Here is a 57,066-nt window from a genome sequence, read left to right as displayed (position 1 = left end):
GCTGACTCACGCCCGGCTGGTGATCAAGCAACTGGAGCACGCACAGACCGAGCTTGATCACATGCGTGGGAAGGCTCAAGGCCGGCTCTGCGTCGGGATCACCCCATGGGTCGCCCTGACCTTCCTGCCCGAAGTCGTGCTGGCTTTTCGCGAACGTATGCCACACATCAAGCTGGAACTGTTCGAAAGCCTGATGGCCGTTGCCCAACCGCTGCTGCGCGACGGCAGCATGGACTTTGCGATTGGCCAACTCCATCCCACACAATCGACCCAGGAATTCGCCTGCGAAACCTTGCTCGATTACCAGACCTCGGTGCTGGTCCGCGAGGGTCACGCCCGACAGCATGCGCGATCGATCCACGAGTTACTGGAAGAAAACTGGACCCTGAACTACGCGCCGGACGGGCACGACGGGCTGATGCAGGAACTGTTCTGGAAACACGGCGCGCAGATTGATGAGAATCGAATCGTGCGTGCTCATTCACTGGCCATTTTGCAGATGATGGTCGAGCGGGCCGACATGTGCACCTGGGGGCCGTCCATCGTGAGCACAGCCCCGCCATTTCTGGGGCGTGTGGTAGCCCTGGGGCTGACCGAGCAGTTCGAGCCCCGACAGCTGAGCATCGTCACGCGCCGCAATGGCGCCCTGAGCAATCCGGCGGTCTGCTTCACCGAATGCCTGTTGCAGGTCATTCGGCGCCATGCGCGCTCAGCCAAAAAGGAAGACCGCGCGCTGTTTGAAACCTTACGGCTGCGGCTGTGAGGTGAGCCTACGGTTTTATGTCTGATACGTCAGGAGTCTTTGGGTCGAATCTGGCCGTAGGTACCGGCGCCAAGCGTTCACTACTGACTGATTTCTGCACGTGGCCAGAGGCGACTCTCGGCCAGGAGCGGACGGTGGACACAGTGATGGCAAATGGGTAGCGTTACCGATGCTGCTTTCGAGTCTAGAAGGCAACAGGGCTTACCGTCGCCCTTGTCGTGTTTCTCTCAGGGCGATGTCGCGTTTGCCCTAAGCTAGACAAGCACTGACAGGGCGACAAGGAGCGTTATACGACAGGCCATCGCAACAAGAAACATGACATGGCAAGTCGCCTAATTAGTAGTTAGATCTCAGGAGAGATCCCCGATGCCCAGAGAGTTCGAGCTCATTACGTCCGTGCCAGTCCCCTCGAGGTCCGGCATCTCCCACTTTTACAAGTCGATGAACCTAGCGGACGCTTTTGCGATTCGGCTCCCTGCGGGCACATCCAGCAATCCAGATTTGCTGGCTCGATTCATCTTTTCCCACCAGCCATCCTGGATCGGATGGCTCATGAAAGTCCGAGACACTATCGTTGCCTGTTTCGGTCTCAAGACAGCCAAACACTTGGCATCACTTGCTAATCGGATTGGAATCTTCAAGGTCTACAGCACGAACCAGACTGAAATCGTGTTGGGAGAGGACGACAAGCACCTCGACTTCCGGATATCGGTTCTGTGTTCTGGAGAGGCAGAGCCGGAAGGCAGTCACCAACTCGTTGTTTCAACCGTGGTCCAGTGCCACAACCGTCTAGGCCGGGCCTACATCTTCGTCATTGCCCCATTTCACCGCTTGGTTGTTAAGGCCAGCCTCCTGCGTGCAGCGCGCGTCGGTTGGCCTCTGGCTACCTGCCCCTAAGGCTGAGAACGCTGTGTGCCCCTCTGAAGTTTAACCCTTCCATCGAGAGGCTTGTTCCGGCAAGCCCTGGCAAGCTTCTCAAGTCAAACGTCAGGCCTCCAGGATTCATTCGCTCCATCTGCCGTACATCACTAAAGGAAAGGAAAATATGTCCAGGTCTGCGTTCAGCGCCAAGGCCTTCGCCATCTATTTGTTCGTCGTTGGTGCCGTGTTAGTCGTAGCGCCGAACTTCTTGCTGTCGATCTTTCGGATTCCACCAACCTCCGAGGTCTGGATTCACGTGGTTGGCGTTATCGCGTTCAATTTTGGCATCTACGCATGGGTCGCAGCCAAGCACGAAAACAGGCCATTTCTGGAAGCGTCGGTGTACACGCGCTTCGTCGTCTTCGTGGCCTTCACTACCTTCGCTGTCGTTGGCCTCGCCAGTCCAATGATCGTTCTCTTCGCAGTAGCGGATCTTTTTGGAGGCATATGGACCTACTTCGCACTGAAAGCCGATGCTCAGTCGATCAGGCCAATCCTGACGGACCAGCACTGAGGCCTAACTCTTCCATCGAGCGGTTGAATCCACAGTCGATTGCAGCCCTTCATGACAGGCAACAATCGGCCGAAAGCGGCCTGTGGGACGCGCCTCGAAAACCTGGGGCAACCCACAATTTTGACTCGATACTACTTACAGACTCACTCGGGCCGGCAGCGGTACCGATTTTCCGACGCAGAATCATCATTCCCGCAGATACAAGGCGAGTTGCACTGCGGCTCGCGGATGGCCGCCGGCCACCCGCGAGCCAGTGCCATCAAGCCAGCAGCTTAAGCTCGTCTTTACCGTACTTGAGCGATTTCTCGTCTGGAATCATCAGGCCGGTGTGCTCGTCGCGCCCCTGCAGGACGAAGCGGGCGTCCGGCTTGCCCAGTTGGGTAGCGGCCTGCTGGCTGTCGGCGCCGATCTCGCCCTTCTTCATACGGTTGACGATCACCCCCACCGCCGTATCGTTGAAGTCGCGCAGCATCCAGGCATCGCCATCGCTGTCGCCAGCCACCAACACCGGGCCATAGCCCTTCTGTTTAACCAGCACGTTCTTGATGCCGACGGTCTTGCCCGGACCGTAATTGAAGTGCCAGTCTGGCTGATAGCGAGTGGTGTACTTGCCGTCTTCCATCGCCATGCGCAGGCCGATCACGTTCTCAGGCGGCACGCCGTATCCGTAATGAGGATTGCCCGCGAACACGCGTACCACATCGTCGATCGAGGCGGTGCTGACATAGACGTCGATGCCGTTGGCGCGCAGCGTGTGCATCAGGCCACGAATCTCCTCATGGATACGAATGCCATGGAAGTGGGTATCGGCCACCACCCCGGCCCTGCCCGGTAATGTGCGCGAACTCTCGTACTTGACCTTGCGCAGCGCGTCGCCGATGGCGTAGTTGTTGGAAGCCTCGGCCATCGCCTGCAACTCAGCCGTGGTCATGTTCTTGTAGAAATACAGAATCCACTTGTAGCCGATCTCCACGGGGTAACTGTCGCAGATCGCGTCGTACATGAAGTAGAGCTTGGCGAGAAAATCCTTGTACTGCTCGCTGGCCTGGATCTCTTCCAGACTCTTGTCGCCAGCGAGCCCCTTGTAGTTGGCGTGCAACCAGCGGTAATCCGCTTCCACATCGCTGGCGATGTCTTCCATCTTGACCGGCTTGCCGTCCACCGTGGTGTAGTCCTTCATGAACGCGCCGTTCGGCACGTCCTGACGCACCACAACAGCGAACTCATCAGGCGTCAGCTTGTACTGCAAATGATTGATCTGGTAGACCAGCAGCGCTTCTTCACAGTCGTTCATGATGCAGGTGTTGTCCCAGTCGAACACCGCGTATGGGCGCTGGTCAGGACGGTAGGACGCGCTTTTGACGCCGTGCTCATCGATCACCGCTTGCAGACGCTTTTGGTTAAGCGGCGACCAGCGCGCTGGGTCCAGCGCACTCGGTGTGGCCGCAGGCGTGGCGGCTTGCGTTATACGGGATGACAACAACAGCGCAGAGACGACGGAAACGGTGGCGAGGGTGTTCAGAAACTGGCGACGCTGCATGGCATAGCTCCTACTTCTAGACGAGAGGTTACAACCGAGGCGATGGCGAAAGCGTGTTTCGAAATACGAACGAGGGGAAGAGCCCGTCCGGCCACGAGGCTAGCTCCAAATACACAAAAAAACAATATTGCCTCAATATTGCACAAATATGACGCGCAGACCGTGTCAGCTCAATGATTCTGGGGCCGCGCCAAACTTGACAGCGACTGACGCCCCTCCACAATGCGTGCTCGGACAGCGACTCGAACAGCAGGGACACCCGGTATGTGGCAAGAAGAGCGTTACCAGCGGATCCGCGCACTGCTATCGACCTTGCAGCGCGTCACCACCGACCGCATCGTCACGGAGCTGAATGTTTCTCGCGAGACTGTGCGGCGCGACCTGGTCGCTCTGGAAGAACAGGGAGAGTTGAAGCGGATACACGGCGGCGCCATCCGCGTTGAGGACGAAGCGCCCATCACCGAGCGGGCGCAAAGCAACGTCAAGTTCAAGCGTGACCTCGCGCGCGCCGCGGTCAGTCTGCTGTCACATGGGCAGACAGTGTTCATCGACGCGGGCACCACCACCGTCATCCTTGCCGAAGAGTTGGCCAAGCTGGGAGGGCTGACCGTGATCACCAACTCGTTCAACGTGGCACTGCAACTGCGCAACCCCGCCGCGTCGGGCGGTCGGCACAACGAGGTGCTCGTACTGGGCGGTTCACTCGACGATCGTGCGCCGGCGACGGTCGGCAGCACCACGGTGGCGGAAATTGCCCGCTATCGGGCCGACCTGGCGCTGTTGTCGCCGGTCGGCATCGACGCCCAGCGCGGTGCCAGCAACTACGACCACCGCGAAGCCGAAGTGGCACGCGCCATGGCCGACAATGCCGAAGGCGTAGTCATCCTCGCCGATTACAGCAAGATTGGCGTGGAGAGCCGCGTCGCTTTCTGCCCGCCAGAACGCATCGACGTGCTCATCACCAACCACAAGGCCAGTACCGAAGCGGCGTTCGCCGCACTGAACGCCAAACTGAAACGTATTGTCCTGGTGTAGCGGTGGTTTGGCGGTTGCAACAGGCATTGACGCAGCGTGATGCTCAAGTGCATCGCAACCGGGTAGATCTTGCACGATGCGACTCTCGGCGCTGGCAAACTGACCGTAACTGTATTGGCTGCGATCGCCTGCAATGGGTCGATTTCCGTCGGTCGTGAGAGGCAGAGATCGACCAAGAGCAGCCATCCAGCCCATCAAAAACCGGACGATTGATGCATTTGCTGATTCACCATGGGGTGACAGAAATGGGCTACCTTGTTGCCCCAGTTACTCATAGCTCAGGGAGAGCACCATGTCTGTAGAAATTCAGCTTTCGGAAAACGCGACTGAAGAAGAGCGGTTAGGAATTTTGACCCCTTTGCTGGCCCATAATCTGGCCAACGGTGGGGACGACGCCCATGAAACATTTGCCCTGTTGCTACGAGACCCTGACAGCAATGAAGTTATCGGCGGGCTGTACGGCAAGGTCTCATATCGATGGCTGCTCATCGATCTTGTCAGCGTTCCCGAGTCGATGCGTGGCCAAGGTATCGGAGAGCGGCTAATGCGCATGGCCGAAGAGGTCGCCCAGAAAAAGAACTGCACTGGTATCTGGCTGGAGACCTTCAGCTTTCAGGCACCCGGCTTTTATCAAAAGCTTGGCTATTCCGAATTCGGACGCCTGGCAGACTATCCACCGGGACATACCCGGCTCTATTACCAGAAGTCATTGCGCTGACAGCAATTTGGATCTTGGCCCGATAGCTGCGTCGTAGCAGGCAGCAAACGGCCGACTCTGTTGAAACAGTCGGTGCGCCCTATGACTTTCGCTGGAGACGGTTAAGCCCCGAACCTTTCGAAGTGGTCATGGTGCTGCTGGGCCTGTCGCTATTCGACGAGGCACTGCAGGACGTCTTCGGGGCAAACGCCGCACACGCCACACTTCGGGGTGTGTCCGGCTTCGAGAATCCGCAGCTGGTCGCATTGCTGCAATGCCCGCGCAAAGAAGCCGAACGGCCCGTGGCCAGCCGCCTGTTCGTTCAAGGCGTTGCGGCGCTCATTGCGCGAAACACAACTGAGCGCGGTCACTGTCGCCAATGAAGTCGGCTACTCCAACCCCAGTCACTTCGCCCATGTATTTCGCAAGCACACCGGTCTTTCCCCAAGCGACTACCGGCGCCAGCGTCAGGGCTCTGCTGGCCGCAGATAGGGCTCGATAAAGCCGCAGCCAAGGATCTCGTTCAGGCGTTGCGCATCGCTCATTCGGCGAAACAGTCCAATAGTCTTCCACGGCGCGTGACCATCGACATTGGGCGCTCCCAATCCGGCCAACAGGTCGGCGATCAGTATTGATCGGGTCTCGAAAGAGATGCGTGTCAGCCCGGTGCTATTGCCGACGCCGGCATGGGCATGAGCCCCGGAAAAGGCGATCAGGCTCCCCGGAGCGATATCGACGGCAATCCCCTCCTGCGGGCCGATCGCTTCCAGCAGATGCGGAATGGCTTCGTCGGCATCCACGGCATTGCGGCCGTCTCGATGGGATCGCTGCAAAATGGCGCGCATATCGAAATCTGCGCTCGAATTACCCAGCGGTCGCTGCCATAGGCCTGGATACAAGGCGACGGTACGCCCTGCCGCGATGGGATAGATGGGCGCCCACCAGTTGGTTTGTGCATAGATATTCGACCCCCAGGTATCGCGGTGAAACGCAATGGTGGCCGTCGTGCGGGCACGCGGCGTCGACTGCCCTGGCTCGCAATGCGGCTGAAAACGCAAATGCAGGCGATCGCACGCCAGGGTATCGGGGGCGATGCCAAGGCTTTGCACGACGTCCTGCCAGCGCTGCTGGACCTCAGCCGAGCCTGCGAAGTCGTTCTGGATTTTCGCAAAGCGCTCAATCTGCTCAGGGTGGCTCAAATGGCGATGGATCTGTTGCGGCGACCAGGGATGCAGCGCGTCTTCGAGGAACGCACGCGTATATTCCACCAGCGCCGTCATGGACTGCAGGTCAGTGAAGCGAATGATCTCGCCAGCATAGATCCGGTCATGCAATTGGCGAGCGGTGCTCGGTATGGCAAGCGAGCTGTACATGACTGGAAGTCCCCTGAAGGTGCGCCCCTGACTTTAGATCCAAGCCGATTGTGGCGAAAGTGGCAGGTGGGGCGAAAAAACGCGGATCAGGCCCTGGGGACGTGAACAACAGGCGACCTTCAAGCCATGAATCGGGCGCTTATGGCAGTTCTTGGCAGGCAGTTAACGGCCAAAAGCGGTCTTTCACGACGGCCATTTAAGACGTGCGGACGACCCATCAATGCCAGAGCTCACGATTGTTCCAGTAAGGCAAACCACCTATTGATAGTGCACCCAAAAATGTTTTGGTCACTTCAACATCACGAGTACCCGGAAATATCAGCTTACGCCTCCGCTTAGATCCGGTGATGTTCCAGCAAGAAGTCCACGAACAATCGCACCCGCGCCGGCATTGCCGCCCCGCCGACGAACACCGCATGAATCGGTTCCTGGTCCCCGGGGTTCCAGGCTTCCAACAGCGGAATCAGGTCGCCGCGCTGCAGATCCTCGCTCACGCTGAACTCACCGATACGTGCAATGCCGGCACCTGCTCGCGCGAGTTGTGCCAGCGCTTCACCACTGCTGCATTCGATGTTGCCGCTGACCTTTAGGGAAAACTCTTTTCCATCGCGGATGAACGGCCAGTTGGGTTCGGCACGCCGGAAGTTGAAGCGCAAGCAGTTGTGCTGTAGCAGGTCTTCCGGTTCCTGGGGGATGCCGTGGCGCTGCAGATACTCGGGCGATGCCACCACTACCTGGCCGGTGTCGCCGATCCTGCGCGCGGTCAGCGGGCTGTCGGGCAGATGGCCAAAGCGGACCGCGACGTCGGCCTGCCCGCCGAGAATGTCGACCACTTCGTCGCCGAGGGTGAGGTCGACGACGATGTTCGGGTAACGGGCGCTGAATGCTGCGACCAAGGGAACGATGGCCAGCCGCCCATGGCCAAGGGCGGCACTGACCCGCAATCGCCCCCTGGGTACGCCCTGGTCGGCGATGGCTTCTTCGACCTCGTCCATGTCGGCCAGGATACGCCGGGCGCCGCGCAGGAACGCTTCGCCCTCGGCAGTGAAGGTGATCGCTCGGGTGGTGCGCAACAGCAGGCGGGTGCCAAGACGTTGCTCGGTACGCGCGATGATCCGACTGACTGCCGAGGGTGTCAGGCCCAGTGCACGCGCGGCGGCCGACAGGCTGCCTTCCTGCGCCACGGTGGTGAACACGCTCATTTCACCTGACCTGCCGTTGAAATCCACTTGTGCCTCCTGCGCAAAGGTGATTACCAAAAATGCTATCTACCGCCTGAAAAAACTGGATCGTAGCATTGGCGGCATAGATAAGGAGCCTTCCATGCGTATCAATCCACCACTTGTCGCGCTCGCCATCGGTGCCTTTGGCATCGGCGTAACAGAATTCGCCCCCATGGGCATGTTGCCGGGTATCGCTGCGGATCTGGGCGTTTCCATTCCCGCCGCCGGTTTGCTGGTCAGTGCTTATGCGCTGGGCGTATTGCTCGGCGCACCGCTGATGACCCTGACCACCGGCAGGATTCCCCGGCGCTATCTGCTGATCGGGCTCATGGCGATTTTCACCCTGGGTAATCTGATGTCAGCCCTGGCCACCGATTACTACAGCCTCATGGTCGCCAGGGTGGTGACCTCACTGAACCATGGTGCATTTTTTGGCGTTGGCTCCATCGTCGCCGCCAGCGTGGTCGCCCCGGAGAAACGTGCCGGGGCGGTTGCGGCGATGTTCATGGGCCAGACCCTGGCGACCATCGGCGGTGTGCCGCTGGCCGCCTGGTTTGGTGAACTGTTCGGTTGGCGCACCGCTTTCTGGGGAATTACCGGCCTCGGCGTGGTGACCATGGCCGCGTTGTGGTTCGCCCTGCCTAACCTGAAGACGCCGCAAAGCGTCGGTGTAATGGCCGAAATTCGGGTACTGGGGCGTGGTCCGGTGCTGGGCGCGTTGGCCCTGACCGTAGTCGGATCAAGCGCAATGTTTACCGTCTTCACCTACATCGCGCCGATCCTCAGCAGCGAGACCAATAGTTCCACCGCCTACATCACCGCCATGCTGGTGCTTTTTGGTGTGGGGTTGACGCTGGGCAATATATGGGGCGGCAAGGCCGCCGACCGCTCGATAGATCGCACCTTGATCGTCTCGCTAAGCGTTCTGATTCTCGTCTTGCTGGCGTTCACCCTGCTGATGCGTTGGACGGTGCCGGCTGCTCTGGCCATCCTGATATGGGGTATCGCCAGTTTCGCCCTGGTGCCGCCGCTACAGATGCGCGTCATGGAAGCAGCGAAGGACGCGCCCAATCTTGCCTCTGCGGTGAACATTGGCGCCTTCAATTTTGGCAACGCGATTGGCGCAGCGCTGGGCGGAGCGGTGATCAACGCTGGTCTGGGTTATCCGGCGATTTCCCTGGCCGGAGCGGCGATGGCTGCTCTGGGGCTGCTGATGGTGTTGGCTTATGCCTGGCGTTCCAGAACGATTGAAGCAGCAGTGGTGTGACGAAGATGGGGGGGAGTGGTTCGTTACCATCGATGAGTGGCGGCAAGTAGTAGAATTGCTGCCCTTGGCGAGGGGCGGCAATCGGTCAATTTTAGCCATTGCTGACCGGCAGCTTCACGCCCTGAGGAAGTCAGTCAACCTAAATCGAGGTTCTTCAGGAGCGGTGAACCACGCTTCCTCAAGGCATTCAAATAGGTGGTTTCATCGTAGAGCGTCCTGGTCTGCCAGCACCGATACAGAATCCGAATCCACTTAAACGCGAGTGCACGTACAGCAGCCGGGTGAGGTGCAGCCCCCCGGACACGCCCATCTGCTTCATGGCAACCGAAAAGGCCCCATAACCGCAGCCGGCCATGGAGGCTAGCGCAGCGCCTTGCAGGGTAAAGCCCTGTTGCAGGTCGGCGCCAAAGATCACCGCGATCCCGGCGATGGCCAGTGCGGCGCCCACGGTCGCGTTCGCGGTGATGGCATCCTTGAGGAAAATGCGCCCCAGGATGATCGAAGAAATCGAGGCACTGGCCATCAGCACCACCACTACACCTGCCGCAGCGTAATGCCGATAGGCGGACGTTTCGAAGTGAAACAGCACGAAGATGCCAAGGAAGGCGCAGATTGCCGCCTGAGTCCATTTGGCCGTAGACGCCGGGCGCTTGAGGAAAAGCAACAGGATCGAAAGTAGCAGGCAACCCAGCAGGGTCTTGATGACGGCCACACTGCTGGCAGTGAAGCCATTACTCATGAGTACTTTGCTGAGTACACCGATCGTTGCGTTCAGTGCCGCGGCGCAGAGTGCAAACATGACGCCTTTGCTGAAACTGGATTGCATTGATGACGCTCCCTGTCGTTGCTTTGTCGTTAGATAGAATGCCGGCCCATATCGAAGGCGCCAGGTTCGAGGATACAAAGATCCCGCCAAACCCGTAATGCTGTTCAGTTAAGGAAATTGTAGGAGCGAGCTTGCTCCGGGCGGCGTTCCGACGATGGACTCAAGAGCGCCGCGTTTAGCCAGTAAATACGCGTTATCGTTAACGACCATCGCGAGCAATCGAGCGTCGACCGGCTGCTCCTACAGAGGACCACATTCGCTTAAGTGAACAGCATTACCGCCAAACCCGGCATTGATTGTGTGACTCGTCCTGAACAAGGGGCAAGTCCAGGCACTTACAGTGGCAAGGTATTGCAGTGCTTGATCTCCTTGAGCGAAAACCCGGTGTACATTTCCTTGATATTGCCGAGCGTACGTATGCGATGCATGGCGAGTTCATGGAATGCCTCCATGTCTTTGACGACTACCTGCAAGAGGTAGTCGTATTTCCCCGACACTTTGTGACAGGCAATAATGTTGGGCAGCGCCAGAACGCCCGCTTCGAAATGCTCCATGGCGTCCTCGGAGTGACTATCGAGGGTGACGCTGATGAAAGCAAAAAGTCCCAGCCCCATGGTCTTTGGGTTCAAGTGCGCGTGATACCCGACAATCACCTCCTCTTCCAGGCGCTTCAGGCGCTTCCAGCAGGCTGGCGCTGACAGGCAGACACGAACGGCGATCTCGGCGTTCGTCAGGCGACCATTCATTTGCAGAATTTCCAGAATTGAACGATCAACCTTATCCATTTCCGCCATGTGTTCTCTCCCTTTAACAATGAGTACGCGGTAGGGCAATTGGCCCCATCCCGCAGGTCCTTGATCAAGCATCCATTTCCAGGAACGACAAATATTAGAAAGGAAATTACATAAAGAACACATTTTGGATAATTAACGTCTGAAAAATAATTAAATACAGATCCGTTTCGAAAGCTAATTTTCGAGGCACTGAAATACAATTTCTTGTCATTTCCGACACCCAAGCCACTGGCTCTGACAATAAAAACAAGTAACAACGGAGGCAATATTGAGCATATTCAGAACAAAAGACCTGGACGCAATGATTGCTGCGGCCCGAGCTCCTGCCGGGTTGAAAAAAGTGCTGGGGCCGATGGATCTGGTCCTGATTGGTATCGGTGCAATCGTGGGGACGGGCATTTTTGTATTGACCGGAACCGGCGCATTGACTGCGGGACCGGCCCTCACGGTTTCATTCCTGTTAGCGGCGTTGGCCTGTGCATTTGCAGCGCTCTGTTATGCCGAGTTCGCCTCATCTGTACCGGTAGCAGGCTCGATTTACACCTACAGCTACGCGACGCTGGGAGAGTTGGTGGCCTGGATGATCGGCTGGGATCTGATGCTCGAATACGGACTGGCCAGTTCGGCTGTGTCTGTTGGGTGGTCGGGTTACTTCCAGTCCCTGCTGAGCGGATTTGGGTTGAGTCTTCCGGTTGTGCTTACGGCGGCTCCAGGTTCTTTGCCCGGTGTGGAAACCTGGTTCAACCTACCCGCGCTGGTGATTATGCTGGCAATTACCTGGATGCTTTCCATGGGCATCAAGGAGTCCGCGCGCGTAAACAACGTGATGGTGATCATCAAGATCGCCGTGGTGCTGCTCTTCATCGCCGTTGGTGCGCGACATGTTCAGCCAGCTAACTGGCAACCTTTCGCGCCCTTCGGTGGCCAAGGCATTTTGAGTGCTTCGGCCTTGGTTTTTTTTGCTTTTATTGGTTTCGATGCGGTTTCCTCTGCCGCCGAAGAAGTGAGAAAACCGGCGCGTGACCTCCCTATCGGCATTATCGGTTCCTTGGCCGTTTGTGCGGTGTTGTACGTTGCCGTTTCAATGATCATGACCGGCATCGTGCCCTACGCCCAATTCCTTGGCGTTGATCATCCAGTCTCATTGGCGTTGCAATATGCCGGTGAAAGCTGGGTTGCCGGGTTCGTTGATTTAGGCGCAATCGTTGGCATGACGACTGTCATCCTGGTTATGGCGTACGGTCAAACCAGGATCATCTACGCGATGTCGCGCGACGGCCTGCTTCCCCAGCGCCTTTCCAGGGTTCATCCACGATTCGGCACACCCTTTTTCGCCACCTGGATGGTCGGAATAGTCTTCGGGCTGATCTCGGCACTGATTCCGCTGAACGTCCTCGCCGAGTTGATCAATATCGGTACGTTGGCCGCATTCAGTCTGATCTCGGTGGCAGTGATCGTATTGCGCAAGACCCGACCCGATCTCCCTCGCGCATTCAGATGCCCGGGCGTGCCCGTTGTTCCGTTGCTCGCCATCGCGTTCTGCGTAACCTTGATGACCTTCCTCAAGCAGACGACCTGGCTGGTATTTGGGGCGTGGTTGGCAATTGGCCTGGTGATCTACTTCGCCTATGCGAGGCGCCGCTCTTTGTTGCATTAATCCGGCATTTCGTCAGGTCTCTTTGGCGTGTCAATCAACCTCCAATAGTTTTCAGGTGCGAAACTGCATTCCAGTTGCGCACCTGATTGCATTCGCCTGGCAATCCTCACCTCTTTTATCCTGCTTTTTTTCAAAGCGAACAGAACTTGCTATCAAGACTCGCTGCCAGGGCGAACAGCCTCTACGATCAGTCGTGAGATCAGACGCAACGGTGGCCAAGGATGCTGGGCTAATCGAGCTGATCAGACTGCCCGGGACCGCGCACATCGACCTAAGGTCTGCAAACTTGTTGAGAACCGAGCGGTGGCGCAAATTGTTGCAGACAAGCTTCAATTGCAGTGGTCACCGGAACAAATTGCCGGTTGGCTGAAGCGTACCTACGATTCAGTAGCCGCGTACCTGGCCGCTGCTCAAGCGCGGCAACATGCTTGGCCACCATCTGCGGCGGCTTTTCCACAATACCCCATCAAATTGGCCACCGAGCGGCGGCCCTTAACGATGTGGGTGTACAGTCAAAGACACCAGTTTGAGCACAATGGGGCGAACGACGAGTATGCACAGAAATGCCACTGGCATAGCCAATTTATAGGCGTGCAGCGCATTACTTAGGTAATCAATCTCAATACCGGAATTTGCCGCAGTGATCACGAGTGACATCAAGAGCGCCATGATTGTGGCCATATACAGTGCAAAAACATAAGGAGTAGCGCGAGCCGAGAGCTTACGTTGGTTGAAAAATAGAGCTTTAGAGGATGCTTTTGGATTCATATCAGACCTTTTTGATCTTCGATTGATAGGTGATGAACACCATAACAAGATCAAAAATCAGCAACTAGACGGCTAGCAGTGGTTGCTTTATAAAGAAAATCTTATGAATAACTCTTCTCGCTGGGCCAAGGATGAACCTGTTAGGGGCGATTGCCAGCTTTATCAAAGTGGTTGAAGCGGGCTCCATCGTGGGCGCGGCCAAAACCCTGGGCGTCAGTGCGGCAGCCGTTAGCCAGACCATAAACCGCTTGGAAACCCACCTGGGCACGCGCCTTCTCCAGCGCACCACACGCAGCATGGCGTTAACCGAAAGTGGCGCGGTGTACTACGAAAAAGTGAAACGCATAGCGCGTGATCTCGAATCGGCGCAAAGCGCGATCACCAACGCACAGACTCAACTGCAAGGGCGACTGTGCATTGCTTCTACCTCCGCTTTCGGGCGGCATGTGTTGGCACCACTGATCGCCGGCTTCGCTGCACGTTACCCACGCCTGATACTTGAACTCTCAACCACAGATCGCAAAATCAATCATATTCAAGAAGGCATTGATCTGAGCCTGCGGATCAAACCACAACTGGAAGAGGGGATCGTCGCTCGCAAGATCGTTTCAATCCCTTTTATCATCTGCGCGTCGCCCACCTATTTGGAACGAGTCGGCTGGCCACGCTCCCCTGAAGAACTCCAACACCATGCCTGTCTAGCGTTTCGCTACCCGCTAGACGGACGCTTTCTACGTTGGGGTTTTATCCAGGACGGGCAACGATACGACGCTACTCTCAATGCGACCGCAATCAGCGACGATATTGACGCGCTAGCCCAGATGGCCATCCGCGGCGCGGGAATAACCCGTTTGGCAGAGTTCGTGGCGGCGCCCTATATCGAAAGTGGCCAACTCGTCCCTCTGTTTGAACATCGCCACGCATCAACTTATGCCTACGCTGAACCGCTCGATATTTATGTATGCGTCCAGGAGCGCGCCGCTATCACACCCAAGGTCAAAGCTTTTATGGATTATTTGACTGAGCATCTGGAAATGCGCTGGCCGATGGAAAATACCTTTACGGCGTCCTGATACGGTGCTTTGCCGCCGTCATAAATTCAATGGTCGAGCTTTGCCTGGGGCATCCTGAACCTCCAACCGAGTTGTCGATGCTGCGCACCAGAGTGACGACCATCGGCAGTGACAGTTATCTGTCATGTATTGACTTCGTGACAGAAAACACGCATTTTCTTTCGTAAGCGCTGAAAAACAACAGGAAGCAGCCTTGAGCCAGCCCATCAAACAACGCCTTGAAAGCAGTCTTTCAACCGCCGCCGCCTCAGGCCGGGTGATTGCCAACTATATGCTGGCCAACCTCTATGAACTGCCGTTCCAGACTGCCGCTGATATTGCCGCGAAATTGAACGTCAGTGAGTCCAGTGTGGGGCGCTTCTGTCGCTCCCTTGGATATAGCCACTTCAAAGACCTGAAAAACGACCTCAAGGTCGACCTGGGCGAAGGCCCATGGCTGGTGGGCGATCGCTTGCAGGAGTTTCGCCATCAAGCCAGCCAGGGCCCGCAAGGCCTGCCGCGCAGCTTCGAGTTGGAAGTCGCGGCCCTGGTCAAGGTTTACGAATATAGCCTCACCCCGACCTGGCACAACGTCAGCCAGCGCCTGGCCACCCGGCGCAAGGTGTTCGTCGCCGGGTTCCAGACAGAGCGTGGCATCGCAGCATCCATGGTGCATCTGCTGCAGTACCTGCGCGATGACACACACTGGGTCGACGGTGCCGCCGGGCATTACGCCGACGTGTTGCTCAGTGCCCCCGAAGACAGCGCGCTGGTGGTGTTCGAAGCCCGCCGCTATTCCCGTCACGCCCTGACCCTGTGCCGCAAGGCCCGCAGTGCCGGAATCCCTGTGACGCTGATCACCGACACCTTTTGCGACTGGGCCGAACAGAACGCCGATGAAGTGTTCCGCGTGCCCACCGAGTTCAACCTGTTCTGGGAATCGACAGCGGCGATGCTGTCGCTGGTCCACCTGCTGGTCAACGACGTCTGCAAACAGCTGGGGCCCGAGGTCGAAAAGCGTCTTGAAGCCATCGCGGCCTTACACAACGAGTTCGTTGGATACACATCGTCACCAAACTTAAAACAATAAAACGAGGTGCTGGATGAAACACGTCATTCGCTTTGCCGGTGTATGCGCAATGGTCCTGGCCGGGGCCACCAGCGCGCAGGCTGAAGTACTGAAGATTGCTACCGAAGGCGCTTACCCGCCGTTCAACTACGTTGACTCGGACAACAAGCTGCACGGTTTCGATGTGGATATCGCCAACGCGCTGTGCGAACGCATGAACGTGCAATGCAGCATCGTCGCCCAGGACTGGGAAGGGATTATCCCGGCGCTAATGGCGAAGAAATACGATGCGGTCGTGGCTTCGATGATCGCCACCGATGAGCGCAAGCAGAAAATCGATTTCACCCGGCACTACTACCGTACCCCCCTGTCCGTGGCGGTATCCAAGGACTCGAACATCACCGACGCCCAGACCGACTTCAAGGGCCGCACGGTCGGTGCCCAGTCATCCTCGACCCAGGCCATCTATGCCGAAGATCATTACGGCCCAGCCGGTGCCGACGTGAAGCTCTACCCTACCCTCGATGAAGCCAACAGCGACTTGGCGACTGGCCGGATCGACGGGGTGATTGCCGACAAATTCCCGCTGCTGGCCTGGGTCGACAGCGCTGGCAAGGACTGCTGCAAGATCATCGGCGACGTCAACGGCACCACCGCCGATGCCTCGATCGCAGTGCGCAAGGGTGATGATGTCCTGCGCGAGCGCTTCAACAAGGCGCTGGATGAAATCGTCGCCGACGGCACCTATAAGAAGATTTCCAGTCGCTACTTCGCCTTCGATATCTATTGATCCCCCGAGTCCTCAGGCGCGCCTGAGGGTCGTTACTTGCCGACATGCTGCACCGCACCCGCACACGGGTGCGGCGAGGGCGTGCGAGTTTAATTTACCGAGAGGGTTCGAGCATGTTCGAAAACCTGTCATTGCTATCCTTCGCCAGCGGCGGCTGGGGTTCAGCCTTGCTGGCCGGCGCTCTGGTGACCATTGTCCTGGCCCTGAGCTGCCTGCCGATTGGCCTGCCGCTGGGTCTGGGCCTGGCTTTGGCCTCCCGCTCCCGACGTCGCTGGCCGCGGGCCATGAGCACGGTGTTTGCCACCGTGTTCCGCGGACTGCCCGAGCTGCTGACCCTGCTTATAATCTATTACGGCTGCCAGATCGGTGCGCAGAAACTGTTGGCCGCGATGGGCTACGAAGCCGAAGTCGCGATCAGCCCCTTCGTCGCCGCGATGATCGCCTTCAGTCTGGTGTTCGCCGCGTTTTCCAGCCAGATCTGGCTGGGCGCCTTCAAAACCGTGGCCAAGGGCCAGTTCGAAGCTGCTGCCGCCCTTGGCCTGTCCCGACGCACAACCTTTATCAAGGTGGTACTGCCGCAATTGGTGCGCATTGCCTTGCCGGGCCTGTCGAATAACTGGCTGTCACTGCTCAAGGACACCTCGCTGGTGTCGACCATCTCCCTGGTCGACCTGATGCGCCAGACCAACCTGGCGGTCAGCGTCACCAAGGAACCGATGCTGTTCTACACCGTGGCGTGCTTTGGCTACCTGTTTTTCTCGGCCATTTCCGGCCGCCTGTTCCAGTTCCTGGAGCAGTATTTCAGCCGCCATCAACGGAGCGTTCGCCCATGAGCTTCGATGAATTGCAAAATCTGCTCCTCAGCCCTGACTTGTTGGAGCGTTACGGTCCCCGTTTCATCGAAGGTCTGTTGGTGACTGCCAAGCTGGTGGCTATTTCCTTCACCCTTGGCGCCCTGCTCGGTCTGCTGATCGCCCTGGGCCGGTTGTCGAGTAACCGCTTTATCAGCCGTTTTACCGGCGTCTACGTGTATTTCTTCCGCGGTTCGCCGCTGCTGGCACAGCTGTTCATGCTCTATTACGGCCTGGGTTCGTTCAAAGGCTTCTGGCAGGACGTGGGTTTGTGGTGGTTCTTCCGTGACGCCTGGTTCTGCACGCTGCTGGCCTTCACCCTGAACACCGCGGCCTATCAGGCCGAGATCTTGCGCGGCAGCATCCTGGCCGTGACCCAAGGCCAGCGCGAGGCCTCGAAAGCCCTCAGCCTGTCGCGCTGGACCACCTTTCGCAAAGTCATCCTGCCGCAATCGCTGCTGGTCGCCATTGGCCCGCTGGGCAATGAACTGATCCTGATGATCAAGGCCAGCGCCATTGCCTCGCTGGTGACCATCTACGACTTGATGGGGGTGACCAAGCTGGCCTTCTCGCGCAGTTTCGACTTCCAGATCTACCTCTGGGCCGCCGTGCTCTATCTGCTGATTGTGGAAGTCGTGCGGCGCAGCCTGAAAGCGCTCGAGGGCCGCCTCGGCCGTCACCTGCAGTAAACCAAATTGTTTCGGGCTGCCGTGCGCGCCCCTGCATCAGGGAAATACCATGCATTGCGAAACCATCGTTCTGGGCGCAGGGATTGTCGGCGTCAGTACCGCACTCCAGTTACAGGCCCGTGGCCGTAAGGTCGTGCTCATCGACCGCCAGCAGCCGGGTAACGGCACCAGCCACGGCAATGCCGGGCTGATCGAGCGCGCCAGCGTAATTCCCTACGCGTTCCCGCGCCAGTTGTCGAGCCTGTTGCGCTACGCGGGCAACCAGCAGTCGGACGTGCGCTACAGCCTGAAGTACCTGCCCAAAGCCATTCCATGGCTCCTGCAGTACTGGCGGCACTCCGGGACCAAGGGCTTGGCCGCCGCAACCCGGGCCATGCTGCCCTTGGTGGAGCGCTGCGTCAGCGAACACGACCTGCTCTGTGCACCGGCCGGCATGGATCACTTGATCCAGGCCAGTGGCTGGGTCGAGGCCTACAATTCTCCACCGGCGTTTGCCAAGGCCCAACGCGACGCTGCTGCGCTCATGGACTATGGCCTGAATTACGAAGTGCTCGACCGCGACCAGATGCATGCCCGTCAACCGGGCATGCACAGCTGCGTGGTCGGCGGCATTCACTGGCTGGACCCCAAGACCGTTAGCGACCCCGGCGGCCTGACACGCGGTTATGCCGAACTGTTCGTCAAACGCGGCGGCGTGTTCGTCCTTGGTGACGCCCTGTCCTTGCGCCAGCGCATGGGTAAATGGGAAGTGCAGAGCGAACAGGGCCTGGTGATCGCAGACGAAGCCGTGGTCGCCCTCGGCCCGCAAGCCCGGGGCATTTTCGAGCCACTAGGGTATGACATTCCACTGGCGATCAAGCGCGGTTATCACATGCACTATGCCGCCCTGCCTGGCACGCGCTTGCAACAACCGCTGCTTGACCCGGTGGGCGGTTATGTCCTGGCACCCATGGTCGGCGGCATTCGCCTGACCACCGGGATCGAGTTCGCCGACAGCCGGGACCCGGTCAACGAAATCCAGCTACGTCGCTGTGAAGAGCTGGCGCGCGCCTTCTATCCGCTGGGCGAACGCCTGGATGCCGAGCCTTGGCTGGGACGCCGTCCATGCTTGCCGGACATGTGCCCGGTGATCGGCCCGGCGCCACGACACAAAGGTCTGTGGTTCAACTTCGGGCATGCCCACCATGGCCTGACCCTCGGCCCGGTCTGCGGCCGTCTGCTGGCCGAGTTGATGACCGGTGCCACCCCCTTTACCAACCCTGCCCCGTACAGCGCCGAGCGCTTTCACTGATTGCCGGAGACAAGACCATGCACGCCCTCTCTGCCCTTGTAGACACTCCGCTCGCCGCAAGCCCGGACTCCCGTAAGGTGGTGGTTGATATCGCCGGCCTGAATAAGTTCTATGGCGCCTTCCATGTGCTGCACAACATCGATCTTAAAGTGCGCGAAGGCGAGCGCATCGTGCTCTGTGGGCCTTCCGGCTCCGGAAAATCGACGCTGATCCGCTGCATCAACCGCCTGGAAATCGCCGAAAAAGGCCGCATTCTGGTCAACGACACCGACTTGGCCCAGACCAGCCGCGAGGCCGCCAAGGTCCGCAGTGAAATTGGCATGGTGTTCCAGCATTTCAATCTGTTCCCGCACATGAGCGTGCTCGATAACTGCACCCTGGCCCCGATTTCGGTGCGTGGCATGAGCCGCAAGAAGGCCGAGGAACTGGCCCGGCACTTCCTGCAAAAAGTCGGTATCGCCAGCCAGGCCAGCAAGTACCCCAGCCAGCTCTCGGGGGGCCAGCAACAGCGCGTAGCCATCGCCAGGGCGTTGTGCATGGAACCCAAAATCATGCTGTTCGACGAACCCACCTCGGCGCTCGACCCGGAGATGGTCAGCGAAGTGTTGGATGTGATGGTTAACCTGGCCGGCAGCGGCATGACCATGCTCTGCGTGACCCACGAAATGGGCTTTGCCCGGCAAGTGGCCGAGCGCGTGCTGTTTCTCGACGGCGGCCAGATCATTGAGGACGCACCGCCTCAGGACTTCTTCAGCACCCCGAACAGTGCACGGGCCAAGGCCTTTCTTGCGCAAATTTTACACTGAGGCCACATAAGAGTACGGCCTGCCTGCGATGGCTGTGCCGTCCATACGCCAGGCACAGGCCGTTTATCAACGCACTTGCGCGCACAGCAGTTTCGTTCCGACATCCGCCACTACTGATCTCAGCAAAAGGAATATTCAATGACTAATATGCTGGCGAATAATGCCGCCCCGAAAAACCTTTCAGTTACCGTCTGTGATCAAGCACAGACAGCGGCACTGCTGGATTTCAAAAAACTCGTTGACGCTATTGCCCAAGCCGCAATCGAGCTGGAAGCCGGCTCAATTCTGAGCCCTGAGCGCTTGGTTGTACCCTTGGGTGACGGCGGTGTTTTGCTGAGCATGCCCGCCACCGCCCAAGACATCGGCATCCACAAACTGGTTAACGTCCAGCCGGGGAATGTGCAGCGTCAGCTGCCCACGATCAACGGCACGGTAACCGTATGTGATGCCGTAACCGGACAAATAAAGTGCTTGCTCGACGGCCCGGAGGTCACAGGGCGTCGCACTGCGGCAGTAACCCTGCTGGCGATTCGGACGCTGTTCAAGCATGAACCGAAACAGATCTTACTGTTCGGGACCGGCGCACAAGCACGTCATCACGTACAAGCGATCAATGCTCTTTACCCACAGTGCATGCTGTGGGTTCGAGGGATTGACGCGCAAGCGACGGCAGACTTCTGCAACAACAATCGAGAGCTGCACGAGCATTTGCAACCGTGCGGCGACAGCATTCCCGACGTGGATGTGGTGATCACCGTAACCACCAGCACAGAGCCGGTCTACAACGAGCCAGCCAAACCTGGTCGGTTGATTATTGGTGTAGGTGCTTTCAAGCCGGAGATGGCGGAGCTTGGCAAAGTCACTCTGGACGGTAGCGTTCTCTATGCTGACGATACTGACGGTGCGCAGCACGAAGCAGGCGACCTGTTGCGGGCAGGTGTGGATTGGTCTCAAGTCAGATCGCTGGCCGCAGCCATTCGCGGCCCAATCGATTGGTCACGGCCCGTTGTATTTAAAAGCGTTGGTACCGCGGCTTGGGACCTGGCCGCTTCGCGGGTCGCGCTCCACGCCCTTGCCAGCCAATAACCCGATTCGGAAGCTTTGAATTATATAAATAGCACTTAGCCATCGCTCGCGTGACTATCCACGCTAGCGATGGCCCGGAAGCGATTCGATGGGTTACTTCGCACAATGGGAAGCGCTTAAAGTTTTCCGCAGGTAGCTTGCCGAGGAAGGGCACAAATGCTTGAACTGAGCTGTCTGGGTAATGGCGACAGGCGCCTTGTCCCTATCAAGCAGTACGTACCCACTGATTGCAAAAAAATCAACCGCGTCTTGGGTCAACAAATGCAGTCGGGCTGCGCCTTGGGAGGCCGCTGATTGTTCCAGTTCCGACAACACCGCTTTTCCCAGTCCCGCTCCACGATGCTCCTCGCAAACCACCAGAGAGCGCAGCAGAAGATCGGGACCAGCCCCCTCCAATCCTCCATATGCTACCCATTTCCCATCCACTTCAAACCGGTAAAACTGCCGTCCTGGATAGCTCACATCGTCGTAAGGCAATCCAGCCTGACGCAAGGACGCACGGAGATGATTCAAACCACTGCCCCCTACTTTAATCATCTGCATCGTCAGTACTCTTGCAGGCTAGTTGACACTCAAGGCTAGCAGGCTCTCGCTGCTTGATCTCGTCCACTATGAGTTGTGGATTCAACCGGTCGAGACAGGTAGAAAACGGCCAGAAGGAGACATCCGTTTGCGTCGGGATGCCCCCTATCCAGTCGTCAGGCATCAAGCACTGTTGGCCTGCGCCTCGCCTGGGAACGCCGGCAGCCCGTACGTCAACGCAAGTTCCAAGGCCGGTTACAAGGGGTATAACTATCAGAACAACAAGCGGGTCACCCAGAATAGGCCCTCCAAAGGCAGCGCCCGGGCCAGGCGCCCCAGGCCTGATCGGCACCTGCGGCGCGGAGCGATGTGATGAATTCCAGAGCATGGCGATGGGCTCGCAAGAGCCTTCTTGGCTGCATCGAGCTGGCCTTGCTGGTCGCTCCACTGTGCGCCAGCGCCATGTTCAAGTGCCAGGCCAGGGACGGAGCCATCAGCTACACCAGCCAAGCCATCGCCAGCGCCCGCTGCACTCGCCTCAATGGCATGGCGGGCGCCGGTGTCGGTGCCAAGGCAATGGCCCTGCCACGGCTTGTGCGGGACGACGACTCAGGCGCGGTGCGGATTCGGGTGTACACCTTCATCCACAAGGGTATTCGTCAATTTGTGAGCCGGCGCCCCGTCGGAATCTCCGCACGGGTCGATGTCCTTGAGCTCTATTACATCAAGGGCTGCTATCTGTGCATGGCGCCGAAGGATTTCAAGGTCGCCTCACTGCGCCTGGACACCCATTCCTATCGGCGGGAGATCGAAGCCGCTTCGGGTCATTATGGTGTCGACAGGGCGCTGATCCGCGCAGTGATACATGCCGAATCGGCCTTTCGCCCCAACGCCATTTCCGAAGCCGGCGCCCAGGGGCTGATGCAGTTGATGCCCGCCACCGCCGAGCGCTTCGCCGTGGACGATCCGTTCGACGCACGACAGAACATTCGTGGCGGCGTGCGCTACCTGGCCTGGCTGCTCAAGCGCTTCAACGGCAACCAAGTGCTGGCGTTGGCAGGTTACAACGCTGGCGAAGCGTCCGTGGTCGAGTACAACGGGGTGCCTCCCTACGCCGAGACGCAATCCTACGTTACCCTCGTGCAGTCCTTGACCGAACGCTATCGCAACCATCGCTAGTACTGTTGCGAAATTGCGCTCCACTTGACCACCCGCTTGCATTCGACCTGAGCAGTCATTTGCATTCGTTCTGACCACCGATTGCATCGGATATGACCAGCACGCTTTGTAACCATGATCGGCCATCAGCAGCCAGTCGCAAATGTCCACGAAACCATGGACGATTCACTCTGGGGCACACAGGCATTCAGCTTCCCTCCGCCCTCGGTTCCCGACTGGGAGCGCGGCGCCTACAAAGTTGCCATTATCATTTGTCGTCCATCTTCGTTGACGATTGTGGCCGGCGCTCAGTGCTCTCTTCGGCGTTGGGCGCTTCTGGAAAACTCCCTGGCGTGAACACATGGGTCTGCAAGTCGCTGGCATCGACTTCGGCGACACCATGAACCGAACGGGCCAGACCAATGGCCTGTTCACACTGTCTATGAGTGTTGACGCGGCCGCTTAACCCCACTATGCCCGCATGGGTTTTGACATTGATATGCAGGCTAAGGGTCGGATCGGAAAATGCCAGGGCCGACTTCACCTTGGCGGTAATCCATGCATCGTGAACGGCCATTTCCAAACCATGAGCGTAATGCTGGAAGGAGTGATTTTTCATGGCTGAACCCTCTCTCGCGTAATCAGACGTACTGTCCATCCCATTTGCTGTGCCGCCCGCTGCCTGTCAGGTGAACGCGATCGATACCTGATTCGTTTTGGAGCGCTCGCCACGCAAACATTGACAGACATTAATTATAGTACGGCCGTTGCCTGTGGTCAGAGCGCTGTCCCCCGTGAACGCCCGCCTTGGTCGCTCTGTGCCAGGCGCAACACCTGCAGAGCACTCCATAGCTGCCGATCTCGGCCAAAAGCGGACCCTGAGCACCATGCTCAAGACACCTTACGAGCACAAAAACCCTGTCATTGGTTCTCGTGACACTATGTTGCGTTTTCTGCCGCTACACTCAAGCGGAACTAGGCATTACACATGGACAAGGCGCGTCATCAGACACAAATGGCGCAAGCATTACGCAACTTATATCGTCCACTTATAGTGAGTCGCCCATGAACCGTCGATTGCTCACCGTTTTCATCGCGATGTCGCTTTCGTGGTCAAATCTGCATGCCGGTTACTGGAAGGATTCAAATGGCAATCCATACCCAGACACTGAATCAAGACGATCCGTCGGCGAGTTTGGTGGCTCACTATTAATCACCTCCGATCCCGATTGGGAAAAAAAGTGGAATACTTCGCCCGAAACCATTCCCGTATTTAACAAATCAAAGGTTGCTACCCAAGGTAAATGGATCTTTACGCTGATTTTTTTTGCCAACCCGAAGCTGAATGCCAATCACGAAGCAAACATAACGTGCGATCTGAAAGTCATAAGGCCGGATGGTACTGAGTCGATCAATCAGCGAGATATCGTCTGTTTTCAAGGACACCTCAAGGTGGAGTCGAATCACCTGTACCTCGCCGCCCCCGTGATCAATTTCATCGGAGAACCAGACGATCCCACAGGTATCTGGACGGTAGATATCACGCTTAAAGACAACTTGCGCAACGTTGTCATACCGCTCAAAACAGCATTCACCCTGAGATAGGTACGTGGCACTCCTGACGATGCAGGAAAACATGCACCGATCCAACGATTGCGCGAATGACCGCCGTGGGTCGGATAGCGCTGCGAGTCCGAGACATAGCCCATGGAGAACATAAGCGTGGGTGACAGCCATTGGCCTTGACCCAATCATGTACGGTACCCACATGCTACGGCGAACCAAGGCATCGTTGATCTAATGCCTGGCCGTCGCTGACCGGCCAGAAGCAGGCCTGAAAAACCTTGGGCGTGTGCGGATTCCATCTGAATTCGGCACACTCGCCCCTGCGCTGGTCCTGGCCGCGCTCGATACGTCATCGCAGACTATTCTTGATCTGGGTAACCGACCGGTCGCACCGAAGGAGGTCACTCGTTTATGCACTGTGTCCTTTTCGAAATCCGCCGCGGTTCGATCGGATGCATGAAGGCAAATCGATCCGCGCGGTCATGGAGTTCCGATGAACTACCGGTCTGGGGCACGGCCCCAGGCACTTTTGTCTGACACCCTGAAACGGAGACGCCAGCATGAGCACCTTGCAACTTCACCCTGCACTGGACAATGGTATCCAACCCGCCGCCGCGAATTTCACAGGTGGCACCCTGCAATGCCTTTGCGCGACCGACAAGGTCGAGGTCAGGATCGACTCGCAAACTATGTATAACCACGCGTGCGGCTGCAGCAAATGCTGGAAACCAAAAAATGCAATATTCGCCGTCATCGCCGTGGTGCCTCGAGATAAGGTCAGCGTCATTGCCCACGGCGAAAAACTGGCGATTGTCGACGAATCCGCCACCATCCAGCGCCACGCCTGCAAGCAGTGTCACGCCCATCTCTTTGGGCGCATCGAGAACAAGGACCATGCGTTTTATGGCCTGGACTTCGTCCACACCGAGCTTTCGCCACAGAGCGGATGGTCTGCGCCGGGATTCGCGGCGTTCGTGTCCTCCATCATCGAAACCGGCACACCGCCAGCGCAAATGAAGGCTATCCGCGAGCGCTTGCGCTCGATCGGCCTGGAACCCTATGACTGCCTGTCCCCGGACTTGATGGACGCACTGGCGACTCATGTCGCCAAACAGAAAGGCCTGCTCCCCGCCGCCTGATTGATCGGTCGCCGCGGTTTCTATTCCGGACCGCGGCTCCGGTTCACCTTTGATGTCGTGCGCCCCACATAATTAACGGGGGAGCTGTGGGCATCAAGACAACGGGTAAGAGGGTACGCAAGGCTGCCAACTACTACCCCACACGCATTCTCTCCACGGGGATCAGTTGGATGACGGGCGGCGCGGTGTTCGGCGCGTATGGCGGCGGTCTGCTGCTGGGCCTGAAATGGAACCCGGAGCAATTGTTCATCCTGCCGATCGTGCCGATCTTCATCGCTGCGATAGCGGCGCGGCTGAAAAACCGCAGCGTTCGATCGAAAATGACCGGGATGACGCATTAAGCTAGCGCTCTAAACACCCCACTATGCTGTCCTGGATTCCTGCATGAACGTCAATGACGCAAGTTTCGAAGAACTGTTGGACGCCCTGCACGACGGCGTTTACATCACCGACGGCGATGGCAACACACTCAAGGTCAACAAGGCCTACGAACGCTTGACCGGCCTCAACAGTGCCGAACTGGTGGGGCGCTCCATGCAAGTGCTGGTCAATGAAGGGACGATCTCTCAGTCCGCCACCCTGCGGGTTTTACGCGAAGGCTTGCCCGTTTCGGTGATGCAGAGCGTGAGTCACGGGAAAAAACTGTTGGTCAGCGCCACACCGATCTTCGACAGCGCCAATCGCATCCGTTACGTGGTCAGCACCGTACGCGACATGACCGAGTTATTGCGCATGAAGCATGAGCGTGACGAACTGCATCAACTCAAACAACTGCGCAACAGCACCGCGCAATTGCATGCCGGTCAACGCGACGAACTGTTGAACTCCCTGCCCGTGGCGGACCAAAAAGTTTCCGGCCGGGTCTTCGCCCTGGCCCGCCAGGTGGCCAGCAGCTCGGTGAAGGTGCTGCTGCAAGGTGAAACAGGTGTCGGCAAGACCCTGGTCGCGCAATACATCCACAATGCCGGCCCCCGTGCCAAAGAGCCGTTTCTGGCACTCAATTGCGGTGCACTGCCGGAAAATCTCATTGAGGCCGAACTGTTTGGCTATGTCCCCGGTGCCTTTACCGGCGCCGGGCCGAAAGGCAAGCGTGGCCTGCTCGAACTGGCCCACCACGGGACGTTGTTTCTGGACGAAATTGGCGATTTGCCGTTACCGGTCCAGGTCAAGTTGCTTAAGGTGATCGAAGAAAATCGCTTCATTCCGGTTGGCGGGCTGGAGCTCAAGGAAGTGGACGTGCGGATCATCAGTGCCTCCCATCATGACCTCAAGCAGCGGGTGGCACAGGGGCTGTTCCGCGCGGACCTGTATTACCGACTCAACGTCGTCCCCATCCACATTCCCGCCCTACGCGAGCGCAGTGAGGAAATCCCGGCGCTGTTGCATTTCTACCTGGAGACCTACAACGGCCGTTACGCACGCCAGATGCAGTGGAGCCTGGAAGCGCTCGACCTGCTGTGTGAGTACGCCTGGCCAGGCAATATCCGTGAGTTGATCAACGTGGTGGAGCGGCTGGTGGTCACCACCCAGGGCGACAGCATCGAGGCGCTGGATCTGCCCGAAGAGATACTCAACCTAAGCCCGCAGGACACCGACCAGGGCCGCCTGTCGCTGCGCAAGATTGTCGAGAACGCCGAACGCGCGGCGATTCGCGCGGCACTGCGCTTGCACAAGACCACCCGCCTGGCGGCGAAGGCCCTGGGTGTGAGCCAGGCCACCGTGGTGCAAAAAATGAAGCGCTGGGAACACTCTGACTGACAACGTTTGATTAGTATTTGAATCAAACAGCCCCCAGGCGATCAGGATACTGATCGCAACTCCCCTGCATCAATCCCCCCTGTTTCCCGAAAAGCCCCGCCATCCGGGGCTTTGCGCATTCTGGCACGCCATTCGCTATGTCCGGTTGACACGCCCTTGCGCAAACAACAACTACATAGGACGAGCCGATGACTGCCTCAGCGTTCAAAATCGCCAATCGACTGATTACCGGAGAAGCTGCCCTCGAGCAGCTATCCGTTGAACTCACCCGCCTGAATATCAACTTTCCGCTCATCGTCACCGATGCGGTGCTGGTCAAGTCCGGCACGGTTGACCTTGCCCTTGCGCAATTGGGAGGTCGGCGTTACGGCGTCTTTGATCAGGTCAAGCCTGAACCGGAGATCGCCATTGTTGAAGACTGCACCCGCGCATTCCACGAAGGCGGCTATGACGGCCTGATCGGCCTCGGAGGCGGCAGCGCCATTGACATCGCCAAAGGCGTCGCGGCCTTCGCCGGGCATGACGGCCCGTTGGCCGAGTTGTTCGGCGTCGACCTGGTCAAGCAAAAGGGCCCTGCCCTGATCGCCATTCCGACCACCGCCGGCACCGGCTCGGAAGTGACCAGCGTCGCGATCTTTTCCGACAAGCAAGCGCAACTGAAAAAGGGCATCGTCAGCGACTACCTGCTGCCGGATGTCGCCCTGGTCAGCCCGGCCATGACCCTGACCTGTCCGCGCAGCGTCACCGCCGCCAGTGGCGTGGATGCCCTGGTCCACGCCATCGAAGCTTATCTGTCGGTCAATCGCTCGCCGATCACCGACGCACTGGCACTGGGCGCCATCAAATTGATCACCAAGGCCCTGCCCAAGGCTTATGCCAACCCGGCCGACCTGCAAGCTCGCGAAGACATGGCCACCGGCAGCCTCATGGGCGGCATGGCCTTTGGCAATGCCGGTGTCGGCGCGGTGCATGCGTTGGCCTACCCGTTGGGCGGTCGCTTCAACATCGCCCATGGCGTGAGCAATGCCTTGCTGCTGCCGCACGTGATGCAGTGGAACAAGATGGCCTGTGTCGAGCGCTTGCGTGATATCGCCGAAGCGATGGGCCTGCGCGTGTCCCACCTGAGCGACCCGCAAGCCGCCGATGCCGCGGTGCAGGCCATGGCCGATCTGTGTGAGGCGGTGGAGATTCCCAAAAGCCTGCGCGCCTTTGACGTGACCGAGGACGCCATCCCGTCCATGGCCGAAGAGGCCAGCAAGATCGAGCGCCTGATGCGCAACAACCCGCGCCGCCTGAGCGCCGTCGATATCGAGAAAATCTATCGCTCGGCGTTTTGATTGGCGCCCCGCAAACCGTTCAACGCTTGATGCCCCATCGAGCGCTCACCCTACAAGATCAATAAAACAGGTGCAGCCTATGTCCAGTTCCCCTGAACCACGCTATGAAAGTCCGTACATTGCCCTTGGCCCGTTCAAGGTGCGCTTGCCCTTTATCCACTACAAATTCGAGTTGCCGGACTACCTGCAAGGTTTGCTGATGTGCGCAGTCGACCTGGCGGCGATCCCGCTGATGACCGAATTGCTCGGGATGCCATTCGAAGTGGCACTGGCGGTGGTCATGCTCAACGGCTTGCTGTACCTCACCCACCACTTGCTCGGCGACCCGACCGTACCGGGCTGGATCACCCCGGCGGTGCCGCTGTTGATGGCCTATTGCGCAACCTTTCCGGTGGGCCCGGAACGGGTCCATGCCTTGATTGCGTTTCAATTGATGCTCGGCGTGTTCTCCATTGCGCTGGGGGCCACGGGGATGGCGAAACGGGTGTTCACCTACATACCGGCGGCCATGAAATCCGGGATCATCGTCGGCGCGGGCCTGAGCGCCGTGATCGCGGTGTTTCAGGTGGGTGGCAAGTTTGACGCGTTCCCATGGACGATCTCCATCGCGGTGGGCCTGGCGTTCTACCTGATTTTTTCCCAGCACTTCCAGGTACTCAAGCAGAAGAACGCGTTCTGGTGGAATTTCGCCAAGCTCGGCATCCTGCCGATTGTCCTGCTGGCGGTGGTCATCGCTCCGCTGTTCAACGAGGCGCCGTGGCCGACCATTCAATGGGGCATCAGCCAGCCGGACTTCATTGGTTTGTGGACCCACTACACAGTGTTCGGTCTCGGCATGCCGCCTTTGTCGATGTTCATCTCGGCAATTCCAACGGTGCTGGCGGTGTACATCATCGTGTTCGGCGACGTGCTCAGCGCCAAGGTACTGCTGGACGAAGCTGAACAGATCCGCACCGACCAGAAGATCGACTACAACCCGGACCGCGCGCACCTGATCTTCGGCGCACGCAACGCCTTCATGAGCATCTTCGGCCCCGACGTCGCCATGTGCGGACCGAAGTGGGCAGCCATGCTGGTGGTGATCATCGAACGTTTCAAGGGTGGGCCGAAGGCAATGGGTTCGATCATTGGCGGTGTCGGCTCATTCCGCTGGGGGACCAATACCGGGCTGCTGCTGTTGCCAGTGGTAACCCTGGTGCAACCGATTCTGGGCGTCGCGCTGTCCCTGACCCTGCTGATCCAAGGTTATGTCAGCGTGCGTCTGGGCATCCTGGAAGCGCGAAGCCAGCGTGACCTGGGTATCGCCGGGGTGATCGGCGCGGTGCTGGCAATCAAGGGCGCGAGCTGGGCGTTCGCCATCGGCGTAGTGTTGTGCTTGCTGATCTACGACAAGAACTTTTTCCGTGGTGAAAACGACAGGACCTTTGCCCGTGACCTGAACACGCCGCAGACTTCGCCCGAGACGCCGTTGAAACCGGCCACGGTTCAACGTGTGGCCGAGACGGCAGTCGAATAAGGCTTCGATCTTCGTTCATGGCGCGCGGCGTAGTGCCGGCGCCATGAACAGGCTCCGCATTTACCACAAATAACCAAACTTGACGGGCGCCACTCTTGAACGAAACAAGCTCGGCCATTTCCACGAAGTCTTGGGGCAGACGCTGCGAGCTGACGCCCGCAGGGCGAAACAAAATCGCCGCAGTGCAATTACGCTGCTGAGCATGATCAAGGCTGAGGTATCAGGGTGGTTACAGTCAGCTCATAGCCTTCATCCGTCACTGGCGTGGCGCAAGGCAAGTGGTCCTGTTGGACTCCAAGCAAGGTACTGCCAGCGCACGAGCATCCGTACGCCGTAACTGTCCGCATTGGGTCGACTTCTACCGGTCACGACAGGCTGAAACAGGCCAGAAGCGGTCAGTCGCTCAAAACACTTAAAAACCACTGATTGCTAAAGCAATCAGGATCCGAAAATAGCTCACTCGGTCGAAGGGACGGATGCTTTGCTGCCCAAGCGGATCAGTTCATTGGAGAAACACAGGCCGACGATGATCAGTGCCGCTCCCGCGTACAGGCTTTCGCGCGGTACTTCATGGAGCGCCACAAACGCCAGCAGCGCGGCAAACAACGGCTCGGTCAGCTCCAGCGCCTGCACTTGGGATGGCTTGAGATACTCGATGGCCTTGGTGGTGCAGAAGAAGCCCAGGATTGTCGGCAGCGCGGCCAGCGCCAGCAGTGCGGCGATCGCCAGCGGCGACAGCTCGCCGATCACGAAACCATCGGCCGCAGCCGGCATCAGCAGGTACAGGCTGCCAAAGAACAACAATTGTCGGGTGAAGTGCAGCCCCCCCGACACACCCATACGCTTCATGGCAACCGAAAAGGCCCCATAGCCGCAGCCGGCCATGGAGGCGAGCGCAGCACCTTGCAGGGTAAAGCCCTGCTGCAGGTCGCCGCCGAAGATCACCGCGATCCCGGCGATGGCCAGTGCGGCGCCCACGGTCGCGTTCGCGGTGATGGCATCCTTGAGGAAAATGCGCCCCAGAATGATCGAGGAAATTGAGGCACTGGCCATCAGCACCACCACCACACCTGCTGCAGCGTAGTGTCGATAGGCGGACGTTTCGAAATGGAACAGCACAAAGATGCCAAGGAAGGCGCAGATAGCCGCCTGAGTCCATTTGGTCGACGCCGCCGGGCGCTTGAGGAAAAACAGTAAGATCGAGAGAAGCACGCAACCAAGTACGGTCTTGATGACAGCGACACTGCTAGCGGTGAAACCATTACTCATGAGTACTTTGCTGAGTACACCGATCGTTGCGTTCAGTGCCGCAGCGGAGAGTGCAAACATGACGCCTTTGCTGAAAGTAGATTGCATTGATGACGATCCCTGTCGCTGATTTGTCGTTCGATAGAATGCCGCCCCACATCGACGGCGCAAAGTTTGAGGATACGAAGATCCCACCAACCCCAGTATTTATTGTGGCATAAGCTGGATCGCCCAGTAGGAGGCTGTAGGCCTTCTTGAAGTTCCAGTACGAAATGGCAGAAAAAAGAGGGTGGATCAAGTGGACGTTCACTCCCATGCATCGCTGTGAAGTAGTGCTCAAGCGTATGGCTGAGGCGATTGAGTGTTAGTCAAACAACCCCCCAAGCCAGAGGCGATTATGCACCCTGCTCTCCCAGCACAGGATCGACAATGACTCGACAAGGGCCGATTTCAAGCACGATGGTTGCACTTCCAAGTTGATGAATCCGCATTACTTACCTTAGGAAAGTCCATTTAATCGGGGCTAACGGCTTTGTCTCCCCCAAGAGAAGTCAGCGGGCCTTGTCCTTCGCTATGCAATATGAGTTGACGAACGTTGCAGTGTGCTGCAAAGACTGGCGTATATCCGGTTTGGCTATTCCATGCCTGTTGGCAAATTGCTCGACCGCTGTTGTATCAAAACGAGTGGTCTGGATAAAGTCCAAGGCTTCGGGTTTTGTATTCAAAAAACGCGCGACGGGAGGAATACTCAGTAGCAACTTCAGAAATCGCAGCGAAATGTGATGCTTGGGAGACTTTAAGCCAACGGGTTTTGCCACCTGTACCAGGAGTTCTCGCAAGTTGGGAGTTTGGTCATCAAGCGCCAGCAGTTCCTGACCCACCATGGCAGGATCAAAAGCACAAACCGCCACCAGTTCAACCAGGTAATCCACGGTAACCAGTGGTAGCCAGTGCTCGGCGGTACCGGGCACTGCAGTCAGCTTTCCCTGTACAAGGTTGCGTATCAGCTCCACCAGCGGCTGACCGTCAAGGATATGCCCCGTGTGGCTGTGGCCACAAACCGTCGCGGGATGGACAACGGTAATCTCCCCGCCCTTGGCGGACATGACCTCCAGGGTCGCAAAGTGCGCCTCCAGCTTGCTCCCCTCGTAACCACCGACATGCCGGTAGACGGCAGGCCAATTCGTCAGCTCCGGATAACGAGGATCAATCCCGATGCGTTGCAGATGTTCATGATTTTTCAGCATGTAGCCGCCGATCATCACTAACCGGCTTTTTTGCTCAGCCGCCAACAGCGCCACGCGCTTTGCCCCTTCTACATTCACCGCACGAGAATGCTCCACTGAAAGCCCCCAAGCGAAGTGGGCGCCCAGGTGGAATATGACTCTGGCGTGCCTTAGCACTTCTCGGTCAGCAAGACTCAGCCCGAGGTTGTCCCGTTCCAGATCGCCAGCTACGGCAAATACCCGGGTTGCGCTCCCTCCCAAATTGTCGACTTGCTCCCGCAGTGCAGCTAGTCGCTCTGGGCGACGCATCAACACCCGAACGGTGTGACCTTTTGCACTCAGGTACGCCACCAAATGTTGACCGATGAAGCCGGTCCCCCCCGTGACAAAGCACTCCACGCTCATTTCCCTGCTCCTGGTTAAGGTGAGAAATCAAGCGTAAACTATCGACCCAACTCTATAGTCAAGCGGTGTTTTCATGAAAATCGGCGAACTCGAGACCCGCAGCGGCGCCAGCCGCCATACGCTGCGTTACTACGAGCAAATCGGCCTGATCTCACCGCTGCGGGGAACTAACAACTATCGCGTTTACACAGCGCAAACTCTGCAGGATCTGGACTTTATCCAGCGCGCGCAAAGCATGGGGTTTTCCCTGGGGGAAATAGGCGAGATTCTGGATGCGCAGCGGAACAAGCTGATCGATTGTGCTGACGGCGCTAAGCTAATTGAAAAGAAGATGGCAGAAATCAAACAGAAAATCGCCAACTTCCAAAGCATTTATCGGTATCTGGATGAAGAGCGTGCAAACCTCGAAGCCAGTGCTGCAAAGCAACTTGAGCTTCAGCAGCTGAACAACTCTTCCAACTGAACTGTCGGCATCTGGGAAACGGAAGCTGCAGCCTGCTTCCAGTTTCAAGCCCATCGCTTACGCATTTTCTAAAACCTTCTGGCCAGGCCCTGGACAGTAAGCGTCCGCCCAAAAGACCTTGCGTGGTTAAACGGGCGCCCAGCTATGCGGCAGCAACTCGGCCGCTGCATCGGCAGTTGCGTGAGTACGCCCTTTAAATACGCATGCGGATCATGGCCGTTAAGCCGTGCCGACTGGATCAAGGCCAATGGCTTTCACCCAGCCTTTGACGATACGAGCGTATTGCCAAGTGGATAGATGGTCTTGGGTATGCAGCCTTACTCGGATGGCCCAGATATCTCTCAGTCGAAGCGGGGTTTTCTGCCCGACCAATTTTCCCTTGTTCCAAGGCTGACGGCTGCAGGTGGCGATGATGTTCATGGCAAGTCCTCCACGTGTGGGAGTACAAGGATGGCTAGCCAGAGCAATGGTCGCTAACCGGCCAAGAGCAACCACTCGAACACATCACCTGATCGGCTGTTTTGCAGGACGAAGCGGTCACCGATGTTCCGCTGCCAACATTGACCTGAACTGAGAAATGATCTCTGGAGATAACCCGGCACCTTCGAACACTGCGCAGGTGAAGCTAACGGGTGCAGGGCCTGGAGCGGTTATGATGCGGTCTGCAACCACAGCTACCGGACTGCTTCGATAAAGCGTGCGCCCTTCATAACCTACGGCATTTTGTTGTAAGAAGTCAGCGCTGTTCGAGGTATGAGGAACCGTGTCGAGAAGCCCGGCCCTCGCAAGTGCCAGCGTTCCCCCACAGATACCGGCAATTGTCGCTCCACTTGAACGACTGGCATGAAGAAAGTCTCGAATATCCGGTGCTTCTGCACGTTCCCAGACCATTCCTCCAATGACGACAACAACGTCCGGTTTCCAGTCCAGACATTGTTGCAAACTGCTATCGACAGTTACAGCCAATCCACCCTGCGAGCGGAACTGCCCCGTAGCAGAAGCGAAAAACCTCACGTCGATCCCGTAAAACGGGGACGCAGTTCCAGCAATGAAAGCATATTCCCAGTCCGCAAAACCGGGTGTCAGTATCAATCCCACGCGTGCCATCAGTCCGAATCCTCCATGAATGCCAATAACATATGGCGACAACAAACATACATCAAGGGCTGCTTTGGGTCGCACGTTGCCCTTCGCGACAGGCACCGATCGGCTAAAAGCAGCCTGTCGTGATGGCGAAAAATGTCCAAACGAGGTTGTTGTCCTTCACCAGTGCACAAGGGAATCTGAAACCGGCAAAAATGGCTTCACATAAAATTCTCAGCACTCAAATCAGTTTGACGCAAGGAAGCCAATCCATAGTGTTTTTCAGCACCCACACAACCGGACCAAGAAGTTCGATCGCTCACCCTCTTGGGTGTCTGGTTGATGAAGCTCAGGACTGAGTCTTGGCTAAAATGAAGTCGATCAGCGCTCTGGATGCGGCTGACAACTGCCGGTGAGGCGGATAGATAATCGAGAATGGCCTGCTGCGCCCACTCAACTGCACAAGGACCTCTACCAACTCTCCGCGCAACACCTTGTCGCGGATGATGAAGTCATAGGTCTGGCAGATTCCCAGACCGCTTTGTGCCAGTGAAACGATTCCGAGGACATCATCCGACACCACAATATTGGCGTGCGGTACCCACTCCAGGTTTTCCCCGTCAAGACAAAACAACCAAGGCCCGATCTTGCCACTGCTGGGCATGATGAACGGCAAGCAAACGTGTTCGCTCAACATCTCCAGTGTCGCTGGGACACCGGCGCGAGCCAGGTACTCGGGGGAGGCAACCAGAGACAATCGAGCATCTTCCAGCTTGCGCCCGACCAAGCCACTGTCAGGCAACTGTCCCAAACGAATCGCCAGATCATAGCCCTCGGCAATCAGGTCAACGTTTCGATTGGTGATGCTCAGCTCCACCTGGACAGCAGGATACTGCCGGGTAAATGCGCTGAGCAGCGGTGGCAGACGGTGATGCCCATAGGTTGTCGGTACGCTCATGCGCACGCGTCCACTCAACTCGCCTTCTTGGCCGCGAATGGTTCGCTCCGCCTCTTCGATCTGTGTAAACGCCAGACGGGTCTGTTCCAGGTACAACCTGCCGGCGTCTGTGAGGCTTAGCCTGCGGGTGGTACGTCGCAACAGTTGTACGCCAAGGCGCGACTCAAGCCTGGTCAACGCGCGGCTGAGCACTGAAGGTGTGGTCGCCAGCGCGACGGCCGCAGCGCTGACAGTGCCCTGCTCCACTACCCGTATAAAGGCCTCCACATCGCCGAGATGGTCGAATCTACGCGCCATTATTGCTTCCTAGGTCCAAATGAATTCCATTGGCGATAGTTTATCGCCATATCACACATCAATAGAGTATCCAGGCAGGAGCGGCAACCGGTCGCCCGATTAATTCTGGACACGACATGAAGACACTGACCCGTATTGCCCTGACCACAGCATTGCTCGGTACCAGCCTGACAGCGAGCGCCAGCAATGTGCTTGTGGTGCTTTCCGATTCGGCGACACTCGATTTGAAGGATGGCAAGGTCTTCGCGACAGGGTTCTATCTGAACGAGCTGTTGCAACCGGTGAAGATGCTGCTCGACGCTGGCCACTCCATCACCTTCGCGACCCCGAATGGCAGGGTCCCGACCGTGGACAAGACGTCTATCGACAAAATGTACTTCAATAACGATGAGGTCGTGCTTGAGACCTACAAGCATCTGCTCGACCAATTGAAACTCACTGTGCCGGATCAATCACCGGTCATCAGCCTCGCCCGGGTGGAACAGATCGGCTATGCGCATTTCGATGCAGTCTACATTCCTGGTGGCCATGCGCCGATGCAGGATCTGCTGCACAGCCGTTCGCTGGGTCGCTTGCTGATGGACTTCCATGCTCAAGGCAAGACCACTGCCCTCGTCTGCCATGGCCCAATCGCCCTGCTGTCGACCTTGCCTGATGCGCAGAACTTCACCCGCCAACTCCAGACCGCGAAACCGGTGAACGCCAGCGCCGACTGGATCTATGCGGGCTACAAGATGACCGTTATCAGCAACAAGGAAGAGGAAGCAGCCAAAGGCCTGCTCAACGGTGGCGAGATGAAGTTCTACCCGCAAACCGCGCTTGAGAAAGCCGGTGGGTTGTACAGCAGCAACACGGAAAACTGGACGCCCAATGTCGTCGTCGATCGCGAGTTGATCACCGGCCAAAATCCTGCCTCGGCCACCGAGGTCGGCAAGGTATTGCTCGGCCGGTTGAAATAAAACGCCCGCTGCGAATGCGTAATACGACAACGCCCGACACTCCTACGGGGAGCTCGGGCGATGGCGTCAGGAACCTTGGAAAGCGGCGACAGGGTTCACGCCTAGGCCAGGTTTTCCTTTTTCTCCGGCCATTCGATCATCAGCTCGCCCCATGCAATGTCGGCTTGCATCGCCCCTTTGGCCTTGGCCGAATCCCGGTCGCGCAAGGCCTGCGGTACTTCGAAATGCTTGTGCTTGGAGCTGGCGAGTTCTCGCTTGGGCACTTCTGCGTGGAAACGGCTCAACAGGGGTCCCATGATGAGCCACATGTTCTCCAGGGTTTTGGCCACGACGGGCATACGACGCCCTGGATCAATACTCGGGTTGAAGCTATACCGAAAGGGTTCAGAGCGGGGATGGACCACACGCTCGATTAGCGACTGAGGAGAACTTCGCGGTGTCGAATCAGCTGGTCATACGCAACATGACCCGTCCCGAACTGGACGAGCTCGTCGATTGGGCTGCCCGTGAGGGTTGGAATCCCGGCCTTCACGATGCCGAGCTGTTCTGGGCTACGGACCCTGCCGCCTTCATCGCGGCGTACCAGGGCGGCGAATTGATCGGCGGCGGTGCCATCACCTCTTACGATGGCGAATTCGGTTTCATGGGCTTTTTCATCGTCCGGCCTGAATATCGCGGTCAAGGTCTGGGCAATACCCTCTGGCACGCACGCCGCGAGCGACTCCTCGCCCGCCTGCGCCCAGGCGCGAGCATCGGCATGGACGGCGTCTTCGCGATGCAGGACTACTACGCCAAGGGCGGTTTCGTCTTCTCCCATCGCAACATGCGTTTTCGTACCGATCTCACCGAACGCCCGGCGACCTCGCAGGTAGAAGGCCAGGACATCGTCCCGTTGGCCACCTTCCCGTTCGATCAGGTTGTCGATTACGACCGCACCTGCTTCCCCGCCGCACGCACAAGCTTCCTGAGCGGATGGATAGCCCAGGCCGATGCACTCGCCGTGGGTTGCCGGCGCGAGGGCGGGCTCAGCGGCTATGGCGTAGTAAGGCGCTGCCGGGAAGGCTACAAGATCGGCCCCTTGTTCGCCGATGACGCCCTGGCAGCCAATGCCCTCTACGCGCGCCTGGCGGAATTTGCCGAGGGTGGCCCGCTGTTTCTCGATGTCCCGGAGAATAACCCCGCCGCGATGGCGCTCGTGCACCAACAGGGCATGATCGAGGTTTTCGGCTGCGCACGCATGTACCTCGGCCCTCCTCCGGCGATCGCGCACGAACGTGTGTTCGGCGTCACCACCTTCGAGCTGGGCTGATGTCCGCTCGCGACCTCATCGGTTATGGCGGCTGCCCGCCCCACCCGCGATGGCCCGGTGAGGCGCGCGTCGCGGTCCAGTTCGTCCTCAACATCGAAGAGGGCGCGGAGTCCTGCATATTCAATGGCGATGCACAGTCGGAGGCCTGGCTTCACGAGCTTCCGGGCCGCCCGCCGCGTGTGGGAGAACCGGACTTGAGCGTCGAGGGCATGTACGAATACGGATCGCGCGCAGGTGTGTGGCGGATTCTGGAGCTGTTCAGCGCTCGAGGCCTGCCGCTGACCGCCTTCGCCGTCGGCCGGGCGCTGGAACTCACCCCGGCGATCGGCCATGCGCTCTGTGCTGCCGGGCATGAGATTGCCGGGCATGGCTACCGTTGGCTGGACTATCGCGACATACCTGAAGACCAGGAGCAGCGCCATATCCGCCTCACCCTCGACGTGATCGAGCAGATCTGCGGTAAACGCCCCACCGGTTGGTACACAGGAAGGGTCAGCCAGAACACCCGTCGCCTGTTGCGTGAGGAAGGCGGGTTTCTCTATAGCTCGGACGCCTACAACGATGATCTGCCCTATTGGCTCCCAGGCTCGCCCGCCCACCTGGTGATCCCTTACACACTGGTCAACAACGACGCCCGCTATCTGCTGCCCAATGGTTTCGCCTGCGGTGAAGACTTCTTCCAGCTGCTCAAGGATGCTTTCGACCTGCTGTGGCAGGAGGGCGCGCAACACCCGAAGATGATGAGCGTCGGCCTGCATGGGCGGATCAGTGGCCATCCTGGTCGTGCGATGGCGCTGGCGCGCTTTCTCGATTACGTGCAAGGCCACGACGCGGTGTGGGTCTGCCGGCGCGAGGAGATTGCCAGGCACTGGATTGCCCGATTCCCGCCTGAGTGGTAATGACCCTGAGAGCGAAGCACGGGGGCTTGAGCTTTCCCCCAGGGCAAGGAATAAGCTACGTTTTAGCGTGAATCCCGGCGCCTGCGCCCTCTTGATGAAACGCAACCGTTTGACCTGCTACGGTAGATAGCATCGATAACCGCTGAGCGGCTTTGGCGGCTCATCCAGCAAGCCACGTCGCTGGTAATAGCGAATAGTCTCGATGTTCACCCCGGCAGTTTCCACCGACTTGCCGATACTCAGCCCTGTCGCCATCACACGCCCCTTGATTCTGTACCCGGGTACGGAGTGTAAAGTGACTTTAGGTTAGACCGATTCAATGGAGAAGACGATGGTTCAACCAATCGGCAAGGGGACGAATGCGGGCGATCCCTCCACCGTTCACAAGTGAGGCAACCATGAGCGCCGTCATCCTCGAGTCCGTGTTGACCTGCCCGCATTGCGGTTTCGCCAGGCAGGAAGCCATGCCCACAGATGCCTGTCAGTTCTTCTACGAGTGTGGCAGTTGCAAAACCCTGCTACGCCCGCCCCCCGGTGACTGCTGTGTGTTCTGTTCGTTTGGCACGGTGAAGTGCCCGCCGATTCAGGAGCAGCGCGGATGCTGTGGTACGGGCGTGACCTGAGTTTATTCGGTTTATCAGACGCCCCTGACGCGCCTCAAACCGTGGTTATGGGAGGTCAGTGTCATGTGGAATCACTCTCTGGTACTCGTGGTGATCTACCTGACTATCATCCTCAGCATCGGCTGGTTATATACCATTGCGCTACTGTATTGGCTTTGATCCAATTGACGACGATCGGTCAGTGCGCATTTGGTACCGTTTTCGGCAGGTAGCTTTGTCCCGATCACAGTCGTTGGGCTATGGCTGCAATGGGTTGTGCAGCCCTTCGCGACGATCAGCCCCCTGGCCAGAAGTGGCCACTCAGAAACTCAACCGCGCACCAGATAGGCTCCTGACGGAACCCGATATCGCAGTTTCTTGCATTTGCCGGGTGCGGGCTGATGCCCCGGCGGACGATCAGGAAACCAGATTCGGCATTTACCCGGAGGCGGCATATGGCCGCGGGGAATCTCAACCTCAGCGTACGCCCGCTCTGGCTCGACATTAGCCATTTGTAATGTTCCTTCGAGCCCGGCTCTGCCAGCCCTCGGTACTTGCGCAACCCGATCTGTCTCTGCGCTAGCGTCGTTGCCAGCGTCGTGCTCAGTGACCGGAGTGGATTGTTCAGCAACGGCCTTTTCTGCTTCGCGGCGCCTTTGGGTCTCCTCTTCCAGCCCCTTCTGTACTGCGACCAGATCCTCTTTGGCATTGGGTGGGGTACCCGAAGATTGGGCCTGCTGCGCCGCCTGGATCAATTGGAAGTTGCGGTTGCGCAACTCGACGTTGCGACCAACCCGCATGTTCGAGCGCGCCGCCAAGGTTTCAGCCTGCTGGTACTGCCCCTGCTGAAGACGCAACACACCGAGGTAATGCAGCGTCGCCGGATTGTTCGGCTGGATATGCAAGGCACGCTCCAGCGTGGCGGCGGCCTGGTCCAGTTGGCCATTTTCATACTGCCGCGAGGCTGTTTCGATCAGGGTGGTCGATGCGCTGTTGCTTTGCGCGGGCGCGCTTCGCTCGGCAGCGACCGAACAAAACGACGCGACGGCGCAGAACGCCAGGACGAGACCCGACAGAAGACGCTTGGTTGGCATCAGGGGCGGACGCTGGCATGCCAGCGAAGGCGGCCTTGAATTGTGCATCGATCTTTCGGGCCTCTTCGCTGGCAAGCCAGCTCCTACAGTAAAACAGACCACAGCGCTGTTCGGCATCTGCGATACAGGGCCCCAATTGACTTGGCCAGTACCCTGAAGTTCCCGCTGCAAAGGCCACCGCAGCCAGAACTTTACCGCCCGCAGACCCCATCTCGGATTTACCCGCGATGGGGACTGCAACCGCGTAGCAACATGCGGCCAGCAGCAAAAGCATCATGACATCAGGATAAAGTCCGCCTGATCGATGCCTGCACTGTTAACACCGACAAGGCGAATAGAGTCCACTCCGATCCCAATCACCGTGTCCGCCCCGTCAGCCGCAATGCTCACGCTGGTAGCGAACGTCTCGCTGCTGATCCCCAGCCCCGCGATATTGAGCAAGTCCTGCCCTCCGGTCGGGTTGACGTCGAAGCCCTGGATCGAGTCGTTTCCGAAGCCTGCGGCAGCAAACGCGAAGGTATCGTTGCCGAGGCCGCCGTTGAGCGTGTCGTTGCCCAGCCCGCCGAAGAACAGATCGTCACCCGCACCGCCGAGTAGAATGTCATTGGCCTGGCCGCCCAGCATCGTATGGTTTGCCGCCGCTGCATCGTAGGCCAGCTCACTGCCACTGCCCTCGGCGTTCGCCTGCAAACCCGCCGCCGCGTATTGGCCATTCAGCGCGAGCTGCGACACATGTGTGCCGTCGCTCACGCTCAGCATCCCGCCGGTGCCTGTGTCATTCGCGGCATAGGTGATCTGCGTATTGGCGCCGAACGCGACATCGCCAAAGTCCAGCGTGTCACCCGCAGCAAAACCGCTGACGCTGCCGCTGAACGCCGTCGACACATCGAGCTTGAGCGTGCCTGCCGCGCCGCTGTCGAACGTCACATGCTGATCGGAGACTGCACCGAATTCCAGGATCGCCGAACCGCTGATAGTCGCGCTTCCCGCGCCACTGGCATCTGCGTGGACGGTGATGTTGCCATCGTTCGCCCACAGGCTGCCGCTGTTGACGAGCGCACTTTCAATCACCAATCCGCCGCTGCCGCTGCCGCTGGCTTGCAGCACACCCGTGTTGGTGACGACGCTGCTACCGGTATCGATCACCAGCGCATTGACGCCGCTGGCAAGGATCAGGCCCGAGTTGACCAGCGTCATCTGCCCCGCTCCCAACTGGCCGGCACCCGAGATGGTGTTGTCGGCATTGGTGAGCACCGTGTCCGCGCTGCCACCAAAGATCACGTTCTGCGCGCTGTCGGACAGCACCACTTGCCCGCCACCGGTCAACGTCGCGCCACGGAACAGAATCTCCAGATCGGTTCCGCTGCCGGTGGAGCCGAGCGCTATGGTGCCGCTGTTGTCGATGCTGCCACCGAACGGCATGATCGCGCCGTCGGCAATGGTGATGGTGCCCGTATTGGTCGTGACCGGGTTCACATCGAACTGCAGGTTGGCTGCGCTCAACGCCGCCGCATCCACGCCGTTTACAGTGATCGTCTGGTCGGCACTGATGCTGAGCACGGCATTGCCGTTCGCGTCGTTGGTGATACTCACATCCGCTAAATCGTTGACGCCCGTGAAGCCGATCAAGTCGATCTTGTCCGCCGCCGCATCGAAGCTGTAAATGACGTTGTTGCCGATCGGCCGGGCGAAGACGAAGGTGTCGGCACCGGACGAGCCGGTCAGGTTGTCGTCAGCGGACAAGGCGAAGATCGGCGTGCCCGGGGCATAGACTTCGACGTTATTGAACACATAGGCGCTTGCTGGGCTGCCGTCGCTGTTGCTCCAGTGCATGTTGACATCGAGCACCAACGCACCGGCGAAGTCGCTTGGAGTTGTCACAGTCAATGCGGCGGGATCGCTGGTTTGCACGGTCCAGGTGCCGTCGCCGTTGTCGGTACCTGCGTTGAATGTCCATCCCGAGGGAACACCGCTGATGGCCACCGTTATCGGGCCGCTAATATCGGCCAACGGGATGTTGAGGGCTAGATTGATAGGTTCGCCGGCAACGCCTGCCGGAAGGTTTGCACTGCTTCCGGCAGCACCTAAATTACCCGCAAGGTCGGTGTAGCTGTTCGCGGCAACGTCGACTTTCACGCTACCGGTCAGCGTTCTAGTCAGCATCGCCGTGTAGGTATCGCCGTCTACCTGCGTGAAGTTACTCCAGGTTCCGCGGGGCGTTGTACCCGTTGTACTCACCGTGACGTCCGAAAGGTTGAAGCCGCTCACAACCTCACTGAACTGGAATGTGACCGTCGACGTTCCAACCGGACTCGCTAAGGTTGTCCCCGTTATTGTCACCGTCGGTGCCACAGTATCAACTGGTGTCTCAACGACGTTCTGCACGTTTACCGTAATGGTCTGCGTGTCGGTTCCGCCATTGCCGTCGGCCACCTGAACGTCCACAACATAGGCGTTGTCGCCGTCGGTGCCACCGATATCCTGGGGATTCTCGTAATCGGGCGCCGAATTGAACGTCAGCACCCCACTCGAACTGATCGAGAAATTGCTGAAGTCCGTCCCGGCCGTATTCAGGATCGTGTAGCTCAGCGTCTGCGCTGGTAGATCTGCATCGGTCGCCGCCACTGTCGTGACCGCCGTGGTGTTCTCCGCCACGTTGACCGAAGCCGTTGCACCGCCACCGTTGGAGGTGATCACCGGGGAGTTGTCGTTGACTCCCGTCACGGTTACCGCGATCGCCTGGTCGTCAAACAGCGTGCCGTCCGACGCCCGCACAATCACGTCATAAACGTTGTTCGTTCCGGAATCAGTCGGTGCTTCAAAGTTGGGTGCTGAGATAAAGCTCAGCACGCCTGTACCTGAAACGATCGAGAACTTCGCGGCATCCGCTCCGCCGACGATGCTGTAGCCCAGCGCTTGTGTCGGCAGATCAACATCGGTCGCCGCCACTGTCGAGACCGCCGTGGTGTTCTCCGCCACGTTGATCGAAGCTGTCGCACCGCCACCGTTGGAGGTGATCGTCGGAGAGTCGTTGCTGCCGGCGATATGCACGGTGACCGAAGTGAGGGTGCCATCGGTACTGCTCACCGCGAAGGTGTCGGTGTAGGTGGTACCGGCGGCGAACTCGTTGTGGGCGGAACTGGCGACGTAGGTCCAGGCACCGCCGGTGCCGATGGAGAACTGGCCGTAGTTGCCGGCGGTGTTGGTTTGTGCCTGGAAGCTTTCCGGGCTGTCGACGTCGCTGATGGTCAGGCTGCCGGCGGTGGTCAGCGAAGCATTGGTCTCGGTGAGGTTGGCGATATCGGCGGACAGCATGGCGGCATCATTGGTGCCGAGGATATGCACGGTGACCGAAGTGAGGGTGCCATCGGCACTGCTCACCGCGAAGGTGTCGGTGTAGGTGGTACCGGCGGCGAACTCGTTGTGGGCGGAGTTGGCGACGTAGGTCCAGGCACCGCCGGTGCCGATGGAGAACTGGCCGTAGCTGCCGACGGTGTTGGTTTGCGCGACGAAGGTTGCGGCGCTGTCGACGTCGCTGATGGTCAGGGTGCCAGCGGTGGTCAGTGCAGCATTGGTCTCGGTGAGGTTGGCGATGTCGGCGGACAGCACGGCGGCATCATTGGTGCCGAGGATATGCACGGTGACTGAAGTGAGGGTGCCATCGGCACTGCTCACCGCGAAGGTGTCGGTGTAGGTGGTACCGGCGGCGAACTCGTTGTGGGCGGAGTTGGCGACGTAGGTCCAGGCACCGCCGGTGCCGATGGAGAACTGGCCGTAGCTGCCGGCGGTGTTGGACTGCGCCTGGAAGCTTTCCGGGCTGTCGATATCGCTGATGGTCAGGCTGCCGCCGGTGGTCAGCGGAGCATTGGTTTCGCTCAGCGTAACGCTGGCCGAGGACAGCACGGCGGCGTCGTTGCTGCCGGTAATGGTGACGGTCACCAGCTGGGTGGCCACGCCGCCCAGGCCGTCGCTGACCTGCACCGTGAACACGTCATTGTGACTCTCGCCCGCCTTCAGCGACTGCACCGCACTGGCAACCCCGTCGGTGCCATTGGCCAGCGTGTAAGTCCACTTACCGGTGTTGTCGACGGCGATCGAACCGTAGGTGCCGGTGGACGCGCCGTTGATGGTCCAGGTTGCCGTGGCATCGTGATCGATGTCGGCCGAACTGAACTGGCCATTCACGCTGAGCGTGGTGTCTTCCTGCACCGCGCCGGCCTCGTTGCCCGTCGCGAAGCTGAGCACTGGCGCGTCATTGGTCCCGGTCAGGGTGATCGTCACCGTCTGGGGTGCCGAGATCGCGTTACCCGTACCGCTGTTGTCGGTCGCCAACACGCTGTAGGAGAAGCTGATGGTTTCACCGGCGCGCAGGAAGTCCAGGTTCTCGCTGCTGCTGTAGGTCCAGCCGGCCGGATCGACCGAGAAACCAGCCACCAGCGCTGCGGCCTGCGCCGCACCGAGGGTGCCGCCGCTCCAGACGAGGTCGTGATTGGCAGTCTGGCTGACCGCCACGGCGTCGTTGACGTCCAGGTCGGCGAAGCTCAGCACCGCGCTGTCGCTCAGTGTGGCCGCGCCGTTGCCTTCGTTCATCACCCCGGTCGGGTCGGTGATGGTCAGAGTTGGTCGGTCGTTGGTGCCGGTCAGGGTGATCATCACCGTCTGCGCTGCCGAGACCGCGTTGCCCGTGCCACTGTCGTCAGTGGCCACCACGCTGTAGGAGAAGCTGATGGTTTCCCCGGCGCGCAGGAAGTCCAGGTTCTCGCTGCTGCTGTAGGTCCAGCCGGCCGGATCGACCGAGAAACCAGCCACCAGCGCTGCGGCCTGCGCCGCACCGAGGGTGCCGCCGCTCCAGACGAGGTCGTTGTTAGAGGTCTGGCTGACCGTCACGACGTCGTGGCTGTCCAGATCGGCGAAGCTCAGCACCCCGCTGTCGCTCAGCGTAGCCGCGCCATTACCTTCGTTCATCGCCCCGGTCGGGTCGGTGATGGTCAGCGTTGGCTGGTCGTTGGTGCCGGTGATGGTGATGGTCACCAGCTGGGTGTCGACGCCGCCCAGACCGTCGCTGACTTGCACCGTGAACACGTCATTATGACTCTCGCCCGCCTTCAGCGACTGCACCGCGCTGGCGACCCCATCGGTGCCATTGGCCAGCGTGTAGATCCACTTGCCGGTGTTGTCGACGGCGATCGCGCCGTAGGTGCCGGTTGACGAACCATTGATGCTCCAGGTCGCCGTGGCATCGTGATCGATGTCGGCCGAACTGAACTGGCCATTGACGCTCAGCGTGGTGTCTTCCTGTACCGCGCCCGCCTCATTGCCCGTCACGAAACCGAGCACTGGCGCATCGTTGTTGCCGGTGACGGTGACGGTCACCAGCTGGGTGTCGACGCCGCCCAGGCCGTCGCTGACCTGCACCGTGAACACGTCATTGTGGCTCTCGCCCGCCTTCAGCGACTGCACCGCACTGGCGACACCGTCGCTGCCATTGGCCAGCGTGTAAGTCCACTTGCCGGTGTTGTCGACGGCGATCGCGCCGTAGGTGCCGGTTGACGAACCATTGATGCTCCAGGTCGCCGTGGCATCGTGATCGATGTCGGCCGAACTGAACTGGCCATTGACGCTCAGCGTGGTGTCTTCCTGTACCACGCCCGCCTCATTGCCCGTCACGAAACCGAGCACTGGCGCATCGTTGTTGCCGGTGACGGTGACGGTCACCAGCTGGGTGTCGACGCCGCCCAGGCCGTCGCTGACCTGCACCGTGAACACGTCATTGTGGCTCTCGCCCGCCTTCAGCGACTGCACCGCACTGGCAACCCCGTCGCTGCCATTGGCCAGCGTGTAGGTCCACTTGCCGGTGTTGTCGACGGCGATCGCACCGTAGGTGCCGGTGGACGCGCCATTGATGCTCCAGGTTGCCGTGGCATCGTGATCGATGTCGGCCGAGCTGAACTGGCCATTCACGCTGAGCGTGGTGTCTTCCTGCACCGCGCCGGCCGCATTGCCCGTCGCGAAGCTGAGCACGGGTGCATCATTGCTGCCGGTGACGGTGACGGTCACCAGCTGGGTATCGACGCCGCCGAGGCCGTCGCTGACCTGCACCGTGAACACCTCATCATGACTCTCGCCCGCCTTCAGCGCCTGCACCGCACTGGCAACCCCGTCGGTGCCATTGGCCAGCGTGTAGATCCACTTGCCGGTGTTGTCCACCGCGATCGAACCGTAGGTGCCTGTATCCGTACCCGCAATGCTCCAGGTTGCCGTGGCATCGTGATCGATGTCGGCTGCGCTGAACTGGCCGTTCACGCTGAGCGTGCCGTCTTCCTGCACCGCGCCGGCAGCATTGCCCGTCGCGAAGCTGAGCACGGGCGCGTCGTTGCTGCCGCTGACGGTGACGGTCACCAGCTGGGTGTCGACGCCGCCCAGGCCGTCGCTGACCTGCACGCTGAACACTTCGTTGTGGCTCTCGCCCGCCTTCAGCGCCTGCACCGCACTGGCGACCCCATCGGTGCCATTGGCCAGCGTGTAAGTCCACTTGCCGGTGTTGTCGACGGCGATCGCGCCGTAGGTGCCGGTGGACGAGCCGTTGATGCTCCAGGTCGCCGTGGCATCGTGATCGATATCGGCCGAGCTGAACTGGCCGTTGACGCTGAGCGTGGTGTCTTCCTGCACCGCGCCCGCCGCGTTGCCCGCCACGAAGTTGAGCACGGGCGCATCGTTGCTGCCGGTGATGGTGATCGTCACCAGCTGGGTGGCCACGCCGCCCAGGCCGTCGCTGACCTGCACCGTGAACACGTCATTGTGGCTCTCGCCCGCCTTCAGCGCCTGCACCGCACTGGCGACCCCATCGGTACCATTGGCCAGCGTGTAGGTCCACTTGCCGGTGCTGTCCACCGCAATCGAACCGTAGGTGCCCGTATCCGTACCCGCAATGCTCCAGGTCGCCGTGGCGTCATGATCGATGTCGGCTGCGCTGAACTGGCCGTTCACGCTGAGCGTGGTGTCTTCCTGCACCGCGCCGGTAGCATTGCCCGTCGCGAAGCTAAGCACGGGCGCGTCGTTGCTGCCGGTCAGGGTGATGGTCACCGTCTGAGGTGCCGAGATCGCGTTGGCCGTACCGCTGTTGTCGGTAGCCACCACGGTGTAGGAGAAGCTGATGGTTTCCCCGGCGCGCAGGAAGTCCAGGTTCTCGCTGCTGCTGTAGGTCCACCCGGCCTGATCGACCGAGAAACCGGCCACCAGCGCCGCGGCCTGCGCCGCACCGAGGGTACCGCCGCTCCAGACGATATCGTGGTTGGCACTCTGGCTGACCGTCACGGCGTCGTTGACGTCCAGGTCGGCGAAGCTCAGCGCGCCGCTGTCGCTCAGCGTGGCCGCGCCGTTGCCTTCGGTCATCGCCCCGGTCGGGTCGGTGATCGTCAGCGTTGGCCGGTCGTTGGTGCCAGTCAGGGTGATTGTCACCTCCTTGGTCACCGCAGTCCCGACGTCGTCAGTCAGCGTCACCGTGAACACTTCGGTCTTGGTCTGGCCCGCGGCCAGGTACTGCGCCGCGCTGTTGTTCAGCGTATAGGTCCAGCCCACACTGCCCGCCGCGTCGCCGGTGCTCTCGTCGCTGACAGTGGCCACCAGCGTACCCAGCGCACCGGCCGGCGCACTTACGCTGGCCACATGGGCGTCATCGGCCAGGTCCACGTCGCCGAAGGCGAAGCTGCCGCTGGCCAGCGGGGGGCCGTCTTCGGTCAGCGCTCCGCTTTCGACCTCGGCCACCGTCACTGTCGGCGCGTCATTGGTGCCTGTCAGGGTGATGGTCACATTCTTGCTCACCGCCGCCCCGACGTCGTCGGTCAGCGTCACCGTGAACACTTCGGTCTTGGTCTGACCTTCGGCCAGGTACTGCGCCGCGCTGTTGTTCAGCGTATAGGTCCAGCCCACGCTGCCCGCCGCGTCGCCGGTGCTCTCATTGCTGACAGTGGCCACCAGCGTACCCAGCGCCCCGGCCGGCGCGCTCACGCTGGCCACATGCGCCTCATCGGCCAGGTCCACGTCGCCGAAGGCGAAGCTGCCGCTGGTCACCGTAGTGCCGTCTTCGGTCACCGCCCCGCTTTCGACCTCGACCGCCGTCACTGTCGGCGCGTCATTGGTCCCGGTGATCGTGATCGTCACGTCCTTGGTCACCGTCGCCCCGACGTCGTCGGTCAGCGTCACCGTGAACACTTCGGTCTTGGTCTGGCCCTCGGCCAGGTACTGCGCCGCGCTGTTGTTCAGCGTATAGGTCCAGCCCACGCTACCCGCCGCGTCGCCCGTGCTCTCGTCGTTCACAGTGGCCACCAGCGTACCCAGCGCCCCGGCCGGCGCGCTCACGCTGGCCACATGGGCGTCATCGGCCAGGTCCACGTCGCCGAAGGCGAAGCTGCCGCTGGCCACCGGGGTGCCGTCTTCGGCCACCGCCCCGCTTTCGACCTCGGCCGCCGTCACCGTCGGCGCGTCATTGGTGCCGGTGATAGTGACGGTCACATTCTGCGTTACCGACGAACCATGACCATCGCTGATGGTGACCAGGTAAGTTTCGGTGACTGTCTGTCCCTGGGCCAGGTACTGCGCTGCCGCATTGTTCAGGTTATACGTCCATTGCACCGAACCGTTGGCCGCGTTCGCTGCTTCGCTTACCGGCGAGAGCACGAACGTACCAAGATAAGTAGAGTTGTCCGCCGCCGGCGCGAACGTTGCCATGTGCGTGTCGCTCAGGTCGACGTCGTCAAAGACAATCGTGCCGCTGGCCGTCAGCGAATCGGTCGTGCTCGCCGTGGTGTCGGCGTCTTCGGTCACCATGCAGGCCTGCGCGCCCATGCTGATCGTCATACCATCATTCACGCCCGAAAACTGCACCGTCGCGGTAGCCCAACTGAGCGTTCCGTTGCCAAGACGAATCGCATAGGTAAAGCTGTCCGTCAGGAGCTCGCCAGTAGCCAGCGCCTGGAGTTGTGCCTTGAAAGCATCTGAAAAAGTAGCGGCGTCGTAGCCGACCTTGCCGTCCGAGGTGATCCAGATCCTTGCACCATTCAAACTGGTGTCAGAACTCGTCGCCTCAGCCCTCGCCGCATCCTGGATCAGGAGATCGGCCGGAGCATAAACCTTGGTGACAGTAGAAAGACTGTCCGCGTTGTCGAGTGACCAGAGTGTCTTCGCGTTGCCACCGAGGTCATTGGACATGACGTCCCAGTACACGACCCCCAACAGATTTTCAGTGGTGCTGTAGATGTCATCCTTCGCCTGCGGCGTGTTGGAAAACGAGGTAACGGTTCCGCCGCTTGTAGTTGTAGTGCTAGCCATGTCTTTCTCCCAAGAATGTCACCCTGAGCAAAAAAACGCCGTGGGCCGCCAACAGCCACAAGCCGCTTCTTCCTCAACCCACGAAAACCTCATTCCACCGGCACCAGCCGGCTGGCCAGCAGTTTCACGCCCGCCCCGGTCCTGCCGCCTAGTGGCTCAATGCGCACAATTTCTCCTTGAGCCTTGAATTTCATGGGGCCGCCGGGAGTGTCGAGCTCGATCTCGAAGTCAATCAAGCTACCCACTTGCAGCTCACTATCGGTTTCGAAATACAAACCGCAGGCGCTGATGTCACGGGTGACACCATTGCCCCCGCCGATCAGTTGCAGCGGCAGGGTGATTTGCTCACGGGGCTCAATTCGGTATGTGCCTTTCATGGTTGCAGTCTAAAAACGACCGCTGTTTTATACATGGGAGCGCTATCCCTTTTTTCTGGGAGTCAATCGGCCATGAAAACAGGGCTTTACGGGACAAATGTCATGGGAGGGGTTGCCTCAAGCGCTATAGAAAAAAGCTACAGGCTGCAACGATTGCTATCATGATCAGCTAACACAGCCCGTCTAAAGAGGCAGCGAGCCGCATGCCCATTCAAGTCCAGTTAGTAGCTCTACCGCTCGTGGCCTGGGGCCTTGAGCGTCTGGTGGAAAGCGCTCAACCGAGGTTGATGCTGGCGGGTTCGGCGTCGTCGGTGGCGGAGTACCTGCTTTCGCTGCACCAACACGCGCCAGATGTGGTGGTGCTGGACCTGGACGGCGAGGACGGTATCGAGTCGCTGGCCGACTTGCACAGCCAGACCAACGCCAGGATTCTGGTAGTGACAGGGTCGAGCGACGTGGCGCTGCATGACAGAGCGGTGCTGGCTGGCGCACGTGGCGTGGTGGACAAGCGGGAGTCGGCCTCCGCATCGACCTTGCTCAAGGCCATAGAAAAAGTGCATGACGGCGAACTCTGGATTGACCGCAATGCGACCAGCCGTATCTTCCTTGAACTGGCGCGCAAGAAAGCCGAGCGCGATATAGGCCCGGAGCAACAAAAAATCGCCAAGCTAACGCGCCGCGAGCAGCAAACCATTGCATCGCTGGCCAGCGACCCCTCAGCCCCTGGCAAGTTGGTGGCCGAGAAGCTGCATATCAGCGAGCACACGCTGCGCAACCATTTAACATCGATCTACAGCAAGCTGGGCCTGACGAACCGCGTAGATCTGTACGCCTATGCACACAAGCATGGCCTTTCCACAGGCGACTGAGGACTGCGGCAATACGCCTTCTGCTGACACCGAATTCAGTTGTGTTGCATCGACCGGTTGAATCCACAGCCAAATGCAGACTTTAACGCTGGCACGCGGTTATGATCCGGGATAACCAGGCGCCCTTGGACCCACGCTTATGCCAGCCTCGCAAATCCGCCCCTCACCCGCGCCACTGCTCAAACCAGGAGAGACGGTGGTCCTGTTCGACGGTGTCTGCAAACTGTGCAATGGCTGGGTGAGGTTCTTGATTCGCCATGATCGCCAGCGGCGAGTGCGGTTGGCGGCGGTTCAGTCACCCGAGGGGCAGGCTCTGCTCGCGTGGGCAGGTTTGCCCATGGATCAATTCGACACCATGGCGGTGATCCGCGACCGATACTACTGGGACCGTTCGGATGCATTTTTCGAAATCATCGCCCAGTTTTCCGCACTCTGGCGCCCCGTGAACCTGTTGCGCATCGTCCCTCGCAAACTTCGAAATTGGGCATACGACCGCATTGCGCTTAATCGTTATCGGCTCTTCGGGAAATACGACACGTGCCTGTTGCCGGAGCCTGATCATGAACAGCGCTTTTTGAAAGCGCCCCTGTGAACGCCCTCACATGCATTAACCGGATCACCCGTTGCACATCTGGCATCAGCGCCAAATGCCTGCAAACGCTGCTGATCCATCAAGGAAGATAAAAACAATGAAAATATCATTCATTGCTTCACTAGGAGTTTTATCGCTAATTCAAACATCATTATCCTTCGCGGATAATGTTAATGGAAAAAATCTCTATGTACAGCGATGCACCATGTGCCACGGAATGGATCTCAAAGCAACAGGACCATTGGCTAATAAAAGCAATCCTCCTGCACCTGATCTAACAACATCCGTTTTCAAAAAACGATTGAATGATTATCCGGGCGTGATTGTATCATCGATAATACTTCGCCCAAATGGAAACTTGATTCCAGAAACTTTGCGAGAGAATGGTGTAAAGCTATCGCCGTACTCATGGAGCATTCAAGATCTGCGCGATTTAAATCAATACATGAGTGGTGTGATTTCAAAAAACCGATGATTTTTGAGTTGAGAGGCAGGCACAGAAATCCAAGAGCCATCTCAGGTTTGAGGGCTTGAGGGGCAATGCCGGTAAGCCCGTCGACCTCTCGCCGGCACATCGCTAATGAACAAACTCTGATTAATACAAGTTCGGGCGGCTCTTCGCATCTCGCAGCAATCGGCTGCAGTCGTGACAGTCAAATAACGGCCAAAAGCGGCCATTCCGAACTTCTGTTCTTCACCATACGGTTGCCCCGTCCGTAACAAGTGCATCCTCGGCGCTAATGGGCTCGCCTTTGAGCATGGTAAACAATATCCATCGCCCAATTCTGCCTTCATCCATTTTATGCCTCTCTGTAAAGTTCCACTCCCCCCATCTCTTGGGTTTTACGGCAATGATTGAGGCGAACTGTTCTTGATCAGCTATGGTGAGTCGGTACACAACGCAATTGGCGGGTCATCCATGAACGCGTATCTCACTCTGTTTTTCGGCATGTTCACCACCCTGCTGGCAATCATCAATCCACTTGAGGCCATCCCGGTTTTCCTGGGTCTGCTACAGGACAAAGACGTCCCCGAACAGCGTCACGTGGCACGCAAGGCCTGCCTTTATGCGCTACTACTGATGTTTTTCTTTCTGATTTTCGGCAACCTGCTGCTGCGTGTGTTCGAGGTTCCCCTGAGTATGATTCGGGTAGTCGGCGGGGTAATTCTGATGCGCATCGGCTTCGAGCTTTTTGCCCCATCGCCCAACAGCAACCTGATTCCAAGCGGTGGCAAAAGTGACCAGGACGTATCCTTTATACCCATGGCCATGCCGATCATGTTCGGCCCCGGTGCCATCGCCACAGTGATTGGCCTGACTAGCACCATTAAGAATACCGACCGCGCCATACTGCACTTTTCCGTGGTAGCACTGGCGATCTGCGCCACCATGTTCGTCACCTATCTGTCTTTGGCTTACGCCAATACCATCCTCAAAAAGATTGGCCCGCAAGGTATCGACGCCGCGACCCGGATCGTCGGTTTTTTCGTTTCGGCGATGGGTGTAGGCTTGATCTTCCACGGGACGGTAGAGTTTCTTCAGTCGTATGGGGTGCTGCTCAACGGGGTAACGAAGTAGGAATGCAAAAGCTTTGGGTTCTGCCTGGCTCCGACAAGCAAGGAGTATCCCGAGCACTCCTGACTCAATAGCCCTACAGCGTTGCATTCATTTAGGAAACAACAGCGTAAACGCTACCCGAAACCCCCAGCCTTCGGGTCCATCTTCCGGGCTGTCGGCCCAGTAACGCGGGCCGGCTTGCAGGGTCATGGGTTGATGGCCCACTTTGAACAACTGAGTGACGAACAAGTTGATCGGCACAGACCACTCCCGGGTTTGCCAATCGTAGGTGGACTCGGTATTGATACCGAAGGTGGTGTAGGTATGAGTGGTGTAGCTGAAGAAGGGTTGCAGGAACGTCTGGTTGACCTTGTCCTTGTCATCCGGCGGGCTGTTTTCCAGCGACCAGATGTGGTTGGCAAGAATACCGCGGGTCCAGCCGTCATGTTGCTTGAGCGCCACCACTGTAGGGCCCAATCCCCATTGCTCGCTGCTTAGCAGTTCGTCGCTGCCGGTGGGCACCAATATGGCTGGGCCTGCTCCCCAGATCCAGCCGTTGGCGGTTTCCTGTTTGGGTGAAAAAAAGAAGCTTTGAGTGACGTCTCCCACACCTGATTTATCGGCAACCCCGCCGGGCACCAGGCCATGCTGATCGATGACGGGCAGGATGGTGCGGGAAATCAGATTCCACTCCTCGTTGAGACTGAAAGGCAGCACCGGCTGGATGTTGGTAACGCTCTGATATCCCTCACCGCTGGGGCCGAGTTTTTGGTTCCAGTTATATTGAATCGGCAAACTGTATAGCGCGGCGACCGGATTCAGGGATTGTTTGGCTAGCTCTGCCTGGCTATCGGCAGCGACGCCAGATTCAGACCAGACCATCGCCAAGGCAATAAAGCGAGCAAGCTGAAAGCCTTTGTTCATTACCAGTTCCTTTCTCAGGGGGAGAGAATTGGACAATTGCATCGCTACTGTAAGGCTGAGGGTTAGCCCTAGCGCAAGTTGAGCGTAGATCAGGTTTTTGAACCGTGTTCAGAAAGAACAATAGATGCAGTCGGGTAATTACCCGTTCAACTGGAAAACCGCACTAGACTCTACCCTGCGCCTTAACTTGTGCATGGTCATGCAGTCAGGGGGAAATGATTCTGTACGCAGTACCTAGGCTAATTACTCGGTGGTCAATGCACCAAGGGTCAATGTGATTGTGCACTCATCACCCGGTTGCCAACACCATGAAGGCACGAAAAATCACGAGATTCTCGACGACTTGGATTTGATGGCGCGCCAACCGGTGGCCTGGCCGTAGACACTAACCTGGGATGCAAAGGCGCACTAAAATATGTGGCCACCGTGCCGCAAGTCTTTGACTTGTGGCAAGACCCGCAAGAGCGCTATGACCTTTTCATGAACAACTTTACCGAGCGCGCCTGGACAATGGTGCCGATTACGGGCGCGATCATGAAGCTGATGAAAACCTGCGTCGATTACCCGCCACGCAAATTGCAAAGCATGGGTTACGACGGGCCGATCGAGCTGTCGCAGTACCAGAAATTCCAATACGTGCGTGCCCCCCTGAAAAAAGAAGGCATCAACCTGCCTTTGCCACCGGGCAACTGATCAACCAACTGAAAAATGGCGGTCTCATCAGGGGGTCGCCCCTTCGATATGATGTTTGCGAGAAGTGGCTTTCTTGAAATCCTTAGCAGTCACCAATGGCTATATTGGGTCGTTTTCAGCCGGTCGTGACAGGCACAAAACGGCCAATACCCGACATTTCCCCCTGGCTCGATAGCTGGCGTTTTCGGTCCACGTACTGTCACAACCACCGCGCGAAAAATCCGTCATGACATGTCATGACCTCCTTCAAAATCGGACTTTGCCCAACAAATACGGGGGTTTAAGGACGAACGGTCGAGAGGCGTCAAGCGCGGGGAATTGCCGGGAGTTTGCAGCCACTACAGGCTTTTCAGGCGGGCACGTTCGTCGCGGTACTGTGAACTTCACTCTCATCACGTGTCACATTAGGTCCTTGTCAAGCGAACTACAAAAGAGGTCAGCCTTATGAGCATCGCCACAATTGTCAGTGCAGTGATATCCAGTCTCGCACCCAGTGTCTTCGACCAGAACAGCCTGCAAGATCCCGGCGCGCATGTCTCCGCCGTCGAATACCACTACGGAATGGAAATCGATGTGAAACGGGTACTGCAGCGCACCGATACCTCCGACAAGACCGGCATGGTGCCGGTGACCCTGGTCTACGAAGACAGCGAGGGCGAGATTCACAAGATCCGTTTCCTCGAATGGGGTGGAAGCCCCGCCGACCCCACCAGCATTGCCTGATCAGCGCAAGTTAAACCTCATTAGCACCCAGTGCGGATGATGTTTGTTGTTACCTGAAAATGAGAACATTCGAATGACTGAAAGTTCATTCGCGAGCGTCGCTCTTATCTTCGCAGCATCATGCCGCAAGATTAACTAATTAACTAATCGTAATGGCCGAGTCTTAACTGAAATCAGCAACGGTAAACTCTAATTATGCCGTGCCGAGAGCCAGGTCGATTCACTATTGAATCCAAGAGGTAACCATGGAACTTAGTATGTTATCTTCGTCCACCGTGGAATATTTGCGCTTGGGCGTTGTATATTTCCATCTTATCGCCTGCTGTGTGGCAATCGGCCTGGTGTTGACCAGTGACATTGCAATGGTCCAGCAACTCCTGAAGGGCGATGTGTCGGGTCACCATGATGACGCGCACATGGACAGTCTTCAAAAAACCGTATCGCTTGCACTTGTCGTGCTCTGGATTACGGGCGTTGCCATTGTCGGGATCGATTATGCCGGCAAGGGAATGGAGTATTTCCTCAATCCAAAAATACAAGCCAAGATCGGCATCGTCGTGCTGTTGACCATTAACGGCTTCGTGTTGCATCGCGGTGTATTGCCGGCGCTGAAAAAAGCCGGTTCGTTACTCAAACTCTCCTTCAGCCTGCGCATGCTGGCGCTGTTCTCGGGGGCGTTCTCTGGCGTGTCGTGGTTCTATGCCGCCCTGCTGGGCGTTGGTCGACCGCTGGCCTGGAAGTACTCCCTGCTGGAGTTGCTGGCAGCCTATCCGGTGCTCATCGTCGGTGGGTTCGGGATGATGGTACTGCTCACTGCCTGGGCCAAAGACAAAGACACCCAAGCGCGCCTGGAGCAAAGCACCGGGACACCAGGCAACGCCGCCCTGGCGGGCTGGTGAAGTCAGGTTGAACAAGGACGTTCAGCGCTAGCCCATGAATTGCGCTTTAACCGTTAACAAACTTCACTTGAGGATACCCAAATGAAATCCATGAAAGTTCTCTTCGTAGTCGCCACCCTGACCGCCTCTTCCCTGGCGATGGCCACCGGTGGCGGTGACCGGACCTTCGCACGCATGGAGTCGGCCCGGACAGTCTCGATGAAAGCCTTCCAGGTTGCCCAGAAACAGAAGGCTGAAGCCGCTGTTGCTCAAAGCAAAGCCAAGGCGACCGACCGCAGCAACGGCTGATCCGTATAGCGCGTCCCCGGGCCGACAGAAATGTGCGGCCTCCAGCCTCAAAAGCAGCACCCAAGGTGCTGCTTTTGCTTGTTTGACCGAAATCCCGCTTACACAAAAGTGTCGTGGTTGAAGAATGCCCGTATCGTGAGATACGGGCATTAATGAGATGGTCACCCCCACACCCTGCGAGGGCTACGCTTTCGCAGGGTGTTTTGTTTTCGGAGGCCATCATCATGAGCGAGTCAGCGTTGATCGGTATCGATCTCGGCAAACA

The 57,066-nt window shown here is 58.5% G+C and carries 51 protein-coding genes and 6 pseudogenes (1 of these 57 only partly in view); 37 read left to right on the top strand and 20 right to left on the bottom strand.

Annotated features, from left to right (window positions below; genetic code table 11):
- The 3 genes from KW849_RS29365 to KW849_RS29355 all read left to right on the top strand — a co-directional run.
- Positions 1 to 763, top strand: the 3' portion of a protein-coding gene (locus tag KW849_RS29365; RefSeq protein WP_371319192.1) for a LysR substrate-binding domain-containing protein. Its footprint begins 227 nt before the window's first position; only the last 763 of its 990 coding nucleotides appear in the window; its start codon lies off the left edge, out of view; the stop codon is at positions 761 to 763.
- A gap of 366 nt (positions 764 to 1,129) precedes the next feature.
- Positions 1,130 to 1,660, top strand: a complete 531-nt coding sequence (locus tag KW849_RS29360; RefSeq protein ID WP_218433192.1) for a DUF2867 domain-containing protein — start codon at positions 1,130 to 1,132, stop codon at positions 1,658 to 1,660.
- Positions 1,661 to 1,808: 148 nt separating this feature from the next.
- The gene (locus KW849_RS29355) at positions 1,809 to 2,198 is read left to right on the top strand and encodes a hypothetical protein (protein ID WP_218433191.1); all 390 of its coding nucleotides are present in this window, start codon (positions 1,809 to 1,811) and stop codon (positions 2,196 to 2,198) included.
- Positions 2,199 to 2,457: 259 nt separating this feature from the next.
- On the opposite strand, the gene KW849_RS29350 is transcribed toward KW849_RS29355, so the two are convergent.
- A complete protein-coding gene (locus KW849_RS29350; protein ID WP_218433189.1) occupies positions 2,458 to 3,738 on the bottom strand; it encodes an HAD family hydrolase in 1,281 nt (426 codons plus the stop codon).
- Positions 3,739 to 4,002: 264 nt separating this feature from the next.
- Between KW849_RS29350 and KW849_RS29345 the strand changes: the two genes are divergently transcribed.
- The 3 genes from KW849_RS29345 (at position 4,003) to KW849_RS31915 (ending at position 5,962) form a co-directional block, all read left to right on the top strand.
- The gene (locus KW849_RS29345) at positions 4,003 to 4,773 is read left to right on the top strand and encodes a DeoR/GlpR family DNA-binding transcription regulator (RefSeq protein ID WP_218433187.1); all 771 of its coding nucleotides are present in this window, start codon (positions 4,003 to 4,005) and stop codon (positions 4,771 to 4,773) included.
- A gap of 292 nt (positions 4,774 to 5,065) precedes the next feature.
- On the top strand, positions 5,066 to 5,491 hold the full coding sequence (locus KW849_RS29340) for an N-acetyltransferase (protein ID WP_218433185.1): 426 nt from the start codon (positions 5,066 to 5,068) through the stop codon (positions 5,489 to 5,491).
- A gap of 210 nt (positions 5,492 to 5,701) precedes the next feature.
- Entirely contained in the window at positions 5,702 to 5,962 is a 261-nt protein-coding gene (locus tag KW849_RS31915; RefSeq protein ID WP_371319191.1) for a helix-turn-helix domain-containing protein, read from the top strand.
- Here the strand turns inward: KW849_RS31915 and KW849_RS29330 are convergent.
- Together KW849_RS29330 and KW849_RS29325 are read right to left on the bottom strand one after the other, a co-directional pair.
- Positions 5,938 to 6,843, bottom strand: a complete 906-nt coding sequence (locus tag KW849_RS29330) for a hypothetical protein (RefSeq protein ID WP_218433175.1) — start codon at positions 6,841 to 6,843, stop codon at positions 5,938 to 5,940. The two genes, KW849_RS31915 and KW849_RS29330, sit on opposite strands and share 25 nt — an antisense overlap.
- Positions 6,844 to 7,178: 335 nt before the next feature.
- A complete protein-coding gene (locus tag KW849_RS29325) occupies positions 7,179 to 8,072 on the bottom strand; it encodes a LysR family transcriptional regulator (RefSeq protein ID WP_218433173.1) in 894 nt (297 codons plus the stop codon).
- A gap of 94 nt (positions 8,073 to 8,166) precedes the next feature.
- Here KW849_RS29325 and KW849_RS29320 point away from each other — a divergent pair, with 94 nt between their 5' ends.
- Positions 8,167 to 9,333 (top strand): MFS transporter, encoded by a 1,167-nt coding sequence (locus KW849_RS29320; RefSeq protein WP_218433171.1) that lies wholly within the window; start codon positions 8,167 to 8,169, stop codon positions 9,331 to 9,333.
- A gap of 217 nt (positions 9,334 to 9,550) precedes the next feature.
- Here the strand turns inward: KW849_RS29320 and KW849_RS29315 are convergent.
- Positions 9,551 to 10,159: pseudogene (locus KW849_RS29315) on the bottom strand (EamA family transporter); the annotation flags it as partial.
- A gap of 335 nt (positions 10,160 to 10,494) precedes the next feature.
- Positions 10,495 to 11,025, bottom strand: coding sequence for an Lrp/AsnC family transcriptional regulator (locus tag KW849_RS29310; protein ID WP_256357437.1), 531 nt, complete (start codon positions 11,023 to 11,025; stop codon positions 10,495 to 10,497).
- Between the two features lie 196 nt (positions 11,026 to 11,221).
- Between KW849_RS29310 and KW849_RS29305 the strand changes: the two genes are divergently transcribed.
- Entirely contained in the window at positions 11,222 to 12,610 is a 1,389-nt protein-coding gene (locus KW849_RS29305) for an amino acid permease (RefSeq protein ID WP_305729740.1), read from the top strand.
- A 492-nt stretch (positions 12,611 to 13,102) separates the two neighbouring features.
- Here the strand turns inward: KW849_RS29305 and KW849_RS29300 are convergent, their stop codons facing one another.
- Positions 13,103 to 13,378: a DUF2798 domain-containing protein gene (locus tag KW849_RS29300; protein WP_218433162.1), complete on the bottom strand. Its 276-nt coding sequence runs from the start codon at positions 13,376 to 13,378 to the stop codon at positions 13,103 to 13,105.
- Between the two features lie 131 nt (positions 13,379 to 13,509).
- On the opposite strand from KW849_RS29300, the gene KW849_RS29295 reads away from it, so the two are divergent.
- From KW849_RS29295 to lhpI, 8 genes are all read left to right on the top strand, one after another.
- Positions 13,510 to 14,451, top strand: coding sequence for a LysR family transcriptional regulator (locus KW849_RS29295; protein WP_218433160.1), 942 nt, complete (start codon positions 13,510 to 13,512; stop codon positions 14,449 to 14,451).
- 193 nt (positions 14,452 to 14,644) lie between these two features.
- Positions 14,645 to 15,520 carry a MurR/RpiR family transcriptional regulator gene (locus KW849_RS29290; protein ID WP_218433157.1) on the top strand — a complete coding sequence of 292 codons (876 nt, stop codon included), beginning with the start codon at positions 14,645 to 14,647 and terminating at the stop codon, positions 15,518 to 15,520.
- Positions 15,521 to 15,533: 13 nt separating this feature from the next.
- Complete coding sequence (locus KW849_RS29285; protein ID WP_218433154.1) at positions 15,534 to 16,289, top strand: transporter substrate-binding domain-containing protein; 756 nt, start codon at positions 15,534 to 15,536, stop codon at positions 16,287 to 16,289.
- Positions 16,290 to 16,402: 113 nt separating this feature from the next.
- Entirely contained in the window at positions 16,403 to 17,122 is a 720-nt protein-coding gene (locus tag KW849_RS29280) for an ABC transporter permease (protein WP_218433145.1), read from the top strand.
- Complete coding sequence (locus KW849_RS29275; RefSeq protein ID WP_218433142.1) at positions 17,119 to 17,829, top strand: ABC transporter permease; 711 nt, start codon at positions 17,119 to 17,121, stop codon at positions 17,827 to 17,829. The genes KW849_RS29280 and KW849_RS29275 overlap by 4 nt, the downstream gene beginning before the upstream one ends.
- Positions 17,830 to 17,878: 49 nt before the next feature.
- Positions 17,879 to 19,120, top strand: coding sequence for an FAD-binding oxidoreductase (locus KW849_RS29270; RefSeq protein ID WP_218433134.1), 1,242 nt, complete (start codon positions 17,879 to 17,881; stop codon positions 19,118 to 19,120).
- A gap of 17 nt (positions 19,121 to 19,137) precedes the next feature.
- The gene (locus KW849_RS29265; RefSeq protein WP_256357436.1) at positions 19,138 to 19,926 is read left to right on the top strand and encodes an amino acid ABC transporter ATP-binding protein; all 789 of its coding nucleotides are present in this window, start codon (positions 19,138 to 19,140) and stop codon (positions 19,924 to 19,926) included.
- Between the two features lie 138 nt (positions 19,927 to 20,064).
- Positions 20,065 to 21,012, top strand: coding sequence for a bifunctional Delta(1)-pyrroline-2-carboxylate/Delta(1)-piperideine-2-carboxylate reductase (gene lhpI, locus KW849_RS29260; RefSeq protein WP_256357435.1), 948 nt, complete (start codon positions 20,065 to 20,067; stop codon positions 21,010 to 21,012).
- Between the two features lie 93 nt (positions 21,013 to 21,105).
- Here lhpI and arsN2 read toward each other — a convergent pair whose 3' ends face one another.
- Entirely contained in the window at positions 21,106 to 21,555 is a 450-nt protein-coding gene (arsN2, locus tag KW849_RS29255; RefSeq protein WP_218433132.1) for an arsenic resistance N-acetyltransferase ArsN2, read from the bottom strand.
- A gap of 351 nt (positions 21,556 to 21,906) precedes the next feature.
- Between arsN2 and KW849_RS29250 the strand changes: the two genes are divergently transcribed.
- Positions 21,907 to 22,713, top strand: a complete 807-nt coding sequence (locus KW849_RS29250) for a lytic transglycosylase domain-containing protein (RefSeq protein ID WP_218433130.1) — start codon at positions 21,907 to 21,909, stop codon at positions 22,711 to 22,713.
- 247 nt (positions 22,714 to 22,960) lie between these two features.
- Here KW849_RS29250 and KW849_RS29245 read toward each other — a convergent pair whose 3' ends face one another.
- Positions 22,961 to 23,311 (bottom strand): BON domain-containing protein, encoded by a 351-nt coding sequence (locus KW849_RS29245; protein WP_218433128.1) that lies wholly within the window; start codon positions 23,309 to 23,311, stop codon positions 22,961 to 22,963.
- A gap of 446 nt (positions 23,312 to 23,757) precedes the next feature.
- On the opposite strand from KW849_RS29245, the gene KW849_RS29240 reads away from it, so the two are divergent.
- From KW849_RS29240 to KW849_RS29215, 7 genes and pseudogenes are all read left to right on the top strand, one after another.
- Complete coding sequence (locus tag KW849_RS29240) at positions 23,758 to 24,297, top strand: hypothetical protein (RefSeq protein ID WP_218433121.1); 540 nt, start codon at positions 23,758 to 23,760, stop codon at positions 24,295 to 24,297.
- A gap of 115 nt (positions 24,298 to 24,412) precedes the next feature.
- Positions 24,413 to 24,490, top strand: a pseudogene (locus KW849_RS31580) (integrase); the annotation flags it as partial.
- 328 nt (positions 24,491 to 24,818) lie between these two features.
- Positions 24,819 to 25,397, top strand: coding sequence for an S-(hydroxymethyl)glutathione synthase (gene gfa / locus KW849_RS29235; RefSeq protein ID WP_218433119.1), 579 nt, complete (start codon positions 24,819 to 24,821; stop codon positions 25,395 to 25,397).
- 86 nt (positions 25,398 to 25,483) lie between these two features.
- On the top strand, positions 25,484 to 25,738 hold the full coding sequence (locus KW849_RS29230) for a hypothetical protein (protein ID WP_218433110.1): 255 nt from the start codon (positions 25,484 to 25,486) through the stop codon (positions 25,736 to 25,738).
- A gap of 43 nt (positions 25,739 to 25,781) precedes the next feature.
- Positions 25,782 to 27,155 carry a sigma-54-dependent Fis family transcriptional regulator gene (locus tag KW849_RS29225; protein WP_218433109.1) on the top strand — a complete coding sequence of 458 codons (1,374 nt, stop codon included), beginning with the start codon at positions 25,782 to 25,784 and terminating at the stop codon, positions 27,153 to 27,155.
- 188 nt (positions 27,156 to 27,343) lie between these two features.
- Positions 27,344 to 28,492, top strand: coding sequence for an iron-containing alcohol dehydrogenase (locus KW849_RS29220; protein ID WP_218433107.1), 1,149 nt, complete (start codon positions 27,344 to 27,346; stop codon positions 28,490 to 28,492).
- 79 nt (positions 28,493 to 28,571) lie between these two features.
- Positions 28,572 to 30,008: a hypothetical protein gene (locus KW849_RS29215; RefSeq protein WP_218433106.1), complete on the top strand. Its 1,437-nt coding sequence runs from the start codon at positions 28,572 to 28,574 to the stop codon at positions 30,006 to 30,008.
- A gap of 456 nt (positions 30,009 to 30,464) precedes the next feature.
- Here KW849_RS29215 and KW849_RS29210 read toward each other — a convergent pair whose 3' ends face one another.
- Both KW849_RS29210 and KW849_RS29205 read right to left on the bottom strand, forming a co-directional pair.
- The gene (locus KW849_RS29210) at positions 30,465 to 31,364 is read right to left on the bottom strand and encodes a DMT family transporter (protein WP_218433104.1); all 900 of its coding nucleotides are present in this window, start codon (positions 31,362 to 31,364) and stop codon (positions 30,465 to 30,467) included.
- A gap of 443 nt (positions 31,365 to 31,807) precedes the next feature.
- Positions 31,808 to 32,887 (bottom strand): SDR family oxidoreductase, encoded by a 1,080-nt coding sequence (locus KW849_RS29205; protein ID WP_218433096.1) that lies wholly within the window; start codon positions 32,885 to 32,887, stop codon positions 31,808 to 31,810.
- Positions 32,888 to 32,960: 73 nt separating this feature from the next.
- Between KW849_RS29205 and KW849_RS29200 the strand changes: the two genes are divergently transcribed.
- Positions 32,961 to 33,350 (top strand): MerR family transcriptional regulator, encoded by a 390-nt coding sequence (locus KW849_RS29200; protein WP_218433094.1) that lies wholly within the window; start codon positions 32,961 to 32,963, stop codon positions 33,348 to 33,350.
- A gap of 126 nt (positions 33,351 to 33,476) precedes the next feature.
- Here the strand turns inward: KW849_RS29200 and KW849_RS29195 are convergent.
- The 4 genes and pseudogenes from KW849_RS29195 to KW849_RS29180 all read right to left on the bottom strand — a co-directional run.
- Positions 33,477 to 33,598 (bottom strand): annotated as a pseudogene (locus KW849_RS29195) (transposase domain-containing protein); the annotation flags it as partial.
- Positions 33,585 to 33,770, bottom strand: a pseudogene (locus tag KW849_RS29190) (hypothetical protein); the annotation flags it as partial. The pseudogenes KW849_RS29190 and KW849_RS29195, both read right to left, overlap by 14 nt.
- Positions 33,771 to 33,887: 117 nt before the next feature.
- On the bottom strand, positions 33,888 to 34,457 hold the full coding sequence (locus KW849_RS29185; protein WP_218433092.1) for a DJ-1/PfpI family protein: 570 nt from the start codon (positions 34,455 to 34,457) through the stop codon (positions 33,888 to 33,890).
- A 325-nt stretch (positions 34,458 to 34,782) separates the two neighbouring features.
- Positions 34,783 to 35,688, bottom strand: coding sequence for a LysR family transcriptional regulator (locus KW849_RS29180; protein WP_218433090.1), 906 nt, complete (start codon positions 35,686 to 35,688; stop codon positions 34,783 to 34,785).
- 116 nt (positions 35,689 to 35,804) lie between these two features.
- Here KW849_RS29180 and KW849_RS29175 point away from each other — a divergent pair, with 116 nt between their 5' ends.
- Positions 35,805 to 36,647 carry a type 1 glutamine amidotransferase domain-containing protein gene (locus KW849_RS29175; RefSeq protein ID WP_218433088.1) on the top strand — a complete coding sequence of 281 codons (843 nt, stop codon included), beginning with the start codon at positions 35,805 to 35,807 and terminating at the stop codon, positions 36,645 to 36,647.
- Positions 36,648 to 36,748: 101 nt separating this feature from the next.
- On the opposite strand, the gene KW849_RS29170 is transcribed toward KW849_RS29175, so the two are convergent.
- Positions 36,749 to 36,985, bottom strand: a complete 237-nt coding sequence (locus tag KW849_RS29170; RefSeq protein ID WP_218433086.1) for a hypothetical protein — start codon at positions 36,983 to 36,985, stop codon at positions 36,749 to 36,751.
- A 98-nt stretch (positions 36,986 to 37,083) separates the two neighbouring features.
- Here KW849_RS29170 and KW849_RS29165 point away from each other — a divergent pair, with 98 nt between their 5' ends.
- Together KW849_RS29165 and KW849_RS29160 are read left to right on the top strand one after the other, a co-directional pair.
- Complete coding sequence (locus KW849_RS29165; RefSeq protein ID WP_218433077.1) at positions 37,084 to 37,956, top strand: GNAT family N-acetyltransferase; 873 nt, start codon at positions 37,084 to 37,086, stop codon at positions 37,954 to 37,956.
- The gene (locus KW849_RS29160; protein ID WP_218433075.1) at positions 37,956 to 38,855 is read left to right on the top strand and encodes a polysaccharide deacetylase family protein; all 900 of its coding nucleotides are present in this window, start codon (positions 37,956 to 37,958) and stop codon (positions 38,853 to 38,855) included. The genes KW849_RS29165 and KW849_RS29160 overlap by 1 nt, the downstream gene beginning before the upstream one ends.
- A gap of 120 nt (positions 38,856 to 38,975) precedes the next feature.
- On the opposite strand, the pseudogene KW849_RS29155 reads toward KW849_RS29160, so the two are convergent.
- A pseudogene (locus tag KW849_RS29155) lies at positions 38,976 to 39,110 on the bottom strand (MerR family DNA-binding transcriptional regulator); the annotation flags it as partial.
- A gap of 143 nt (positions 39,111 to 39,253) precedes the next feature.
- Here KW849_RS29155 and KW849_RS29150 point away from each other — a divergent pair.
- Positions 39,254 to 39,478, top strand: a complete 225-nt coding sequence (locus KW849_RS29150) for a GDCCVxC domain-containing (seleno)protein (protein ID WP_218433073.1) — start codon at positions 39,254 to 39,256, stop codon at positions 39,476 to 39,478.
- 308 nt (positions 39,479 to 39,786) lie between these two features.
- On the opposite strand, the gene KW849_RS29145 is transcribed toward KW849_RS29150, so the two are convergent.
- From KW849_RS29145 to KW849_RS29135, 3 genes are all read right to left on the bottom strand, one after another.
- On the bottom strand, positions 39,787 to 40,755 hold the full coding sequence (locus tag KW849_RS29145; RefSeq protein WP_371319194.1) for a tetratricopeptide repeat protein: 969 nt from the start codon (positions 40,753 to 40,755) through the stop codon (positions 39,787 to 39,789).
- 69 nt (positions 40,756 to 40,824) lie between these two features.
- On the bottom strand, positions 40,825 to 49,878 hold the full coding sequence (locus tag KW849_RS29140) for a VCBS domain-containing protein (protein WP_218433070.1): 9,054 nt from the start codon (positions 49,876 to 49,878) through the stop codon (positions 40,825 to 40,827).
- An 89-nt stretch (positions 49,879 to 49,967) separates the two neighbouring features.
- The gene (locus KW849_RS29135; RefSeq protein WP_218433068.1) at positions 49,968 to 50,255 is read right to left on the bottom strand and encodes a PilZ domain-containing protein; all 288 of its coding nucleotides are present in this window, start codon (positions 50,253 to 50,255) and stop codon (positions 49,968 to 49,970) included.
- A gap of 203 nt (positions 50,256 to 50,458) precedes the next feature.
- Between KW849_RS29135 and KW849_RS29130 the strand changes: the two genes are divergently transcribed.
- The 4 genes from KW849_RS29130 to KW849_RS29115 all read left to right on the top strand — a co-directional run bounded on the left by KW849_RS29130 (position 50,459) and on the right by KW849_RS29115 (position 53,295).
- A complete protein-coding gene (locus KW849_RS29130; protein ID WP_218433066.1) occupies positions 50,459 to 51,124 on the top strand; it encodes a response regulator transcription factor in 666 nt (221 codons plus the stop codon).
- A gap of 139 nt (positions 51,125 to 51,263) precedes the next feature.
- Entirely contained in the window at positions 51,264 to 51,716 is a 453-nt protein-coding gene (locus tag KW849_RS29125; protein WP_108219953.1) for a thiol-disulfide oxidoreductase DCC family protein, read from the top strand.
- Positions 51,717 to 51,813: 97 nt separating this feature from the next.
- On the top strand, positions 51,814 to 52,191 hold the full coding sequence (locus tag KW849_RS29120; RefSeq protein WP_218433352.1) for a c-type cytochrome: 378 nt from the start codon (positions 51,814 to 51,816) through the stop codon (positions 52,189 to 52,191).
- A gap of 444 nt (positions 52,192 to 52,635) precedes the next feature.
- Entirely contained in the window at positions 52,636 to 53,295 is a 660-nt protein-coding gene (locus tag KW849_RS29115) for a MarC family protein (RefSeq protein WP_218433063.1), read from the top strand.
- 87 nt (positions 53,296 to 53,382) lie between these two features.
- Here KW849_RS29115 and KW849_RS29110 read toward each other — a convergent pair whose 3' ends face one another.
- Entirely contained in the window at positions 53,383 to 54,198 is an 816-nt protein-coding gene (locus KW849_RS29110; RefSeq protein ID WP_108219956.1) for a hypothetical protein, read from the bottom strand.
- 345 nt (positions 54,199 to 54,543) lie between these two features.
- Between KW849_RS29110 and KW849_RS29105 the strand changes: the two are divergent.
- The 4 genes and pseudogenes from KW849_RS29105 to KW849_RS29090 all read left to right on the top strand — a co-directional run.
- Positions 54,544 to 54,891, top strand: a pseudogene (locus KW849_RS29105) (arylsulfatase); the annotation flags it as partial.
- Between the two features lie 444 nt (positions 54,892 to 55,335).
- Complete coding sequence (locus KW849_RS29100; protein ID WP_218433061.1) at positions 55,336 to 55,614, top strand: DUF2790 domain-containing protein; 279 nt, start codon at positions 55,336 to 55,338, stop codon at positions 55,612 to 55,614.
- A 245-nt stretch (positions 55,615 to 55,859) separates the two neighbouring features.
- Entirely contained in the window at positions 55,860 to 56,513 is a 654-nt protein-coding gene (locus KW849_RS29095) for a hypothetical protein (protein ID WP_218433059.1), read from the top strand.
- An 81-nt stretch (positions 56,514 to 56,594) separates the two neighbouring features.
- Positions 56,595 to 56,801, top strand: coding sequence for a co-regulatory protein PtrA N-terminal domain-containing protein (locus tag KW849_RS29090; protein ID WP_218433057.1), 207 nt, complete (start codon positions 56,595 to 56,597; stop codon positions 56,799 to 56,801).
- The last annotated feature ends 265 nt before the right edge of the window (positions 56,802 to 57,066 follow it).

The sequence above is a fragment of the Pseudomonas sp. PDM26 genome (assembly GCF_019219185.1).
In the GTDB taxonomy this organism is placed as follows: Bacteria; Pseudomonadota; Gammaproteobacteria; order Pseudomonadales; family Pseudomonadaceae; genus Aquipseudomonas.
This window is presented reverse-complemented; position numbering and strand designations above follow the sequence as displayed.

Coding starts and splice junctions, on each gene's coding strand:
- KW849_RS29270 (WP_218433134.1), top strand. CDS start 17,879: ATGCATTGCGAAACCATCGTTCTGGGCGCAGGGATTGTCGGCGTCAGT.
- KW849_RS29180 (WP_218433090.1), bottom strand. CDS start 35,688: ATGGCGCGTAGATTCGACCATCTCGGCGATGTGGAGGCCTTTATACGG.
- KW849_RS29170 (WP_218433086.1), bottom strand. CDS start 36,985: ATGCCCGTCGTGGCCAAAACCCTGGAGAACATGTGGCTCATCATGGGA.
- KW849_RS29150 (WP_218433073.1), top strand. CDS start 39,254: ATGAGCGCCGTCATCCTCGAGTCCGTGTTGACCTGCCCGCATTGCGGT.
- KW849_RS29250 (WP_218433130.1), top strand. CDS start 21,907: ATGAATTCCAGAGCATGGCGATGGGCTCGCAAGAGCCTTCTTGGCTGC.
- KW849_RS29275 (WP_218433142.1), top strand. CDS start 17,119: ATGAGCTTCGATGAATTGCAAAATCTGCTCCTCAGCCCTGACTTGTTG.
- KW849_RS29175 (WP_218433088.1), top strand. CDS start 35,805: ATGAAGACACTGACCCGTATTGCCCTGACCACAGCATTGCTCGGTACC.
- KW849_RS29215 (WP_218433106.1), top strand. CDS start 28,572: ATGTCCAGTTCCCCTGAACCACGCTATGAAAGTCCGTACATTGCCCTT.
- KW849_RS29310 (WP_256357437.1), bottom strand. CDS start 11,025: ATGCTTGATCAAGGACCTGCGGGATGGGGCCAATTGCCCTACCGCGTA.
- KW849_RS29350 (WP_218433189.1), bottom strand. CDS start 3,738: ATGCAGCGTCGCCAGTTTCTGAACACCCTCGCCACCGTTTCCGTCGTC.
- KW849_RS29340 (WP_218433185.1), top strand. CDS start 5,066: ATGTCTGTAGAAATTCAGCTTTCGGAAAACGCGACTGAAGAAGAGCGG.
- KW849_RS29100 (WP_218433061.1), top strand. CDS start 55,336: ATGAGCATCGCCACAATTGTCAGTGCAGTGATATCCAGTCTCGCACCC.
- KW849_RS29110 (WP_108219956.1), bottom strand. CDS start 54,198: ATGAACAAAGGCTTTCAGCTTGCTCGCTTTATTGCCTTGGCGATGGTC.
- KW849_RS29125 (WP_108219953.1), top strand. CDS start 51,264: ATGCCAGCCTCGCAAATCCGCCCCTCACCCGCGCCACTGCTCAAACCA.
- KW849_RS29245 (WP_218433128.1), bottom strand. CDS start 23,311: ATGAAAAATCACTCCTTCCAGCATTACGCTCATGGTTTGGAAATGGCC.
- KW849_RS29330 (WP_218433175.1), bottom strand. CDS start 6,843: ATGTACAGCTCGCTTGCCATACCGAGCACCGCTCGCCAATTGCATGAC.
- KW849_RS29280 (WP_218433145.1), top strand. CDS start 16,403: ATGTTCGAAAACCTGTCATTGCTATCCTTCGCCAGCGGCGGCTGGGGT.
- KW849_RS29355 (WP_218433191.1), top strand. CDS start 1,809: ATGTCCAGGTCTGCGTTCAGCGCCAAGGCCTTCGCCATCTATTTGTTC.
- KW849_RS29210 (WP_218433104.1), bottom strand. CDS start 31,364: ATGCAATCTACTTTCAGCAAAGGCGTCATGTTTGCACTCTCCGCTGCG.
- KW849_RS29120 (WP_218433352.1), top strand. CDS start 51,814: ATGAAAATATCATTCATTGCTTCACTAGGAGTTTTATCGCTAATTCAA.
- KW849_RS29320 (WP_218433171.1), top strand. CDS start 8,167: ATGCGTATCAATCCACCACTTGTCGCGCTCGCCATCGGTGCCTTTGGC.
- KW849_RS29115 (WP_218433063.1), top strand. CDS start 52,636: ATGAACGCGTATCTCACTCTGTTTTTCGGCATGTTCACCACCCTGCTG.
- KW849_RS29240 (WP_218433121.1), top strand. CDS start 23,758: ATGAACCGTCGATTGCTCACCGTTTTCATCGCGATGTCGCTTTCGTGG.
- KW849_RS29300 (WP_218433162.1), bottom strand. CDS start 13,378: ATGAATCCAAAAGCATCCTCTAAAGCTCTATTTTTCAACCAACGTAAG.
- KW849_RS29130 (WP_218433066.1), top strand. CDS start 50,459: ATGCCCATTCAAGTCCAGTTAGTAGCTCTACCGCTCGTGGCCTGGGGC.
- KW849_RS29265 (WP_256357436.1), top strand. CDS start 19,138: ATGCACGCCCTCTCTGCCCTTGTAGACACTCCGCTCGCCGCAAGCCCG.
- KW849_RS29135 (WP_218433068.1), bottom strand. CDS start 50,255: ATGAAAGGCACATACCGAATTGAGCCCCGTGAGCAAATCACCCTGCCG.
- KW849_RS29345 (WP_218433187.1), top strand. CDS start 4,003: ATGTGGCAAGAAGAGCGTTACCAGCGGATCCGCGCACTGCTATCGACC.
- KW849_RS29185 (WP_218433092.1), bottom strand. CDS start 34,457: ATGGCACGCGTGGGATTGATACTGACACCCGGTTTTGCGGACTGGGAA.
- KW849_RS29205 (WP_218433096.1), bottom strand. CDS start 32,887: ATGAGCGTGGAGTGCTTTGTCACGGGGGGGACCGGCTTCATCGGTCAA.
- KW849_RS29285 (WP_218433154.1), top strand. CDS start 15,534: ATGAAACACGTCATTCGCTTTGCCGGTGTATGCGCAATGGTCCTGGCC.
- KW849_RS29220 (WP_218433107.1), top strand. CDS start 27,344: ATGACTGCCTCAGCGTTCAAAATCGCCAATCGACTGATTACCGGAGAA.
- arsN2 (WP_218433132.1), bottom strand. CDS start 21,555: ATGCAGATGATTAAAGTAGGGGGCAGTGGTTTGAATCATCTCCGTGCG.
- KW849_RS29090 (WP_218433057.1), top strand. CDS start 56,595: ATGAAATCCATGAAAGTTCTCTTCGTAGTCGCCACCCTGACCGCCTCT.
- lhpI (WP_256357435.1), top strand. CDS start 20,065: ATGACTAATATGCTGGCGAATAATGCCGCCCCGAAAAACCTTTCAGTT.
- KW849_RS29225 (WP_218433109.1), top strand. CDS start 25,782: ATGAACGTCAATGACGCAAGTTTCGAAGAACTGTTGGACGCCCTGCAC.
- KW849_RS29160 (WP_218433075.1), top strand. CDS start 37,956: ATGTCCGCTCGCGACCTCATCGGTTATGGCGGCTGCCCGCCCCACCCG.
- KW849_RS29295 (WP_218433160.1), top strand. CDS start 13,510: ATGAACCTGTTAGGGGCGATTGCCAGCTTTATCAAAGTGGTTGAAGCG.
- gfa (WP_218433119.1), top strand. CDS start 24,819: ATGAGCACCTTGCAACTTCACCCTGCACTGGACAATGGTATCCAACCC.
- KW849_RS29360 (WP_218433192.1), top strand. CDS start 1,130: ATGCCCAGAGAGTTCGAGCTCATTACGTCCGTGCCAGTCCCCTCGAGG.
- KW849_RS29200 (WP_218433094.1), top strand. CDS start 32,961: ATGAAAATCGGCGAACTCGAGACCCGCAGCGGCGCCAGCCGCCATACG.
- KW849_RS29095 (WP_218433059.1), top strand. CDS start 55,860: ATGGAACTTAGTATGTTATCTTCGTCCACCGTGGAATATTTGCGCTTG.
- KW849_RS29140 (WP_218433070.1), bottom strand. CDS start 49,878: ATGGCTAGCACTACAACTACAAGCGGCGGAACCGTTACCTCGTTTTCC.